The organism is Streptomyces sp. NPDC045956 (genome assembly GCF_056430705.1).
In genome coordinates this window covers 225525-282414 of record NZ_JBWKKZ010000001.1, presented here as the reverse complement: position 1 = coordinate 282414, position 56890 = coordinate 225525, and the positions used below count along the sequence as shown (strand labels likewise).

Genomic DNA, 56890 nt, shown 5'->3' with positions numbered 1-56890 from the left:
GCCGGATCGGCGGGCGGCGCGTCATGGCAGAGCAGCTGAGGCACCTCGCGAGCCTCGCGCAAGGCGGCCGGATCCAAGTGCACGTGTTGCCGTTCACGCTGGGAACCCATCCTCTTCTGAGCAACATGCTCACCCTGATGTGGTTCGAGGACCAGCCGCCCGTGGCGTACGCCGAGGGCTTGCACATGGGCATGCTTCACGACACCCCGTCCGTGGTCCAGGAACTGCAGCATCGCTACGATTTCGCCCTGGGCAACGCCCTGCCACTCGAGGAGACGCTGGCTCTGCTCGAAGCGACAGCAAGGGGCTGTGAAGGCGATGACTGACCGGACCATACGCAACGCCGCGACTGTGAAGGGCTGGCGCAAGTCCTCGCACAGCAATGACCAGGGGGGGAGTTGCCTGGAGGTGGTGGACGGTCACCCTGGTGGGATACCGGTGCGGGATTCGAAGGTTCCCACCGGGCCGGCGCTGCTCTTCTCACCTCCCGGCTGGACGTCGTTCATCACGGCCCTCAAGGAAGCCCTCCCTCTCTCCAAAGCGTGAACACTTCACCCCCGACTGTCCTCAGATCGCTCATCCGAGTGCCTGGATGACATTCACCCCCCAAGTGCTCACGCTTCTTCCCGACCATGAGGCCATGAGCCCCGCTCCCTGGACCCACCGAAACCCTCTCGGCACCGGAAACGTGATCAGCACGGTGCGCACCCTCATGCGCACCGACGGCCTGAACGTGTCCGTGACCGCCATCGCCCGCGCCTCCGGAACCTCGCGCAACTACCTCTACGAGAACTGGAAGACCGCCTCCAGGCTTCACCTGCGCGCGCTTCAGACGGAACTCGCCCGAGCCTTCGACGAGGCGGACCGTACTCACCCGAGCGACGGCACCGTTGACGGAATCGTGCGGCACCTGACACAGGTCGTACGCACCGTCCGGCGTCATCCGACGACGGGCGCCGTCGCCCGAACCTCGCCCACGGCACTGCCCCGGGCGCATGCCGCGACCGACGGCCCCCTCGTGCAGATGATCACCGGACGCGTGAGCGATCTGCTGCACCCCCTCGCCCCGCACGGCGGCGTGTGGAGCGATGCCGCCCTGTTCTCCATGCCCTGGAAGGTCCTGTGGATCGCCCGTCCCGCCGCTCTCTGCCCCGAGGCCGTCGGTGACCAGGAGCGGGAGGACACCTTGGACGGGGCCTTCGCCGAGTTGCTGCGCGATCTGCTCGCCCCTTGGTCCCCGGCTGACTGAGCACGGCCCGGGATTCACAGCTGACCCCAAGTCGGAGCACAGCCTCCGCCCAACGCCGATGGACACGGTGGCGTGGTGACATCTGCCACCGCTCCGCTGCAAGCGGCCCCCGAGCCGCCACCCACGCCCACCCCCGCACCCGGCACGCCACGCTGGTCTCTGCCGGTCCTGCTCGCCGTCCTCACCCTGGCGGCGGGACTGTACTCCTGGAACCTGTCCGGGGGCGGCCTCAACAGCTTCTACAGCGCCGCCGTGCTCAGCGGCACCGAGAGCTGGAAAGCGTGGTTCTTCGGCTCGCTCGACGCGGGGAACTTCCTGACCGTCGACAAGCCGCCCTTCGCGCTGATGGTCATGGGGCTGTCCTGCCGCCTGTTCGGGTACGGGACCTGGCAGATGATGCTGCCGCTGGTCCTGGCCGCGCTGGCGACGATCTGGATCCTGCATGCCTCCGTCAAGAGGGTGTGGGGCCACGGTGCGGCGGCCGTCGCCGCGCTGGTGCTGGCGCTGACCCCGATCACGGTCGCCATCAACCGGGACAACAACCCGGACACGCTGCTGGTGTTCCTGATGGTCGGCGGGGCGGCCCTCGGTCTGCGCGCGGTCCGCGGCGGACGGCTGCTGCCCCTGCTGGGGGCGGCGGCCTGTTTCGGGCTCGCGTTCAACACCAAGATGCTCCAGGGCTACATCGCGCTGCCGGCGCTCTTCGTCGCCTACCTGTACGCGACGGACCTCGGCTGGGCGAAGCGGATCAGGAACCTGCTCCTCGCGGCGGTCGCCCTGGCCGTCTCCAGTTTCTGGTGGGCGGCGGCCGTGTCCCTGGTGCCCGCCTCCGAGCGGCCGTACATCGGCGGCTCGACGGACGGCACGGCCTGGGACCTGATCATGGGCTACAACGGGCTCGGCCGGATCCTCGGCGGTGACGGCAACATGGGAGGCGGAGGAGGCGGAGGCGGCGGCGGCTTCTCGGGCGCCGCGGGCATCGGACGGATGTTCAACGACGTCCTCGGCGGCCAGATCTCCTGGCTGCTCCCCTTCGCCGGCATCGCGCTCGTCGGCGGCCTGGTGCTGTGCGGCCGGGCCCCCCGCACCGACCTCACCCGCGCCGCACTGGTGCTGTGGGGCGGCTGGACGGTCCTGCACTACCTGACCTTCGCCCTGGCCGAGGGCACCATGCACCCCTACTACACGACCGCGCTCGCCCCGGGCATCGCGGCGCTGTGCGGGGGCGGCGGCGTCATGCTGCTGCGCGCCTTCCGGACCGACCGGCGGTGGGCGTGGGTCCTGCCCCTCGCCCTCGGTGTCACCGGTGTCTGGGCCGTCGTACTGCTGCGCCGCGCCTCCGGCTGGAACACCTGGCTGTGGCCGACGATCGCGGTGGTCATGGCGCTGGCGATCGCGGGGCTGCTGGTCTTCCGTTCGGGGCGCCGGGTACGGCTGCTGGCGGTGTCCGTGGCCGCGGCGGTCGTCGCCGGGGTGGCCGGCCCGGCGGCGTACGCCTGGTCGGTACCGGCCGGTTCGGGCGGCGGCATGGGCGGCACCAACCCGACCGCGGGCCCGTCGACGGGCGGCGGCATGGGCGGCCCGGGCGGAGCGGGCGGCCGCGCGGGCGCCTTCCCCGGCGGAGGCGGCGAGGGGCCCGGCGGGCAGCCGCGGGACGACCGGAACGGCTCGGCCGACGGCACCGGCGCGACCGACGCCGCACCCCCGGAGGGAACACCCCCGCAGGGGGGCGCCCCGACCGCCGGCGACGGCACGAGCGAACCGCGCGCGGATGCCGACGGCCCCGGCGAAGGCGGCACGGGCGGCGGCATGGGCGGGGCGAGCGCCGAGCTGGTCGCCTACCTGAAGAAACACCGGGACGGCGCCGAGTGGCTGCTCGCGGTGTCCGGTTCGCAGAGCGCCGCGCAGCTCGTCCTCAGCAGCGGCGAGCCGGTCATCTCGATGTGGGGCTGGTCCGGCAGCGACCGGGCGATGACCCTAGCCCGCCTCAAGGACCTGGTGGGGAAGGGCGAGTTGCACTACGTCCAGGTCGGCGGCCAGGGCATGGGCGGCGGTACGGGCGGCGGCTCCGGGATCAGCACCGAAGTGACCGCGTGGGTGCAGGAGCACGGTACGGCCGTCGAGGCGAGCGAGTACGGCGCGACGTCCTCGACCGGGAACACGTCGGGCCTCTACCGCCTGGACCCGGCGGACCTGAGCTGACGCACACGAGGAACGCATGAAGGGCCCCGGCCGGGACGGCCGGGGCCCTCGTCACGCAATCGCCACGCACCGTCCACCCGGCCTCCAACATGTCCATGCCACGCTCGTCCCACCGTTCCACTCCACCCGCGTAGATCGGACACCCCACATGCTCGCGATACGCACACGGCGCCGGAAGGCGGTCGCCCTCGCCGCGGCCGCCGTCCTCACCGGCCTCGCCGCCCCGTCCCTGGCCGCGGCCCCGGCCACGGCATCCGCGCCGGCCACCGCCTCGGAACCCGACCCGGCGTACTACGAGGAGGCGACCGGAAAGACGGGCGCCGCTCTCAAGTCCGCCCTGCACACCATCATCAGCGACCAGACGAAGCTCTCGTACGCGGCGGTCTGGGACGCCCTGAAGGTCACCGACCAGGACCCGGCCGACAGCGGCAACGTGATCCTGCTCTACTCCGGCATCTCCCGCGCCAAGTCGCTGAACGGCGGCGACACCGGCGACTGGAACCGCGAGCACGTGTGGGCCAAGTCCCACGGCGACTTCGGCACCGCGACCGGCCCCGGCACCGACCTGCACCACCTGCGCCCCGAGGACGTCCGGGTCAACAGCGTGCGGGACAACAAGGACTTCGACAACGGCGGCAGCGGCTTCACCGACTCCGGCGGCAGCCTCACCGACGCCGACTCCTTCGAGCCCCGCGACGCCGTCAAGGGCGACGTGGCCCGCATGGTCTTCTACATGGCGGTCCGCTACGAGGGCGGCGAGGGCTTCGCCGACCTGGAGGTCAACGGCAGCGTCGACAACGGCAGCGCCCCGTACATCGGCAAGCTCGCCGTGCTGAAGCAGTGGAACGACGAGGACCCGCCGGACGCCTTCGAGGAGCGCCGCAACCAGGTCATCCACGACTCCTACCAGCACAACCGCAACCCGTTCATCGACCACCCGGAGTGGGTCGAGGCGATCTGGTGAGGCCCTCCTCCGAGCCGCGCTCAGTCCAGGTGCGTCGGCGCGAACATCCGCAGCACGGCCGGGAGGACGACCACCGACGGCCCCGGTGAGGCCAGCGCCTTCGCGAGGTCCGCCTCCAGGGTCCGCGCGGAGGTGCGGACGCCCGGCACGCCGAACGACTCCGCCAGGGCCACGTAGTCGGGCCGGGTCAGCTCCGTCGCCGTGGGCTGACCGAAGGCGTCGGTCATGTACTCGCGCAGGATGCCGTAGCCGCCGTCGTCGACGATGAGCCAGGTGACGTTCAGGTCGTACTGGCGGGCGGTGGCCAGTTCGGCGATGGAGTACAGGGCGCCTCCGTCGCCGGAGACCGCCAGCACCGGGTGGGTGGGGTCGGCCGCGGCGGCGCCCAGGGCCGCCGGGAAGCCGTAGCCGAGGCCGCCCGCGCCCTGCGCCGAGTGCATGGTGTTGGGCGCCCCGGCGTCGAAGGCGGACCACGCCCAGTAGGCGAGGATGGTCATGTCCCAGAAGGACGGTGCGCCGGACGGGAGGGCCCGCCGGACGGCCGCCAGGACGTCCTGCTCCAGGGTGAGTTCCTGGGCGGCGATGCGCTCGCGGACCTTGTCCAGGACCTCCCGCACACGCTCCGGGGCGGCCGGGTCGGTGCGCTCCTCCACCGTCTCCAGCAGCGCCTGGAGGGCGAGGCGGGCGTCGGCGTGGATGCCGAGGGCCGGGTGGTTGGACTCCAGTTTGCCGAGGTCGGCCTCGATCTGGATCACCCGGCCGCGGGGCTGGAAGGTGTGGTAGTTCGAGGAGAGTTCGCCGAGGCCCGAGCCGACGACCAGGAGCACGTCGGCGTCCTCCAGGAAGTCCGTCGTGTGGCGGTCCTCCAGCCAGGACTGGAGGGAGAGGGGGTGCGTCCACGGGAACGCGCCCTTGCCGCCGAAGGTCGTCACGACGGGGGCCCGGAGCCGCTCGGCCAGTTGCCGCAGCTTCTTCGAGGCGTCCGCGCGGACGACTCCCCCGCCCGCGATGATCGCGGGCCGCTCGGCGCGGGAGAGCAGATGGGCCGCGACCGCCGTCAGCTCGGGCCGCGGGGGCAGTTCCTCGGGGAAGGCGTCGCCGCCGGTCACCACCGGGATCGGCGTCTCGGCCAGGAGGACGTCCTGCGGGATCTCCACCCACACCGGGCCGTGCGGGACGGTCAGCGCGGACGTCCACGCCTCCGCGATCGCCGACGGGATCTGCGACTGGGTACGGACCGTGTGGACGGACTTCACCACGCCCCGGAAGGACGCCGACTGGTCGGGAAGCTCGTGCAGGTAGCCGTGGCGGCCCCCGCCCAGACCCGCCGTGGGGATCTGGCTGCTGATCGCCAGCACGGGCGCGGAGGCCGCCCGCGCCTCCTGGAGCGCGGCCAGCGAGGTGAGCGCGCCGGGCCCGGTGGACAGCAGCAGCGGGGCCGCCTCGCCGGTGATCCGGCCGTAGGCGTCCGCCGCGAAACCGGCGTTGTTCTCCACCCGCAGGCCGATGTAGCGCAGGTCCGAGCGGCGCAACGCGTCGAACATGCCGAGGGCGTGCTGGCCGGGCAGGCCGAAGACGGTGGTCGCGCCGAGCCCGGCCAGGGTCTCCACGACCAGGTCCCCGCCGTTGCGGCCGCCGGGAGGATTCAGCGCGGCCTCCGTCTGGGCGGCGGTCGGACGGAGTACCAGGTCGTGGTCGTGGGTCACTGCGCTGCCTTCTCCTGGGCGATCTGGCGGGACATGATCGTGGTCAGTTCGTACGCGGTGTGCGAGGCCGCGACGGAGGTGATCTCCGCGTGGTCGTAGGCCGGGGCGACCTCGACGACGTCGGCCGACACCAGGTTGCAGGATGCCAGGCCGCGCAGGATCTCCAGCAGTTCGCGGGAGGTCATGCCGCCGGCCTCGGGGGTGCCGGTGCCGGGCGCGTGGGCGGGGTCCAGGCAGTCGATGTCGATGGAGATGTACAGCGGGCGGTCGCCGATGCGCTGGCGCAGCTGGTCGGCGACCTCGTCGGCGCCCCGGCGGTAGACGTCCGCGGAGGTGACGATGCCGAAGCCCATCTTCTCGTCGTCGGTGAGGTCCTGCTTGCCGTACAGCGGGCCGCGGGTACCGACATGGGAGAGGGCGGAGGTGTCGAGGATGCCCTCCTCGACGGCGCGGCGGAACGGGGTGCCGTGGGTGTACTCGGCGCCGAAGTACGTGTCCCAGGTGTCCAGGTGGGCGTCGAAGTGCAGCAGGGCGACCGGACCGTGCTTCCTGGCGACCGAGCGGAGCAGCGGGAGGGCGATGGTGTGGTCGCCGCCGAGAGTCATCAGGCGGGCGCCGGTGCCGAGGAGGTCGTCGGCGGCGGCCTCGACGGTCTCCACGGCCTCGTTGATGTTGAACGGGTTCACGGCTATGTCGCCGCCGTCCGCGACCTGGGCGAGGGCGAAGGGGGAGGCGTCCTGCGCCGGGTTGTACGGACGCAGCAGGCGGGATGCCTCGCGGATGGCGTTGCCGCCGAAGCGGGCGCCGGGCCGGTACGAGACACCCGAGTCGAACGGCACGCCCACCACGGCGACGTCGGCCGTGCCGACTTCGTCCAGGCGGGGCAGCCGGGCGAAGGTCGCGGGTCCGGCGTACCGCGGGACGCGGGAGGAGTCGACGGGGCCGCGGGGCGTCTCGTTGCTGCTCATGTACTGCCTTCCTTCTTACGCTTCGTCGCGTATGTACTGCCGCCGTCCGACTCTACTGGGGAGCCGGGACCGTCGGTTCGGACTGGGGTTCGGGGGCACGGCCGGCGAGGCGTTCGCGCCAGGCGGTGAGGGTCGCCTCGTCGGTGGGCCGGGTGGCCAGGGACACGGCGACGTAGACGGCGAGGGAGGCCAGGAGGCCGTAGTAGACGGGCTCGTTGGCGAGGATGCCGTAGCCCGCCATCAGGCCGACGACGGCGAGGCCGCCGACCGCGACGGCGGCGAGGGCGCCCTGCGCGGTGCCGCGCTTCCACAGCAGTCCGCCGAGGATGGGGACGAGGAGGCCGCCGACGAGGAGGTTGTAGGCGACGGTGAGTGCCTCGACGACGTCGTTGAGGGCGATCGAGATGAGGATCACCGCGACGCCCATCGCGAGGATGAAGACGCGGTTGCCCTTCACCTCGTCGTGCGGCTCCTCCGCCTCGGCCGGTGTCCCTCGCACGACGCCGCGCAGCCGCGACCAGATGTCGTTGTTGGCGACGGTGGCGCAGGCGATGAGGGCGCCGGAGGACGTGGACATCACGGCGGCGAGGGCGGCGGCCAGGACGAGTCCGCGCACGCCCATGGGCAGCTCGTCCTTGACGATGGTGGCGAAGGCGTCGTCGGGGCTGGCGAGCTTCGGGTAGAGGACCTTGGCCGCCGTGCCGATGATCGCGCCGGCGACGGCGTAGACGAGGCAGTAGGTGCCGGCGACGGTGCCGCCCCACTTGGCGGTGCGGTCGCTGCCCGCGGTGAAGACGCGCTGCCAGATGTCCTGCCCGATGAGCATGCCGAAGGTGTAGATCAGCACGTAGGTGAAGATCGTCTCGCCGCCGATGCCCAGCGGGTCGAAGTACTCGGTCGGCAGCTGCGCCTTCATCTCGCCGAAGCCGCCAGCCTTGACGACCGCGATGGGCAGCAGCAGGAGCAGCACGCCGATGGTCTTCACCACGAACTGCACCATGTCGGTGAGCGTGATGGACCACATGCCGCCCAGCGTGGAGTACGCGACGACGATGGAGCCGCCCAGCACGATCGCCAGGGTGCGGTTCACGTCGAAGAGGACGTCGAAGATCGTGGCGTAGGCGATGGTGGAGGTCACGGCCAGCATCAGCGTGTACGCCCACATGACGACACCGGAGATGATGCCCGCCCGGCCGCCGTAGCGCAGGTCGAGCATCTCGGAGACGGTGTAGACCTTCAGCCGGGCGATGCGGGCCGAGAAGAAGACGGACAGCGCGAGGATGCCGAGGCCGATGGTGACGACCATCCACGCGCCGGACAGGCCGTACTGGTAGCCGAGCCCGACCCCGCCGATGGTGGACGCGCCGCCGAGGACGATCGCCGCCATGGTGCCGGAGTACATGGCGGGTCCGAGGCGGCGCCCGGCCACCAGGAACTCGCTCTTGGACTTGGCGCGGCGCATGCCCCACCAGCCCATGGCCAGCATGCCGGCGAGATAGACGACGATCACGATGTAGTCGACGGCCATGAGGGGGCCTCCTTCGCGCACTCTCGGTGGCGTGTCGTGCAGTGGGACGTGTCCGGTGGCTGGTCGCGGGGACATCCGCCCGTACCCGCGGCCGCCGGTCGAGGTTGACACTAGGTGGCTGAAAAGCGACTGCGAAGTGTACGTTTCATCCACTTGCCGCCGCTGGACTGGAGGAAAGGTCCACCATGCCGGAGCCGGCCGTTCCGTCCGGGCCCGCCACGCCCGCCACGCCCCCCACTCCTCCCGTGCCGCTGGCCGCCCTGCTGGCCCGCGAGGACCTGGGGCTGCGCCAGGTCACCGGCGCCCCGGTGGCGGACGTGACGATCCACGGGGCGCACACCTCGGAGATGTCCGACCCGTACCCGTACCTGCTGGGCGGTGAGCTGCTGCTGACGGCGGGCGTGCACATCCCGCCGGGGGCGGACGCGGGAGGCGGGCGCGCCGGGGGGCCCGCCGACGAGGCGGGAGCCGGGCGCGACGCCGGGACCGGGGCCGGGTACTTCGACGCCTACGTGTCCCGGATCGTCGCGGCGGGCGGTGCGGCGCTCGGCTTCGGGGTGGCGCCGGTGCACGACACCGTGCCGGCGGAGCTGGTCGCGGCCTGCGAGAGGTACGGGCTGCCGCTGGTGGAGGTGCCGCCGCGGACGACGTTCTCGGGCGTGGCCCGTGCGGTGTGGCAGCTGATGGGCCGGGCCAGGACGGCCGAGCTGCGCCGGGTCTCCGAGGCCCAGCAGGCCCTGGCCGCGGCGGCCGCCCGTCCGGACCCGGTGCCGTCCGTGCTGCGCAGGCTCGCCGGCCGGCTCGACGGGCGGGCGGTGCTGTACGGGCCGGAGGGGACGGAGATCGCGGCGGCGGGGCGCGAGCCCGCGGGAGAGGTGCGGCGGGCGCTGGCTGACCTGGCCCGCTTCGTCACCGGGCACGCCTCCACCACCGCCACGGACACGGTCGCCGGCACCCGGCTCGCCGTCTACGCCCTCGGCGCCGGGCAGGATTTCGTCCTCGGGGTGGCGGCCGCGCGGCGGGAGCCCGGGGACCACACGATCGCGTCGGTCGCCGCCGTACTGCTCTCCCTCCTGACCGGCGAGCAGCGGAGCGGCACGGGCGCGGCCCGTTCCTCGGCGCTGGTGCGGCTGCTGCTGGGCGCCCGCCCGGAGGAGGTCGCGCCGCTGCTGGGTACGGCGGACGGTGAGGACCGCGCCCACTGGTACGTCGTGCACGCCCGGCCCACGACCGGCACACCCGACCCGATCTCCGCCTCCGCCCTGGGCGCGGCCCTCGGCTCACCCCTGGTCGACCCCGCCGGGGACGTCGTACGGGTACTCGTCCCGGCCCCACCGGCACCCGGTCCCCTCTCCTGGACGCCCGGCCCCGCCCCCCAGCCCGGCTGGACGCTCGGCGTCAGTGCCCCCGTCGCCCCGGGCGAGTGGCCGGCCGCGGACGCCCAGGCGGCGCGTGCGCTGGCCCGGGCGCGGGCAACGCGGGTGCCGCTGGTCCGGCACGCCGACCGGCCCGCGCTCGCCGACCTCGTGCCGGACGGCGAGGCCGAGGCGCACGCCCGGGCGCTGCTCGGGCCGGTCGCGGCCGCCCCGGCGCTCACCGAGACCCTGCGCGCCTGGCTGTCCCTGCACGGCAGCTGGGACCGCACCGCCGTCGCCCTGTCCGTGCACCGCAACACCGTCCGGCAGCGCATCGCGCGCTGCGCGGCCCTGCTGGACGCCGACCTCGACGACCCGGACGTCCGCATGGAGTTGTGGTTCGCGCTGCGCCGGACGTGACCGGCGGGGCGGGGAGGTGACCCGTGTCCCAGCGAGCGCCACGCCCGGGACTCGTGGCGGTCGGCTGCCCCACAATGGAGCCATGCCGATATCCGGGACACCCAGCCGCGCCGAACTCGCCGAACACCTCGTCAGGACGCGTATCGCGGGCGATGTCGCCACGCCCCGCGAGAACAACCTCTCCCACTACCGCAAGCTGGCGAACGGCGACCGCAACTTCTGGCTCGGTCTGGAGCTGGGCGACCGCTGGACGGACGAGCAGGACGTGCTCGCGGTGATGGCGGAGCGGGTCGGTGTCAACGACGACCCGGAGCACCGCTTCGGGCAGGACACCATCGACCCCGAGCTGACGGTGTCCGCGCTGGAGCGCATGGCCGGCCGGCTGCGCAAGGCGGCGGACGGCGGGCAGCGCGTCCTGTTCGCGACCGGCCACCCGGGCGGCCTGCTCGACGTGCACCGCGCGACGGCCGACGCGCTGCGCGCCGCCGGCTGCGAGATCGTCGTGATCCCCGAGGGGCTGACGACGGAGGAGGGGTACGTCCAGCAGTTCGCGGACGTGGCGGTGCTGGAGCACGGCGCCTCGCTGTGGCACACCCACTCGGGTGAGCCGATGAAGGCGATCCTGACCGGCCTGGAGCGTGCGGGCCGCCCGCTGCCCGACCTGGTCGTCGCCGACCACGGCTGGGCGGGGTACGCCGGTCAGCACGGCGTCGACTCCGTGGGCTACGCCGACTGCAACGACCCGGCCCTCTTCCTGGCCGAGTCCGAGGGCCTCCTCCAGGTGGCGGTGCCGCTGGACGACCACGTGGTCAGCCCGCGCCACTACGACCCCATGACGGCCTACCTGCTGGCGGAGGCGGGACTGAGCTGAGGCGGTGGCCCGTACGGTGGCTCGTACGGCCCGCCGTCACGGCCAGGGGTTCAGCCCCTCGGAGCGGCGCTGCGCGAAGCCGGGCGTCGGGTCCAGGTAGACCCGGCGCACCACCGGGAACTCCTCCCGCAGCCGCTGCTCGGCCCGCTCGCACGCCCACTCGACCTGTGCCGCCGTCGACACGTCCCGGAAGTCGACCTTGGCGGCGACCAGCGCCTCCCGCGGGCCCTGGAGGAGGGTGGTCAGCTCCAGTACGGCCTCGATGTGCTCCACCGCCAGCAGTTCCGCCCGGATCCGGTGCCGGACGGTGCGGGGCAGCGGGCGGCCGATGAGGAACTCGGCGTTGGAGCGGCCCAGCACCCAGGCGACGTACAGCAGCAGGGCGCCGATGCAGAGGGAGGCGACGCCGTCCCAGACGCCGGAGCCGGTCAGCTGCCCGCCGAGCAGGCCCCCGGCGGCGAGCAGCAGCCCGGCCAGGGCGGCGGAGTCCTCCATGACGACGGCCTTGACGGCGGTGTCGGGGGTGCGGCGCAGATAGCGGCCGAAGGGCACCTTGTAGCGGCGGGCCTCCCCGCGCGCCTGCCGGAGGCCGGTGCGCAGGGAGTAGCCCTCCAGGAGGAAGGCGACGGCGAGGACCAGGTAGGCGACCAGGGGGTCGCCGGGCTCCTCGCCGTGGGTGAGGGTGTGGACGCCGTCGTAGAGGGCGAAGACGGCGCCGCCGACGAAGGTGGCGACGGCGGCGAGCAGCGCCCAGATGTAGCGCTCGGGGCCGTGGCCGAGGGGGTGGTCCTCGTCGGCGGGGCGCACGCTGCGCTTCAGCGAGGTCAGCAGCAGCACCTCGGTGACGGTGTCGGCGACCGAGTGGGCGGCCTCCGACAGCATCGCGCTGGACCCGCTGACCACGCCGGCGACCGCCTTGGCGATGGCGATGCCCAGATTGGCGAAGGCGGCGACGAGCACCGTGAAGGTGCTCTCGCCGCCGCCGTCCGTCTCACGTCTCCCGTGCGCAGGTTCCGCCATGCCCTCAGTGTTCCCGAGGGACGCGCACCACGCCTTCCTGGATGACCGTGAGGGCGAGCCGCCCGTCCTGCGTGTAGATGCGCGCCTGGCCGAGGCCCCGGCCGCCCGAGGCCGACGGCGACTCCTGGTCGTAGAGCAGCCACTCGTCGGCACGGAAAGGGCGGTGGAACCACATGGCGTGGTCCAGTGAGGCCCCGACGACGTCACCGACGGCCCAGCCGCCCCGGCCGTGCGCGAGCAGCACCGAGTCCAGGAGGGTCATGTCGGAGACGTACGTGGCGAGGACGACGTGCAGCAGGGGGTCGTCGGCGAGCTTGCCGTGGGTGCGGAACCACACCTGGGAGTGCGGCTCGCGGGGGGTGCCGAAGGCGCCGAAGGGCGGGTCGTCGACGTACCGCAGGTCCACCGCGGCCCGGGCCTGGAGGAAACGCTCCACGGTGTCGGCGGGCAGGTGCGGGTAGCTCCGCAGCCGCTCCTCGCCGGTGGGCAGCGTCGCCGGGTCGGGCGCGGCCGGCATCGGAGCCTGGTGGTCCAGGCCCTCCTCGTAGGTCTGGAAGGACGCCGACAGGCCGAAGATCGGCTTGCCGTGCTGGACGGCGACCACGCGGCGGGTGGTGAAGGACCGGCCGTCGCGCAGGCGGTCGACGTTGTAGACGATGGGGGCGCCGGGGTCCCCGGGGCGCAGGAAGTACGCGTGCAGGGAGTGCGGGAGCCGGTCCTGGGGGACCGTGCGCCCGGCGGCGACCAGCGCCTGGGCGGCGACCTGCCCGCCGAAGACCCGGGGGACGACGGCGGAGCGGGAGCGGCCGCGGTAGATGTCCTCCTCGATCCGCTCGAGGTCGAGCAGATCGAGGAGGGACTGGAGTGCTTCGCTCATGTCCTGTGACTCTGGGTGCGGTCCTCGGACGGTCTGGAGGCGGACGGTCTAGAGACCCATGTCCTTCGCGATGATCATCTTCATGACCTCGCTGGTGCCGCCGTAGATGCGGTTGACGCGGTTGTCCGCGTACAGGCGGGCGATCGGGTACTCGTTCATGTAGCCGTAGCCGCCGTGCAGCTGGAGGCAGCGGTCGATGACGCGGTGGGCGACCTCGGTGGTGAACAGCTTGGCACTGGCGGCCTCGGCGGGGGTCAGCTCGCCGGCGTCGAGCGCCTCGGTGGCGCGGTCGGCGACGGCCTGGGCGGCGTCCACCTCGGCCTGGCAGGCGGCCAGCTCGAACTTGGTGTTCTGGAAGGCGGCCACCGGCTTGCCGAAGACGGTGCGGTCCTGCACGTACTGCTTGGTGAACCGGACGGCGGCGGCGGCCTGGGCGTAGGCGCCGAAGGCGATGCCCCAGCGCTCGGAGGCCAGGTTGTGGCCGAGGTAGGAGAAGCCCTTGTTCTCCTCGCCGAGCAGGTCCTCGACCGGCACCTTGACGTCGACGAAGGCCAGCTCGGCGGTGTCGGAGGTCTTCAGACCGAGCTTGTCCAGCTTGCGGCCGACCGAGTAGCCCTCGGACTTGGTGTCCACGGCGAACAGGGAGATGCCGTGGCGGCGGTCCTCGGCCGTGGGGGCGGCGGTGCGGGCGCAGACGATCACCTTGTCGGCGTGCACGCCGCCGGTGATGAAGGTCTTGGCACCGTTGAGGACGTAGTGGCTGCCGTCCTCGGAGAGCTTCGCGGTGGACTTCATGCCGGCGAGGTCGGAACCGGTGCCCGGCTCCGTCATCGCGATGGCCCACATCTCCTCGCCGCTGACGAACTTCGGCAGGAAGCGCTTCTTCTGCTCGTCGGTGGCCAGCATCTTGATGTACGGCAGGGCGAGCAGCACGTGCACGCCGGAGCCGCCGAAGGTGACGCCCGCGCGGGCGGTCTCCTCGTAGTGGACGGCCTCGAACTTGTGACTGTCCATGCCCGCGCCGCCGTACTCCTCGGGCACGTTGATGCCGAAGATGCCCAGCTCGCCGAGCTTGTAGTAGAACTCGCGCGGCGCCTGGCCCGCGGCGAACCACTCGTCGTAGACGGGGACGACCTCGGCCTCGATGAAGGCGCGCAGGGTCTCCCGGAACGCCTCGTGGTCCTCGTTGAACACCGTACGGCGCACCGCGCCACCTCCAGGGTACGTATCTAAGCGCTTGCTCAGACTTCACCGTACCGGCGGGTAGCCAGAGGCGTCCAGAGCGGGAGGTGGGTAACCCTCGTCACTCCCCGGCGCTCGGGCGTCAGCCCTCCCCCACCGCCGCGAACGCCCCCCGCGCCATCCGGTGCAGCAGCGCCGCCATGGCCGCGCGGCCCGGGAGGACGCCGGGGCGGCCGAGGTGCGGGGTGGAGTTCAGGAGGCCGAAGACCGAGTGGACGGCGGAGCGGGCGGCGGGCTCGGCGACGGCCGGGTAGACCTCGCGCACCACCCCGACCCACAGCTCGACGTACTGCCGCTGCAACTGCCGCACCATCTTGCGGTCGGCGTCCCGGAGGCGGTCCAGCTCGCGGTCGTGCAGGGTGATGAGCGGGCGGTCGTCGAGGGCGAAGTCGATGTGACCCTCGATGAGCGAATCGAGGACCGCCTCGGCACCCGCGCCCGACCCGGCCCCCGGCCCGGAGCCGGCCACCCCCTCGGCCTCCGCCAGCCGCCGCTTCGCCCCGGTCAGCAGCGAGTCGCTGATCCCGACCAGCAGCTCGGCGAGCATCGCGTCCTTGCCGGCGAAGTGCCGGTAGAGACCGGGGCCGCTGATCCCCACCGCGGCGCCTATCTCGTCGACGCCGACGCCGTGGAAGCCGCGCTCGGCGAAGAGCCGGGCGGCCTCCTTGAGGATCTGCTCGCGACGGGTGGGGGCGTCGGTTCTGGTGGTCATGGTGCCGATTCTAGACAGGGAGGTTAGCGGTCGTTAACCTGTGGGGACATGCGTTAACGCTCATTAACTGATCGACCATCGGGTGAGGGGACCGCAGGATGCACGAGGCACCGGAGCTGACGACGGCGGCAGATCCCGCCTCAGAGGCCTTTCGGGCCAACGAGGAGGCGCACCGCGTCCTCGTTGACGAGCTGCGCGCCAAGCTGGCCGCGGCCCGGCTGGGCGGCGGGGAGCGGGCGCGGGCCCGGCACACCGCGCGCGGCAAGCTGCTGCCCCGCGACCGCGTGGACACGCTGCTCGATCCGGGCTCGCCGTTCCTGGAGCTGGCGCCGCTCGCCGCCGACGGGCTCTACGACGGACAGGCCCCGGCCGCGGGCGTGATCGCCGGGATCGGCCGGGTGAGCGGCCGGGAGTGCGTGATCGTCGCCAACGACGCCACCGTCAAGGGTGGCACGTACTACCCGATGACGGTGAAGAAGCACCTGCGGGCACAGGAGGTGGCGCTGGAGAACCGGCTGCCGTGCCTGTACCTCGTCGACTCGGGCGGGGCCTTCCTGCCGATGCAGGACGAGGTCTTCCCCGACCGGGAGCACTTCGGCCGGATCTTCTACAACCAGGCCCGGATGTCGGGCGCCGGCATCCCGCAGATCGCCGCCGTCCTCGGTTCCTGCACGGCGGGCGGCGCGTACGTCCCGGCGATGAGCGACGAGGCGGTGATCGTCCGCAATCAGGGGACGATCTTCCTGGGCGGTCCGCCGCTGGTGAAGGCGGCCACCGGCGAGGTGGTCACGGCGGAGGAGCTGGGCGGCGGCGAGGTCCACTCCCGGGTGTCCGGCGTGACGGACCACCTGGCCGAGGACGACCCGCACGCGCTGCGGATCGTGCGGCAGATCGTCTCCACGCTGCCCGCGCGCGGCCCGCTCCCCTGGGGCGTGGAGCCCGCGGTCGAGCCGAAGGTGGACCCGCAGGGGCTCTACGGCGCGGTGCCGGTCGACTCCCGGACGCCCTACGACGTGCGCGAGGTCATCGCGCGGGTGGTGGACGGCTCCCGGTTCGCCGAGTTCAAGTCCGAGTACGGGCAGACCCTGGTCACCGGCTTCGCCCGCATCCACGGCCACCCGGTCGGCATCGTCGCGAACAACGGCATCCTCTTCTCCGAGTCCGCCCAGAAGGGCGCCCACTTCATCGAGCTGTGCGACCAGCGCGGCATCCCGCTGGTCTTCCTCCAGAACATCTCGGGGTTCATGGTCGGCCGGGACTACGAGGCGGGCGGCATCGCCAAGCACGGCGCCAAGATGGTGACGGCGGTGGCGTGCACGCGCGTGCCGAAGCTGACGGTGGTCGTCGGCGGGTCGTACGGCGCGGGGAACTACTCGATGTGCGGCCGGGCGTACTCGCCGCGCTTCCTGTGGATGTGGCCCAACGCCAAGATCTCCGTCATGGGCGGCGAGCAGGCCGCGTCCGTGCTGGCCACGGTCAAGCGGGACCAGCTGGAGGCCCGGGGCGAGGAGTGGTCGGCCGAGGAGGAGGACTCCTTCAAGGCGCCGGTCCGCGCGCAGTACGAGCACCAGGGCAACGCCTACTACGCGACCGCCCGCCTGTGGGACGACGGGGTGATCGAGCCCGCCGACACCCGGCAGGTGCTGGGTCTGGCCCTGACCACGTGTGCCAACGCGCCGCTGGGCGAGCCCCGGTTCGGCGTCTTCCGGATGTGAGGAGGGGACTTCGATGGGAAGCGCGATGGGGAGCTCGATGTTCGACACGGTACTGGTGGCCAACCGCGGCGAGATCGCGGTGCGCGTCGTCCGGACGCTGCGTTCGCTGGGTGTGCGCTCGGTGGCGGTCTTCTCCGACGCCGACGCGGACGCGCGGCACGTGCGGGAGGCCGACGAGGCGGTACGGATCGGTCCGGCGCCGGCCGCGGAGAGCTATCTGTCCGTGGAGCGGCTGCTGGAGGCGGCGGCCCGGACCGGGGCGCAGGCGGTGCATCCGGGGTACGGCTTCCTCGCCGAGAACGCCGCCTTCGCACGGGCCTGCGAGGAGGCGGGGCTGGTCTTCATCGGACCTCCCGCCGACGCCATCGCCCTGATGGGCGACAAGATCCGCGCCAAGGAGACGGTGCAGGCGGCCGGGGTGCCGGTCGTGCCCGGCTCCAGCGGCAGCGGGCTGACGGACGAGCAGCTCGCCGGGGCGGCCCGCGAGATCGGGATGCCGGTGCTGCTGAAGCCGTCGGCCGGCGGGGGCGGCAAGGGCATGCGCCTGGTGCGGGACGCCGCCGCGCTCGCCGACGAGATCGCCGCCGCCCGCCGCGAGGCCCGCGCCTCCTTCGGCGACGACACGCTGCTCGTGGAGCGGTGGATCGACCGGCCCCGGCACATCGAGATCCAGGTGCTGGCCGACGGCCACGGCAACGTGGTGCACCTGGGCGAGCGCGAGTGCTCGCTCCAGCGGCGCCACCAGAAGATCATCGAGGAGGCACCCAGCGTGCTCCTCGACGAGGCGACCCGCGCCGCGATGGGCGAGGCCGCCGTGCAGGCGGCCCGCTCCTGCGGGTACCGGGGCGCGGGCACGGTGGAGTTCATCGTGCCCGGCGGCGACCCCTCGCAGTACTACTTCATGGAGATGAACACCCGTCTCCAGGTGGAGCACCCGGTGACCGAGCTGGTCACGGGCCTGGACCTGGTGGAGTGGCAGCTGCGGGTGGCGGCGGGCGAGCCGCTCGGGTTCACGCAAGCGGACGTGCGGCTGACCGGGCACGCGGTCGAGGCGCGGCTGTGCGCGGAGGACCCCTCGCGCGGCTTCCTCCCCTCCGGCGGCACGGTGCTGCGGCTGCACGAGCCCCAGGGCGACGGTGTGCGCACCGACTCGGGGCTCAGCGAGGGCGGCGAGGTCGGCAGCCTCTACGACCCGATGCTCTCCAAGGTGATCGCCTACGGCCCCGACCGCGCGACCGCCCTGCGCAGGCTCCGGGCAGCCCTGGCCGGGACGGTGACGCTGGGCGTGCAGACCAACGCCGGGTTCCTGCGCCGGCTGCTGGCCCACCCGGCGGTCGTGGCGGGCGAGCTGGACACGGGGCTGGTGGAGCGCGAGGTGGACGGCCTGGTCCCCACCGGCGTACCGGAGGAGGTGTACGAGGCGGCGGCGGCCGTCCGGCTGGACGCGCTGCGTCCGCGCGGCGACGGCTGGATCGACCCGTTCTCCGTGCCGAGCGGCTGGCGCACGGGCGGCGAGCCGAAACCGGTCGCCTTCCCCCTGCGCGTCACCGATCCGGTGGAACACACCCCGCGCGGCACCCACACCGTCACCGAGGACCGCGTGTCGGTGACCCTGGACGGCGTCCGGCACACCTTCCACCGCGCCGCCGACTGGCTGGGCCGCGACGGCGACGCCTGGCACGTGCGCGACCACGACCCGGTCGCCGCCTCCCTCACGGGCGCCGCCCACGCGGGCGCCGACTCGCTGACCGCGCCGATGCCGGGCACGGTGACGGTGGTGAAGGTCGCCGTCGGCGACGAGGTGGCCGCCGGGCAGAGCCTGCTGGTCGTGGAGGCGATGAAGATGGAGCACGTCATCTCCGCCCCGCACGCCGGCACCGTCGCCGAACTGGACGTGGCGCCGGGCACGACGGTCGCCATGGACCAGGTGCTGGCGGTCGTCACCCCGGCCGGCGAGGGCGAGGAGGAGACGGCATGAACACCCCGGAGACGGGCCTGCCCATGGTCGTACCGGCCGAGGGCCTGCCCGCCCGCGTCCGCGTCCACGAGGTGGGCGCGCGCGACGGCCTGCAGAACGAGAAGGCGATCGTCCCGGTGGAGGTCAAGGCGGAGTTCGTCCGCCGGCTGGCCGGCGCCGGCCTGACCACCATCGAGGCGACGAGCTTCGTGCACCCCAAGTGGGTACCGCAGCTGGCCGACGCGGAGGAGCTGTTCGCGGCGGTGGCCGGCCTGCCGGTGGACCTGCCCGTGCTCGTCCCCAACGAACGGGGCCTCGACCGGGCCCTGGCGCTCGGCGCCCGCCGCGTCGCGGTCTTCGCCAGCGCCACCGAGTCCTTCGCCAAAGCGAACCTCAACCGCACGGTGGACGAGGCGCTGGCCATGTTCGCGCCGGTGGTGGCGCGGGCGAAGGAGGCGGACGACGTTCACGTACGGGGCTACCTCTCGATGTGCTTCGGCGACCCGTGGGAGGGGCCGGTCCCCGTCGAGCAGGTGGTGAAGGTGTGCCGGGCCCTGCTGGACATGGGCTGCGACGAACTCAGCCTCGGCGACACCATCGGGGTGGCGACACCGGGCCACGTCGGCGCCCTGCTCACCGCCCTGATCGGCGCCGGTGTCCCGGTGGACGCGCTCGGCGTCCACTTCCACGACACCTACGGCCAGGCCCTGTCCAACACGCTGACCGCGCTGCGGCACGGCGTCACCACGGTCGACGCCTCCGCCGGCGGGCTCGGCGGCTGCCCCTACGCCAAGTCCGCCACCGGCAACCTCGCCACCGAGGACCTCGTGTGGATGCTGCGCGGCCTCGGCATCGACACCGGCATCGACCTCGGCCGTCTCGTCGCCACCAGCGTCTGGATGGCCGCCCACCTGGGCCGACCCAGCCCGTCCCGGACCGTTCGAGCCCTCTCCCACCAGGAGCAGTGACAGCATGGACCACAAGCTCTCCCCCGAACTCGAGGACCTCCGCCGCACGGTGGAGGCGTTCGCCCACGACGTCGTGGCGCCCAAGATCGGCGACTTCTACGAGCGGCACGAGTTCCCGTACGAGATCGTCCGGGAGATGGGCCGCATGGGCCTGTTCGGCCTGCCGTTCCCGGAGGAGTACGGCGGCATGGGCGGCGACTACCTCGCCCTCGGCATCGCCCTGGAGGAGCTGGCCCGCGTCGACTCGTCGGTGGCCATCACCCTGGAGGCGGGCGTCTCGCTGGGCGCGATGCCGTTGCACCTGTTCGGCACCGAGGAGCAGAAGCGCGCGTGGCTGCCCCGGCTGTGCTCCGGCGAGATCCTCGGCGCCTTCGGCCTGACCGAGCCGGACGGCGGCTCGGACGCGGGGGCGACGCGCACGACGGCCCGCCTGGACGAGGCGACCGACGAGTGGGTCATCAACGGCACCAAGTGCTTCATCACCAACTCGGGCACGGACATCACGGGCCTGGTGACCGTCACGGCGGTCACCGGCCGCAAGCCGGACGGCCGTCCGCTGATCTCGGCGATCATCGTCCCGTCCGGCACCCCGGGCTTCACGGTGGCAGCCCCCTACTCGAAGGTCGGCTGGAACGCCTCGGACACCCGTGAGCTGTCCTTCTCCGACGTCCGGGTCCCGGCGGCGAACCTGCTGGGCGAACAGGGCCGGGGCTACGCCCAGTTCCTGCGCATCCTGGACGAGGGGCGGATCGCCATCGCCGCGCTGGGCACCGGCCTCGCGCAGGGCTGTGTGGACGAGTCGGTCGCCTATGCGAAGGAACGGCACGCCTTCGGCAAGCCGATCGGCGCCAACCAGGCCATCCAGTTCAAGATCGCCGACATGGAGATGAAGGCCCACACCTCCCGGCTCGCCTGGCGCGACGCGGCCTCCCGGCTGGTGACGGGCGAGCCCTTCAAGAAGGAGGCGGCACTGGCGAAGCTGTACTCGTCGACGGTCGCGGTGGACAACGCCCGGGACGCGACGCAGATCCACGGCGGGTACGGCTTCATGAACGAGTACCCGGTGGCCCGGATGTGGCGGGACGCGAAGATCCTGGAGATCGGCGAGGGCACCAGCGAGGTCCAGCGGATGCTGATCGCCCGGGAGTTGGGCCTGGTGAGCTAGGCGCCGGACGGCCGGGGCGGGGTGGGTCACCGCCCCGCCACTGGACAAGATCTGAGGTTAGGCTAACCTACCTTGAACTTGTCCCGCGGAGGCTCCGCACCGTTCGAAAGCAGCCACACCATGCCCAACGCCAGAGCTACCCACCTGACCCGCCGCGGAATCCTCGCCGCGGGCGGCGCACTCGGCCTCGGCGCCGCGCTCACGGCCTGCGGTGACGACGACGCGAAGAGCGGTGGCTCGGACGACAAGGCGGCCGCGAAGTCCGGCCCCTGGTCCTTCAAGGACGACCGCGGCACGACCGTGAAGCTCGACGAGGTCCCCACGAGCATCGTCGCCTTCACCGGCGTCGCCGCCGCCCTCCACGACTACGGCGTCCAGGTCAAGGGCGTCTTCGGTCCCACCACGACCAAGGACGGCAAGCCCGACGTCCAGGCCGGCGACCTCGACGTCGACAAGGTCACCGTCCTCGGCAACGAGTGGGGCAAGCTCAACGTCGAGAAGTACGCCACCCTCGCCCCCGAGCTGCTCGTCACCACGACCTTCGACACGGCGGGCACCCTGTGGTCCGTCCCCGAGGACTCGAAGGACAAGGTCGCCAAGCTCGCCCCGAGCGTCGCGATCTCCGTCTTCGACCGCCAGCTCACCCAGCCGCTCCAGCGCATGTGGGAGCTGGCCGAGTCGCTCGGCGCCGACATGAAGGCCAAGAAGGTCACCGACGCCAAGGCCGCCTTCGAGAAGGCCGCGGCCCGGCTGCGCGCCGCCGCCAAGGCCAAGCCGGAGATCCGGGTGCTGGCCGGCTCCGCGAGCGCCGAGCTGTTCTACGTCTCCGGCACCAACCTCTCCGTCGACCTGGAGTACTTCAAGGCCCTCGGCGTGAACTTCGTCGAGCCCTCGGAGGACGCCAAGAAGGCGACCGGCGGCTGGTTCGAGTCCCTGAGCTGGGAGAACGTCGACAAGTACCCGGCCGACGTCATCATCATGGACGACCGCGCCTCCACCATCCAGCCCGCGGACATCACCGAGGGCACCTGGAAGCAGCTCCCCGCGGTCAAGGCCGGCCAGGTCATCGCCCGCTCCCCCGAGCCGATCCTGTCCTACGACAAGTGCACGCCGCTGCTCGACAACCTGGCCGAGGCGATCGAGAACGCCAAGAAGGTCGGCTGACCCTCCCCTTCTCCCCGGAGCCCTCCATGACGACGGCCGTAGCCGCCCCGTTCCGTTTCTTTGCCCTCCAGGTCGTACGGACGAGGCGGCTCGGTCCGTCTCTGGCCCGGGTCACCTTCGCGGGCCCCGACCTGAGCGCCTTCCACTCCGACGGGCAGGACCAGTCCCTGTCACTGTTCCTGCCGCATCCGGGCCAGACCGAGCCGGCGGTGCCGGTCGAGCTGGGCGACGGCTGGTGGCAGGGCTGGCGCGAACTGCCCGACGACGTGCGGGCGGTGATGCGCTCCTACACGCTGCGGGCGCTGCGCCGGGACGCCGACGGCGACACCGTCGAGATCGACATCGACTTCGTGCTCCACGGGGTCGACCCCCGGTCGCCGGTCCAGCCCGGCCCCGCCGCCCGCTGGGCCGCGGGGGCCGCCCCCGGCGACCGGGTCCTGCTGCTCGGCCCGGCGGTCGCCGACAACCGGGCGATCCGCTTCCGCCCGCCCGAGGACACCGACCTGGTGGTGGTCTGGGGCGACGAGACCGCCGTGCCGGCCGCCTGCGCGATCGTCGAGTCGCTGCCGGCCGGCACCCGCGCCCGGGTCTGGCTGGAGGTCCCGCACGCCGAGGACGTCCAGGTTCTGGAGACGGCGGCGGACGCCGAGGTCACCTGGCTGGTACGGGACTCCACCGACGGCCCCGAAGCCACCCTCGCCACCCTCCGCGCGGCCCAGCTCCCGCCCGCCGCCCACCCCTACGTGTGGATCGCCGGCGAGTCCGGACGCGTCAAGCAACTGCGCCGGCACTTCGTGGGCGAGCGCGGCGTCGACCGCCGCCGCGTCACCTTCGTCGGCTACTGGCGCCAGGGCCTGACGGAGGAACAACTCCGCGAGCAGGGCTGACGCGCGGGCCGCGCACGCCCGGCCGGACCGGCCGGCGCGGCCCCAACTCCCCGTACGTCACCCATGGTTGTGACGCGAGTGACGTCAGTCACGTCCTGGCATGCACGCGACCGAAGAGAGTTAGGTTAGGCTAACCTAAGTGAACCGAGGGCTCCTGCCCCTCTCCCGCCCCTCTCGGACCTGTCCCCACCGGAGGACCCCCACATGCGATCGCACCTGCTCAACGACGCCACCGCGGAGCAGTACCGCCGCTCCGTGACCGAAGGAGTCGAGCGGGTGGCCGCCAGAATCGCCACCACCGACCGCCCGTTCACCGGCATCGCGGTCGACGCCCTCTCCCCCCGCATCGACGCGATCGACCTCGACCGGCCGCTGCACGACACGGCCGCGGTCCTCGACGAGCTGGAGGACGTCTACCTCCGCGACGCCGTCTACTTCCACCACCCCCGCTACCTCGCCCACCTCAACTGCCCGGTCGTCATCCCGGCCGTGCTCGGCGAGGCGGTCCTGTCCGCCGTCAACTCCTCCCTGGACACCTGGGACCAGTCGGCCGGCGGCACGCTCATCGAGCGCAAACTGATCGACTGGACCACCGCCCGCATCGGCCTCGGCCCGGCCGCCGACGGCGTGTTCACCTCCGGCGGCACGCAGTCCAACCTCCAGGCGCTGCTCCTGGCCCGCGAGGAGGCGAAGACCGAGAACCTCGCCGACCTGCGCGTCTTCGCCTCCGAGGTCAGCCACTTCAGCGTGAAGAAGTCGGCGAAACTGCTCGGCCTCGGCCCCGATGCCGTCGTCTCGATCCCCGTCGACCACGACAAGCGCATGCAGACCGTCGCCCTCGCCCGCGAACTGGAGCGCTGCGCGCAGGACGGCCTCGTCCCCATGGCCGTCGTCGCCACCAGCGGCACCACCGACTTCGGCTCCATCGACCCGCTGCCGGAGATCGCCGAACTGTGCGAGCAGTACGGCGTGTGGATGCACGTGGACGCGGCCTACGGCTGCGGGCTGCTCGCCTCCCTGAAGTACCGGGACCGGCTGACCGGCATCGAGCGGGCCGACTCGGTCACCGTGGACTACCACAAGTCCTTCTTCCAGCCGGTGAGTTCCTCCGCCGTGCTGGTCAGGGACGCGGCCACGCTGCGCCACGCCACCTACCACGCGGAGTACCTCAACCCGCGCCGCATGGTGCAGGAACGTATCCCCAACCAGGTGGACAAGTCCCTGCAGACCACCCGCCGCTTCGACGCGCTCAAGCTGTGGATGACGCTGCGCGTGATGGGCGCCGACGGCATCGGGCAGCTCTTCGACGAGGTGTGCGACCTGGCCGCCGAGGGCTGGCAGCTGCTCGCCGCCGACCCCCGCTTCGACGTCGTCGTCGAGCCGAGCCTGTCCACCCTGGTCTTCCGCTACATCCCGGCGGCCGTCACCGACCCCGCCGAGATCGACCGCGCCAACCTGTACGCCCGCAAGGCCCTGTTCGCCTCCGGCGACGCCGTGGTCGCGGGCACCAAGGTGGCCGGACGCCACTACCTGAAGTTCACCCTGCTCAACCCCGAGACGACCACGGCCGACATCGCCGCCGTCCTCGACCTGATCGCCGGCCACGCCGAGCAGTACCTGGGAGAGTCCCTTGACCGCGCTTCCTGAGTCCACCACGACGTACGACTTCGTGGGGATCGGCCTCGGCCCCTTCAACCTCGGGCTTGCCTGCCTGACCGAGCCCATCGCCGAACTGAACGGCGTCTTCCTGGAGTCCAAGCCGGACTTCGAGTGGCACGCCGGCATGTTCCTGGAGGGCGCCCACCTCCAGACCCCGTTCATGTCGGACCTGGTCACGCTCGCCGACCCGACCTCCCCGTACTCCTTCCTCAGCTACCTGAAGGAGAAGGGCCGGCTCTACTCGTTCTACATCCGGGAGAACTTCTACCCGCTGCGCGTCGAGTACGACGACTACTGCCGCTGGGCCGCGAACAAGCTGAGCTGCGTCCGCTTCTCCACGACGGTCACCGAGGTGACCTACGACGAGCGGGACGAGCTGTACGTCGTCGCGACCACCGGCGGCGACACCTACCGCGCCCGCCGCCTCGTGCTCGGCACCGGCACCCCGCCGCACATCCCGGACGCCTGCCGCGGCCTGGCGGGGGACTTCCTCCACAACTCGCGCTACATGCAGCACAAGGCCGAGCTGCAGAAGAAGGACTCGATCACGCTGGTCGGCAGCGGCCAGTCCGCCGCCGAGATCTACTACGACCTGCTCAGCGAGATCGACGTCCACGGGTACCGGCTCAACTGGGTGACGCGCTCCCCGCGCTTCTTCCCGCTGGAGTACACCAAGCTCACCCTGGAGATGACCTCCCCGGAGTACGTGGACTACTACCACGCGCTGCCGGAGGACACCCGCTACCGGCTCACGGCCGAGCAGAAGGGCCTCTTCAAGGGCATCGACGGCGACCTGATCAACGAGATCTTCGACCTGCTCTACCAGAAGAAGCTCGGCGGCCCGGTCCCCACCCGGCTGCTCACCAACTCGGCCCTGACCGACGCCCGGTACGCGGACGGCACGTACACGCTCGGCTTCCGCCAGGAGGAGCAGGGCAAGGACTTCGAGATCGAGACCCAGGGCCTGGTCCTGGCCACCGGCTACAAGTACGCCGAGCCGGAGTTCCTCAAGCCCGTCCGGGACCGGCTGCGCCACGACGCGCGGGGCAACCTCGACGTCGCCCGCAACTACGCCGTCGACGTCACCGGGCAGGGCGTGTTCCTTCAGAACGCGGGTGTCCACACGCACAGCATCACCAGCCCCGATCTGGGCATGGGTGCCTACCGCAACAGCTACATCATCCGAGAGCTGCTCGGCACCGAGTACTACCCGGTCGAGAAGTCGATCGCGTTCCAGGAGTTCAGCGCATGACCACCCCCACGAAGGCCGCCGGCATCGGCGCCCTGACCCTCCGCCCCCTCGACCCGCTGAAGGACGCCGCCCTCCTCCACAGCTGGGTCACCCACCCCAAGTCCGCGTTCTGGATGATGCAGGAGGCGAAACTGGTCGACGTCGAGCGCGCGTACATGGAGATAGCCGCCGACGAGCACCACCACGCCTTCATCGGCCTGCACGACGGCGTCCCCGCCTTCCTGATGGAGAAGTACGACCCGGCCCACCGCGAGCTGACCGGCCTGTACGAGCCCGAGCCGGGCGACGTCGGCATGCACTTCCTGGTCGCCCCCACCGACCGGCCCGTGCACGGCTTCACCCGGGCCGTCATCACCGCCGTCATGGCCGAGCTGTTCGCCGACCCGGCGACCGCCCGGGTCGTCGTGGAGCCGGACGTCGACAACCAGGCCGTCCACGCCCTGAACGCAGCCGTCGGATTCGTGCCCGAGCGCGAGATCCAGAAGCCGGAGAAGAAGGCGTTGCTGAGCTTCTGCACCCGCGAGCAGTTCGAGAAGGCGGTGTCCGCATGAGCCTCGCCGACGCCGTGGCCCACCTCTCCCCCGAGCGCTGGGAGCAGGCCAACCGCCTCCTGATCCGCAAGGCCCTGGCCGAGTTCACGCACGAGCGGCTGCTCACGCCGGAGCACACCGCGGGCGACGCGTACGTCGTCCGCGGCGACGACGGCGGGACCGAGTACCGCTTCACCGCGACCGTCCGCGCCCTGGACCACTGGCAGGTCGACGCCGACTCGGTCACCCGGCACCGGGACGGCGCGGAGCTGCCCCTGGCCGCGCTCGACTTCTTCGTCGAGCTGAAGGAGACGCTGGGGCTGAGCGACGAGATCCTGCCGGTCTACCTGGAGGAGATCTCCTCCACCCTCTCCGGGACCTGCTACAAGCTCACCAAGCCGAAGCTCACCTCCGCCGAGCTGGTGGACAGCGGCTTCCAGGCCATCGAGACCGGCATGACCGAGGGCCACCCCTGCTTCGTCGCCAACAACGGACGGCTCGGCTTCGGCGTCCACGAGTACCTGTCGTACGCCCCCGAGACCGCGAGCCCGGTCCGCCTGGTGTGGCTGGCCGCGCACCGCTCGCGGGCGGCGTTCACGGCGGGCGTGGGCATCGCGTACGAGTCCTTCGTCCGCGACGAGCTGGGCGCGGGGACCGTCGACCGCTTCCACGGCGTGCTGCGCGAGCGGGGCCTGGACCCGGCCGACTACCTGTTCATCCCCGTCCACCCCTGGCAGTGGTGGAACAAGCTCACCGTCACCTTCGCCGCCGAGGTCGCCCGCGGGCACCTGGTCTGCCTCGGCGAGGGCGACGACGAGTACCTGGCCCAGCAGTCCATCCGGACCTTCTTCAACTCCTCGCACCCCGAGAAGCACTACGTGAAGACGGCCCTGTCCGTCCTCAACATGGGCTTCATGCGCGGCCTGTCGGCGGCGTACATGGAGGCGACCCCGGCCATCAACGACTGGCTGGCCCAGCTCATCGACGGCGACCCGGTGCTCAAGTCGACGGGCCTGAGCATCATCCGGGAGCGGGCGGCCGTCGGCTACCGGCACCTGGAGTACGAGCGGGCCACCGACCGCTACTCGCCGTACCGCAAGATGCTGGCGGCGCTGTGGCGGGAGAGCCCGGTGCCGTCCCTCCAGGAGGGCGAATCGCTCGCCACCATGGCCTCGCTCGTCCACGTCGACCACCGGGGCGCCTCCTTCGCGGGCGCGCTGATCGAGCGGTCGGGGCTCGCACCCACCGAGTGGCTGCGGCACTACCTGCGGGCCTACTTCGTCCCGCTGCTGCACAGCTTCTACGCCTACGACCTGGTCTACATGCCGCACGGCGAGAACGTCATCCTCGTCCTGGAGGACGGCGTCGTGCGGCGCGCCATCTACAAGGACATCGCCGAGGAGATCGCGGTGATGGACCCGGACGCGGTGCTGCCGCCGGAGGTCTCCCGGATCGCGGTCGAGGTCCCCGAGGACAAGAAGCTGCTGTCGATCTTCACGGACGTCTTCGACTGCTTCTTCCGCTTCCTCGCGGCGAACCTGGCCGACGAGGGGATCGTCGAGGAGGACGCCTTCTGGCGGACGGTGGCCGAGGTCACCCGCGAGTACCAGGAGTCGGTGCCGGAGCTGGCCGACAAGTTCGAGCGGTACGACATGTTCGCGCCCGAGTTCGCGCTGTCCTGCCTCAACCGGCTCCAGCTGCGCAACAACAAGCAGATGGTGGACCTCGCCGACCCGTCCGGCGCGCTCCAGCTGATCGGCACCCTGAAGAACCCCCTCGCGGGCCGGTAGCGAAGGCCCCCACGGACGAGCGGGCACCCCGGAGACGGTCCTCCGGGGTGCCCGCTTCCGCGTCTGCCGTCAGCCGGCCCAGGGGACCTGCGGCGACCGGTAGTAGTCGATGCCCATCGCCTCCCAGCGCGGGGCCTGCGCGGCGAGCCGCACCTTGTAGGTGTCCCAGTCGTGCGTCGAGGCCGGCGACCAGCCCAGCTCGGCGGCGCCCGGCAGCCGCGGGAAGGCCATGAAGTCGAGCTGGTCCGGGTTCTCCAGGGTCTCCGTCCACATCGGCGCCTCGACCCCGCGCACCGCGGAGGCCGGGGCGCCCGGCAGATAGGCGCCCGGGTCCCAGTCGTAGGAGCGCCGCACCTCCACGTAGCCCGCCCAGGACAGGCCCAGCGGGGTGTCCTTGGTGTACTTCATGTCCAGGTACGTCCGGTCGGCCGGGGACAGGATCAGCCCGGTGCCGTTCCGCGCGGCCTCGGCGACCCGCGCCTTCTCCGCGTCGCTGGTCCGGTCCAGGCCCCAGTACTGGACCAGCGCGCCCTCGGCCGGGTTCGCCCCGGCCAGCTGGTGCCAGCCGATGACCGTCTTGCCGTGCCGGGCGACGATCGGCTGGACCCGGTCCATGAACTTCACGTAGTCGTCGTGCGGGGTGGAGTGCGCCTCGTCGCCGCCGATGTGGAGGTAACGGCCCGGGGTGAGGGCGGCCAGTTCCCCGACGACGTCGTCGACGAAGTCGTAGGTGACCTCCTTGTCGACGCAGAGCGAGCTGAAGCCGACCTCGATGCCGGTGTACAGCGGGGGTGCCACGCCGTCGCAGTTCAGCTCGGCGTAGGAGGCGAGGGCCGCGTTGGTGTGGCCGGGCATGTCGATCTCGGGGACGACCTCCAGGTGGCGGGAGGCGGCGTACCGCACGATCTCCCGGTAGTCGGCCTTGGTGTAGAAGCCGCCGGGTCCGCCGCCCACCTCGGTGGAGCCGCCGTACGTCGCCAGGCGCGGCCAGGAGTCGACGGCGATGCGCCAGCCCTGGTCGTCGCTGAGGTGCAGGTGGAGCTTGTTGTACTTGTAGAGGGCGACGCGGTCGATGTAGCGCTTGACCTCGTCGACGCCGAAGAAGTGCCGGGAGACGTCCAGCATGGCGGCCCGCCACTCGTAGCGCGGGACGTCCTCGATGGTGCCGCCCGCGACCAGCCAGGGGCCGGGCTGCACGGAGTCCTTCTCGACGGCGGCGGGCAGGAGCTGGCGCAGGGTCTGGACGCCGTGGAAGAGGCCGGCCGTCTCCCGGGCGGTGATGGTGACACCGGCGCGGCCGCTGTCGAGGCGGTACCCCTCGGCGCCGTACGGTCCCGCCGCCAGACGGAGCCGGATGCCGCCCCCGCCGTGGGAGGTGACGGGCAGTCGGTAGCCGGTGGAGGGCCGCAGGACGTCCGCGAGGTAGTCGCCGACCCGGCGCGCCCCGCCCGAGTCGTCCACACGGATGCGGGTGCCACCGGTGATGCGGTACGGGGCGCCGCCCGGGTCCACCGAGGCGGGGGCCGGGATCACCTGGTGCAGGGGGGTCGCCGCCGTCGCCCGGGTCGGCGCGGCGCCGGTGGTGACGGCGCAGGCCGTCGCCACCAGCAGCAACGAGCCCAGCAGACGGGTCAGTCGGGGGGTCGTGCCGTGGTGCCGCCGATGAGGTCTCACGTGCGCTCCCTTGTGAGGCGTACAGAGATGTGTCCCAGAGGGTAGGGACCACGGTCCCGCACCACCACCCCGCGCAGCGTCGATGGAACAATCTCCACATGGCGGAAATCATCCAGAAGGACGGCACGTGGGTCTTCGACGGCGACACCCTGCGGCTGACTCCCGGACGGGACAAGAACGTCAGCCTGCTCCGCCGGGAGCTGGGTGAACTGAGCGTCCCGCTGACGGCGTTGGCGGGCATATCGTTCGAGCAGGGCAAGAAGTCCGGGCGGCTGCGGCTGCGGCTGCGGGACGGCGCCGACCCGCTGCTGCACGCCACCGGCGGCCGGCTGACCGAGCCGCACGACCCGTACCAGCTGACCGTGGACGCCGACCGGTACGGCGTCGCCGAGTACTTCACGGACGAGGTGCGCAACGCCCTGCTCCTGGACCAGGTTCCGTCCGGCCCGGTCGACGCCTACCTGCTGCCGGGACCCTCCGTACCGCTGTCGGTGTCGGCCGGGGACGGCGTCGCGAGCTTCGACGGGGAGCGCGTCCGCCTGGAGTGGAAGTGGCAGGCGGAGGACGCCAAGTCGGCCGCCGGTCCGCGCACCCTGCCCCTCACCGACATCGTCGCGGTGGAGTGGCAGCCGACGGTCGGCCTGGAGAACGGCCACCTCCGCTTCACCGTGCGGGCCGCGCCGAGCAAGGTGCCGCCCAAGTACGACCCCAACGCCGTGGAGCTGTGGGGTTTCAAGCGGGACCCGCTGATGGCCCTGGTCGCCGCGGCCGTACAGGCCCGCCTCCCGCATCCGTCGGCCCCCGCCGCCCTGGAGGACGCCCGGCCGGCCGAGGAGGCGCCGGCCCCGGCCCCCGCCGCCGAGGACGACCACGACGCGCTGCTGCGCCGGCTGCGGGAGCTGGGCGAACTGCACCGCTCCGGGGTGCTCACGGACGAGGAGTTCGCCCTCGCCAAACAGGCGGTGCTGAAGCGCATGTAGGGGTACTCCCCACCCGCCCCACAGCACGCCTGCCCGAAATCGGGCAGGATTCTTGCGAAAGCCTCACCGGTACCCCAGGATCTACCGGGTGCACGACGAACTCGTTGATCATCTGACGCGGTCCACGCCCCTCAGCCGGGGCGAGGCGCTGCGCGTGGTCCAGGACGTGCTCGCCTACTTCGACGAGACGACCGAGGAGTACGTCCGTCGCCGCCACCGCGAGCTCCAGGCCCAGGGCCTGGTGAACGCGACGATCTTCGAACGGATCGAGGCGGACCTGAAATACCGGGCGGTCGCACCGCCGGAGCTGTCGCTCCGCCAGCTGCGCCGCATCGTCTACGGCTGAGAAGCCGAAGAGGAACACGAGGTTTACGTATACATGTGCGGAATCGTCGGATACATCGGCAAGCGTGACGTCGCGCCCCTGCTCCTCGAGGGCCTCCAGCGGCTGGAGTACCGCGGCTACGACTCGGCGGGCATCGTCGTCACCTCCCCGAAGGCGACCGGCCTGAAGATGGTCAAGGCCAAGGGCCGGGTCCGCGACCTGGAGGCCAAGGTCCCGGCGCGCTTCAAGGGCACCACCGGCATCGCCCACACCCGCTGGGCCACCCACGGCGCCCCGTCCGACGCCAACGCCCACCCGCACATGTCGGCCGACCAGAAGGTCGCCGTCGTCCACAACGGCATCATCGACAACGCCGCCGACCTGCGCCGCAAGCTGGAGGCGGACGGCGTCGAGTTCCTCTCCGAGACCGACACCGAGGTCCTCGTCCACCTCATCGCGCGCTCCGAGGCCGAGAAGCTGGAGGACAAGGTCCGCGAGACCCTGCGGGTCATCGAGGGCACCTACGGCATCGCCGTGATGCACGCCGACTTCCCCGAGCGCATCGTCGTCGCCCGCAACGGCTCGCCGGTCGTCCTCGGCATCGGCGAGAAGGAGATGTTCGTCGCCTCGGACATCGCCGCGCTGGTCGCCCACACCCGCCAGATAGTCACCCTCGACGACGGCGAGATGGCCACCCTCAAGGCGGACGACTTCCGCACCTACACCACCGAGGGCACCCGCACCACCGCCGAGCCGACCACCGTGGAGTGGGAGGCCGCCTCCTACGACATGGGCGGCCACGACACCTACATGCACAAGGAGATCCACGAGCAGGCGGAGGCCGTGGACCGCGTGCTGCGCGGCCGGATCGACGACCGCTTCTCCACCGTGCACCTCGGCGGCCTCAACCTGGACGCCCGCGACGCGCGGGCCGTGCGCCGGGTGAAGATCCTCGGCTGCGGCACCTCGTACCACGCGGGCCAGATCGGCGCCCAGATGATCGAGGAGCTGGCCCGTATCCCCGCGGACGCCGAGCCCGCCTCCGAGTTCCGCTACCGCAACGCGGTCGTCGACCCCGACACCCTGTACATCGCCGTCTCCCAGTCCGGTGAGACGTACGACGTGCTGGCCGCCGTCCAGGAGCTGAAGCGCAAGGGCGCCCGCGTCCTCGGCATCGTCAACGTGGTCGGCTCGGCGATCGCCCGCGAGGCCGACGGCGGCATGTACGTGCACGCCGGGCCCGAGGTCTGCGTCGTCTCCACTAAGTGCTTCACCAACACCTGCGTCGCCTTCGCGCTGCTCGCCCTGCACCTCGGCCGCACCCGCGACCTCTCGGTGCGCGACGGCAAGCGGATCATCGAGGGCCTGCGCAAGCTGCCCGCGCAGATCGCCGAGATGCTGGAGCAGGAGGAGGACGTCAAGAAGCTGGCCGCGCAGTACGCCGACGCCCGCTCGATGCTCTTCATCGGCCGCGTCCGGGGCTACCCGGTCGCCCGTGAGGCCTCCCTGAAGCTCAAGGAGGTCTCCTACATCCACGCCGAGGCCTACCCGGCCTCCGAGCTGAAGCACGGCCCGCTCGCCCTGATCGAGCCGGCCCTGCCGACGGTCGCGATCGTGCCGGACGACGACCTGCTGGAGAAGAACCGCGCGGCGATGGAGGAGATCAAGGCCCGCAGCGGCCAGATCCTCGCGGTCGCCCACCAGGAGCAGGAGAAGGCCGACCACACCATCGTCGTCCCGAAGAACGAGGACGAGCTGGACCCCATCCTGATGGGCATCCCGCTGCAACTCCTCGCCTACCACACGGCCCTGGCCCTCGGCCGGGACATCGACAAGCCGCGCAACCTCGCCAAGTCGGTGACGGTGGAGTAGCGGAAGCGGTCCGGCGGCACCCGCCGCCGCAGAGCCGCGACGGCCCCGGACGACACACAGGCATCCGGGGCCGTCGGCTCCCAGGATCAGGGGATGACCACCACGGGCCGCTGCGCCCGCTTGGCGAGGCGTCCGGCGACGGAGCCGAAGAGCCGCCCCACCAGGCCGTGGCTGGACCCGACGACGATGGCGTCCGCCTCGTACTCCCGGCCCACCTCTTCGAGCTCGTGGCAGATGTCGCCGCCGCGCTCGACCAGGATCCAGGGCACCTCGGAGAGGTAGTCCGCGCACGCCAGCTCCAGCCCCAGCACCTCGGTGCGGTGGTCCGGCACGTCGACGAAGACGGGCGGCTCGCAGCCGGCCCACACCGTGGTGGGCAGCCGGTTGGCGACGTGCACGATGACCAGGCCCGAGCCGAGCCGGCAGGCCATGCCGATGGCGTAGGCAAGGGCTCGCTCACTGGACGTGGAGCCGTCGAAGCCCACGACGACACCGTGCTTGAAGGCTGGGTCGCAGGACTGGCGTGGCTCTTCCGCCGCCAGGGGCTCGGCCGCCGTAGGCTCGGCGACGGGCCGCTTGCGGTCCGCGGGTTCGAAGAATGAGTGACCGGCCATGGCTGTCTCGGCGTTTTTATCCTCTATGGGGGACGACAGTGAGCGGCGGAGCTGTGTCCGGGAATGGTCTTCCCATGCCCATACCCCCAAGGGTACGGGGCCACGCCTCCTTCGCCCGGATCCCGCGGATGGTCCGCCGCGGGGTTCACCGGAGCATGCACGAGGGGCGCCCGTAACGCAATGGTTGCTGCGCTGTACAGGCGGTTTGCACGGGATTCAACAGTCCGTGACCGGTCGTGACCGACAGGCCCCCCGCGCGTTGATCCCGTGCCGCCAGCTTCAGGGAGCACGCATGTCCGGACCGCACCGCATCGCCCGGCCGCCCTCCGGAGCGACCGGGCCCGCACCCGCGACGCCGCCCCGGGACGGCGTCACCGACCTCGTCCGCTGGGCGGCCTTCAGCTGCTTCCTCGTCCCGCTGGTGCTCCTGTGGTACGGCGCCTCCTTGGCCGGCACCGCCGGCACGGCCCTGGGCCTGGCCGCCGTCACCGGCGTCTGCCGGCTGCTGCTGCGCCGGTCCGAACGGGTCGCGGCCCGGCAGTCGGACCCGGCCCGCGCACCTCGGGCCGGGCACCGGCACCGCGCCGCCCCGGCCGCGCGACGGGGCGGACGGCACGCCGGGGAAAACACACCGGTCGGCTGACCGGTTTCCGCGCACGCGTCCGCTCCTTTTCAGCCAACTTCCAGGGGTGGCTCATCCCTGCCCCCCACCACCCCTCACACCCCGTTCCACCTGCACGGAAAGGGTCTCAGGGGGCCTGCGCACCCTACGGGGATTGGCCACTGACACAAGGCGCACTTCCCTGTGGCGCCCCGGAGTGCAACGCTTCGTGATCGACTGCTTCACGCCAAGTTGCCATGTCGACAATGTCCCAAGTGCCGAACCGGCCACCTCGGCACGACCGGACACAGTAGATTCGATCTTGACTGTCTACGGCGGGGGACTCGTGCAGGACCGAGGGGAAACGTGCTGGAGCGACAGGCCCGACCAGTTAGGGGCGCCGCGACCACCGAGGGGGGCTTAGCAGTTATGAGCCACGACTCCACTGCCGCGCCGGAAGCCGCGGCCCGGAAGCTCTCCGGGCGACGCCGCAAGGAGATCGTCGCAGTGCTGCTGTTCAGCGGCGGTCCCATCTTCGAGAGTTCCATACCGCTGTCGGTGTTCGGGATCGACCGCCAGGACGCCGGCGTACCGCGCTACCGCCTCCTGGTGTGCGCCGGTGAGGAAGGCCCCCTGCGGACCACAGGGGGACTGGAACTCACCGCGCCCCAGGGGCTGGAGGCGATCGCCCGCGCCGGGACGGTCGTCGTGCCCGCCTGGCGGTCGATCACCTCGCCGCCACCGGAGGAGGCCCTCGACGCCCTGCGCAGGGCGCACGAGGAGGGTGCCCGCATCGTCGGCCTGTGCACCGGCGCGTTCGTGCTGGCGGCGGCCGGGCTGCTCGACGGCCGGCCCGCCACCACCCACTGGATGTACGCGCCGACGCTGGCCAAGCGCTATCCGTCGGTCCATGTCGATCCGCGCGAGTTGTTCGTGGACGACGGGGACGTGCTGACGTCGGCGGGCACGGCCGCGGGCATCGACCTGTGCCTGCACATCGTGCGCACCGACCACGGCAACGAGGCGGCCGGCGCGCTGGCCCGGCGCCTGGTGGTACCGCCGCGCCGCGCGGGCGGGCAGGAACGCTACCTCGACCGGTCTTTACCGGAGGAGATCGGCGCCGACCCGCTCGCCGAGGTCGTCGCCTGGGCGCTGGAGCACCTCCACGAGCAGTTCGACGTGGAGACGCTGGCGGCCCGCGCGTACATGAGCCGGCGCACCTTCGACCGGCGGTTCCGTTCGCTGACCGGCAGCGCGCCGCTCCAGTGGCTGATCACCCAGCGGGTGCTCCAGGCGCAGCGCCTGCTGGAGACGTCGGACTACTCGGTGGACGAGGTCGCGGGCCGCTGCGGTTTCCGCTCGCCGGTCGCCCTGCGCGGCCACTTCCGCCGGCAGCTCGGCTCGTCGCCGGCCGCCTACCGGGCCGCCTACCGGGCGCGCCGCCCTCAGGGCGAGCGTCCGGTGGACCCGGAGTCCGGCGCCGAGGGGGTCTCCCGGGCCCCCGTGCCGCCGGACAACGGGGCCCTGCCGTCGGAGGGCGCGGTGCCGTACCAGACCCGCCGCACGCCACCACCGATGCCGGCGGCGGCCGGCCTGCCGGGGCCGCGCAGCGCACCGTGACCTGACACCGCGGACGCCGGACGACCCCACCCGGGCCGTCCGGCGTCCGCGGCTTGCGGGGGCCGAGGCCCGGCGGGCGGCTACGACCCAGCGGGAAGCCGTCCTCGGCGCCCGCGATGTCGAAGCCGGCCCCGGCCTCGCGGCCGGCAAGCTGGGCCGCCTCCCTGGTCACCCTCGTCGTCAACGACTACGACGAGGCGATCCGCTTCTGCACCGAGGCCCCCGGGTTCGCCACCACCGGCGGCGACGCCACCAAGAGGCAGGAGGCGGCGGCCTTCCTCGCCCCCGTCGGGGACGGGGCCCGGTCGGGAACCCCTGGCCGTCGGGCACCGCCGGCCGTCGGCGACTACGGCCCGTTCGAGAACCCCGGCCGTCGAGGACGCGGCCCGGTCGGAACCCCCGACCGTGGGCACCCCGGGCAGACGAGGACTACGGCCCGGTCGGGAACCCCCGACCGTGGGCACCCCCGCCGCCAAGGACTCCGCCCGATCGGAATCCCCCGACCGTGGGCACCCCGGGCAGACGAGGACTACGGCCCGGTCGGGAACCCCCAACCGTGGGCACCCCCGCCGCCAAGGACTCCGCCCGATCGGAAACCCCCGACCGTGGGCACCCCCGGCCGTCGAGGACTACGGCCCGGTCGCCGCAACCCGGACCACTGGCGCCCCCGGCCGTCAAGGATTCCGTCCGGTCGGGTAACCCCGGCCGTCGGGGGCGCGGCCCGCACCCGGCCGTTCGGCGTTCCCTGCCGTCCCGCATTCCGGGCCCCTCCGGCATTCCCGGGCCTCGGGCTCCCCGGCCCACCGGGCACCCCGCCCGTCCGGCCCCCTGGCCCGTCGGGCCGCCCGGCCCCTCCGGCACCCCCGGGCCGCCGGGCACCCCGACCCATCCTTGTTTCCGGCTCTCGGGCTCCCTGGCCCACGGGCGCCCCCGCCCGTCCGGCACGTCCCCCTGAGGCACTCCGCCCGACCGGCCCTCCCCCGACCCGCTCCTGCGCGCGCCCCGGCATCGAGTGCCACGGCGGGCGGCGCCGGCCGGTCGCGGCGGGGCACCGGACGCGGGGCCCGGGGCGAGAGCCTCGGGTCAGGTCGACACCGACGCCGGGGGAACGGACGGCGGGCGCCCGCCGTAGGGTGTCCGCATGAACGATCGCATGGTGTGGATCGACTGCGAGATGACCGGCCTCTCGCTGTCCGACGACGCGCTCATCGAGGTTGCCGCCCTCGTCACCGACTCCGAGCTGAACATCCTCGGCGAGGGCGTCGACATCGTCATCCGTCCGCCGGAGCGGGCGCTGGAGACGATGCCGGAGGTGGTGCGTCAGATGCACACCGCGTCCGGCCTGCTCGCCGAGCTCGACGGCGGCACGACCCTCGCCGACGCCGAGGCGCAGGTCCTCGCGTACGTGCGCGAACACGTGAAGGAACCGGGCAAGGCCCCGCTGTGCGGCAACTCCGTCGGCACCGACCGCGGCTTCCTGCTGCGGGACATGTCCACACTGGAGAACTACCTCCACTACCGCATCGTCGACGTCTCCTCGATCAAGGAGCTGGCCCGCCGCTGGTACCCGCGGGCGTACTTCAACAGCCCCGAGAAGAACGGCAACCACCGCGCGCTCGCCGACATCCGCGAGTCCATCGCCGAGCTGCGCTACTACCGCGAGGCCGTCTTCGTCCCGCAGCCGGGCCCCGACTCCGACACCGCGAAGGCAATCGCCGCCAAGCACGTGGTGCGCGCCCCGTAAGGGCACCGGCCCGGCGCGCGGCGGCGCCGGGAAAAGGCTGGCGCGAGCACCCCTTCGGACCCTGTACACTTTTTCTCAGCCGGTCGGGGAAGCCCACCACACGGGATTCCAGCGCCGGCCTCGGTGGGTGTAGCTCAGTTGGTAGAGCACCTGGTTGTGGTCCAGGTGGCCGCGGGTTCAAGTCCCGTCACTCACCCTGAAAGATCAGCCGGTGCCCCTCGCAAGGGGGGCACCGGCTGATCGCGTTCTCCCGGGCCGCCGGGGCCGCACGGCGCCGCGCGGCCCCCTCCCCCGCCCTCACGACGACCTGCGCTCCACCAGCTCCGTCGCCAGCACCACCTGATGGCGGTCCAGGCCCCGTGAAGCCGCCGGCCGGCGGTCCGCGATCTCGGTCAGCAGCAGATCGATCATCGCGCGGCCCATCTCCTCGATGGGCTGCCGCACACTGGTCAGCGGCGGCTCCATGTGGCGGGCGATGGCCGAGTCGTCGTAGCCGACCAGCGCCACGTCGTCCGGGATGCGCCGGCCCGCCTCGCGCAGGACCTGACCGGCGCCGGCCGCGGTGACGTCCGAGGCGGCGAAGACCGCGTCCACGTCGGGGCGGCGGCGCAGCAGCTCCGCCATGGCCCGGCGCCCGCCCTCCTCGGTGAAGTCCCCCGCCTCGATCAGCCCCTCGTCCGGCTCGTGGCCCGCGTCGCGCAGGGCTTCTCGGTAGCCGTCGACGCGCCGCTGGGCGCCGTAGACGTCGAGGCGGCCGGTGATGTGCGCTATGCGGCGACGCCCACGTGCGAGCAGGTGCTCGACGGCCGAGCGGGCGCCGCCGAAGTTGTCCGAGTCCACCGACGCCAGCGACTCCGCGGCCGAGCGCGGGCCGCTGATCACCGCGGGGATCTCCAGCTGGGACAGCAGGTCGGGCAGCGGGTCGTCGGCGTGCACCGAGACCAGCAGCACCCCGTCCACGCGGTGCGCCGCCAGGTACTGGGCGAGGCGCTGCCGCTCCCGGTCGCTGCCCGCGAAGATCAGCAGCAGCTGCATCTCGGTGTCGGACAGCTCGGAGCCGACACCCTTCAGCATGTCCGAGAAGTACGGTTCCGCGAAGAAGCGCGTCTCCGGCTCGGGCACCACCAGCGCGATCGCGTCCGTGCGGTTGGCGGCCAGCGCACGGGCCGCCGTGTTCGGGACGTAGCCCAGTTCCGCGACCGCCGCCTCGACGGCCGCCCGGGTCGCGTCGCTGACCCGGGGGGAGCCGTTGATCACCCGGGAGACCGTGCCGCGGCCGACGCCCGCCCGTGCCGCCACCTCTTCGAGGGTGGGCCGGCCACCGCTCCGCCCACGCGCTCCGTGGCTTGCCATCGGCTCCGCCTCCCGTCGAGACCCCGCACTCTGCGGCTGGCCTGGAATTTAACAGGCCGTTCGGGTCTAATGACCGGCTCCGGGCCCGCCACCCGTCACCGGGAGGCGTCCCATCGCCGCTCGCAACGTCCAGTTAACAGGCCGATAACTGAACGCACTTCGTCGCGTCCGTTCCCTTGACACCCCCGCCCGGACCGACGACTCTTCAACACATCACTTGTGGGAGCGCTCCCACACTACCTGGCACATACACATCCCGCACGTTCCCCGCCCGAGCCGCAGCGTCGAACGAACCACATGAAGCAGCGGGTCCAACCCAGGAGTTGGCCGGGGGGTCGGCACGTCAGGGCAACAGGAGGACGCAATGCGAGCAGCACGCACACGAACCGCCCGCAGAGCGGTGGTCATCGCGGCCGTCGCGTCGCTGGGCGCCGGGCTGCTGGCCGGCTGTGCCGACGACGGCAAGGACGAGGACAAGTCTTCCTCGGGCGACAGCAGCGGCAAGACCACCATCACCCTCGGCCTGTTCGGCACCATGGGCTTCAAGGAGGCCGGGCTCTACGAGGAGTACGAGAAGCTCAACCCGGACATCAACATCGAGGAGACGGTCACCGAGCGGAACGAGAACTACTACCCCGCTCTGGTCAACCACCTCACCACCGACAGCGGCCTCCAGGACGTCCAGGCCATCGAGGTCGGCAACATAGCCGAGGTCGTCAACACCCAGGCCGACAAGTTCGTCGACCTGTCCAAGGCCGAGGGCGTGCAGCCCGGCAACTGGCTGGACTGGAAGTGGAAGCAGGGCGTCACCAAGGACGGCCAGGCGGTCGGCCTCGGCACCGACATCGGCCCGATGGCCATCTGCTACCGCAAGGACCTCTTCGAGAAGGCGGGTCTGCCGACCGACCGGGACGAGGTCAGCGCGCTGTGGGCGGGCGACTGGAAGAAGTTCATCGCGGCCGGCGAGAAGTACAAGAAGGGCGCCGGCAAGGACACCTACTTCATGGACTCGCCCGGCGGTCTGATCAACGCCATCCTCAGCGGTGAGGAGGAGAAGTTCTACGACGCCTCGGGCAAGGTCATCTACAAGGACAACCCCGCCGTCAAGGAGGCCTTCGACCTGACCGCGGAGGCTGCCGAGAAGGATTTGGTCCAGGCGCAGACCCAGTTCCAGCCGTCCTGGGAACAGACCATCTCCAACAACCTCTTCGCCACCGTTGCCTGCCCGCCGTGGATGATCGGCACCATCAAGGGCAAGTCGCAGCCCGACGCGGCCGGCAAGTGGGACGTCGCCGTGGCGCCGAAGTCCGGCAACTGGGGCGGCTCCTTCCTGGGCGTGCCCAAGAGCGGCAAGAACGTCGAGGCGGCGCAGAAGTTCGTCGCCTGGCTGACCGCGCCGGAGCAGCAGGCCAAGCTCTTCGCCGTGCAGGGCAGCTTCCCGAGCGCCCCGGCCGCGTACAAGCTGCCCGAGGTCACGGGCGCGAAGAACGAGATGACCGGTGACTCGCCGATCGGCGACATCTTCGCCAAGGCCGCCGAGGCCATCCCGGCCCAGGTGATCGGCCCGAAGGACCAGATCATCCAGCAGGGTCTGACGGACAACGGCGTCATCCTCGTCACCCAGGGCAAGTCGCCCAAGGAGGCCTGGGAGAACGCCACCAAGACCATCGACAACAACCTGGAGAAGTGACCGGAATGACCACCCGGCACGACACCGCCGCGCCCCCCGTCAAGGGGGGCGCGGCCCCGGGCCGGCCGCCCGGTGACGCGGCCTCCCCCGAGGAGGCGAGGAAACGGGCCCGGCTCTCCCGCCGCTGGCAGCGGGACCTGCGCTGGAGCCCGTACGCCTTCGTCTCCCCGTTCTTCCTGCTCTTCGCGGCCTTCGGCCTGTTCCCGCTGCTCTACACCGGCTGGGCCTCGCTGCACACGGTGGAGCTGACCGCGCCCACCGACATGAAGTGGGTGGGCCTGGACAACTTCACGAGGATCTTCGACGACGAGTTCTTCTGGAACGCCGCGCAGAACACGCTGACCATCGGCGTCATCTCCACGGTGCCGCAGCTGCTGATGGCGATGGGCCTGGCGCACATCCTCAACTACAAGCTGCGCGGTTCCACCTTCTACCGCGTCGTCATGCTCGCGCCGTACGCGACGTCCATCGCCGCCGCGTCGCTGGTCTTCGTGCTGCTCTTCGGCCGCGACTACGGCATGATCAACTGGGCGCTCGACCTGGTCGGCCTCGACAAGATCGACTGGCAGAGCGACAAGTGGCCGTCCCAGATCGCCGTCTCGTCGATCGTCATCTGGCGCTGGACCGGCTACAACGCGCTGATCTACCTGGCCGCGATGCAGGCGATCCCGCAGGACCTGTACGAGTCGGCGGCGCTGGACGGTGCCAGCCGGTGGCGGCAGTTCATCCACGTCACGCTGCCCCAGCTGCGTCCGACGATCCTCTTCACGGTCGTCGTGTCGACCATCGGCGCCTCGCAGCTGTTCGGCGAGCCGCTGCTGTTCGACGCCAACAAGGGCGCCTCGGGCGGCTCCCAGCACCAGTTCCAGACGCTCGGCCTGTACCTGTACGAGCAGGGCTGGATCAACCAGCACCTGGGCCGCGCCTCCGCGATCGCCTGGACGATGTTCCTGATCCTCATCGTGATCGGGATCGTCAACTACGTCATCTCGCGCCGGTTGCGCGCCAGTAGTTAAGGAGAACCGGCCGTGACGACGACCCTGACGAAACCCCCGGCCGAGCCGGTGCCCGAGCCGCCCAGGCGGGGCCGGCGCCGCTCCAAGTCGGCCCGCGCCGGCGGCCAGATGCACGCCGGTCCGATCGCGTACATCATCCTCGCCCTGTTCACCCTGGGCTCGCTGTTCCCGCTGGTGTGGACGGCGATCGCCGCCTCCCGCGACAACCAGCGGCTGGCCCAGACGCCGCCGCCGTTCTGGTTCGGCGGCAACCTCTTCGACAAGATCGAGATCGCCTGGACCGACGCCAACATGGGCGAGGCGATCTTCAACACCACGATCGTCGCGGGGATCTCGGCGGTCACCGTCGTCTTCCTGTCGACGATCGCCGGCTTCGCCTTCGCCAAGCTGAAGTTCCGCGGCCGCAACGCGCTGATGCTGACCGTGGTCGGCACGATGATGATCCCGCCGCAGCTCAGCATCATCCCGCTGTACATGATGGTGGCCGAGCTGGACTGGACCGACCAGCTCCAGGCGGTGATCTTCCCGTCGCTGGTCAGCGCGTTCGGCGTGTTCTTCATGCGGCAGTACCTGCTCCAGGCTCTGCCGGACGAGATCATCGAGGCCGCGCGCGTGGACGGGGCCAGCAGCTGGCGCGTGATCTGGCACGTGGTGTTCCCGGCGGCGCGGCCCGCGATGGCCGTGCTGGGCATGCTGATGTTCGTGCAGGTGTGGAACGACTTCCTGTGGCCGTTCCTGGTGCTGACGCAGAACGGCAACCCGACCGTGCAGGTGGCGGTGGCGGGCCTCGGCCGCGGCTTCACCCCGGACCAGGCCCTGATCATGGGTGGCGCGCTGCTGGGCACGCTGCCCCTGCTGCTGGTCTTCGCGATCTTCGGCAAGCAGATCGTGGGCGGCATCATGCAGGGCGCCGTCAAGGGCTGACACCCCACCCCGGGGGCCGGGTCACCGTCGTCCCGGCCCCGTCCTCCCCCCTCGTCCTTTCCCGTCGGTCTTCCACGACCCGTCACGACCTGCTATGGGAGCGCTTCCATGCTTGAGTCCGCAACGCCGGTGACCCCGGTGACCTTCCCGCCCGCCTTCCTCTGGGGAGCCGCCACCTCGGCGTACCAGATCGAGGGCGCGGTGCGGGAGGACGGCCGTACCCCCTCGATCTGGGACACCTTCAGCCATACGCCAGGGAAGACCGCCGGCGGGGACCACGGTGACATCGCTGTCGACCACTACCACCGCTACCGCGACGACGTGGCGCTGATGGCGGAGCTGGGGCTGGGCGCGTACCGCTTCTCCATCTCCTGGCCGCGGGTGCAGCCGACCGGCCGCGGGCCCGCCGTCCAGCGGGGCCTGGACTTCTACCGCCGCCTGGTGGACGAGCTGCTGGCCGCCGGGATCAAGCCGGCCGTCACCCTCTACCACTGGGACCTGCCGCAGGAGCTGGAGGACGCGGGCGGCTGGCCCGCGCGGGACACGGCGTACCGGTTCGCCGAGTACGCGCAGATCGTCGGCGAGGCGCTCGGCGACCGGGTGGAGCAGTGGATCACGCTCAACGAGCCCTGGTGCGCGGCCTTTCTGGGCTACGCCTCCGGCGTGCACGCGCCCGGCCGGACCGACCCGCTGGCCTCGCTGCGCGCCGCGCACCACCTGAACCTGGCCCACGGCCTGGGCACGGTGGCCCTGCGCTCGGTGATGCCGGCCCGCAACTCGGTGGCGATCAGCCTCAACACCTCCGTCGTCCGGCCGCTGTCGCGGCAGCCCGCGGACCTGGCGGCGGCGCAGAAGATCGACGACCTCTCCGGCGGGATCTTCCACGGCCCGATCCTGCACGGCGCCTATCCGCAGACACTGCTGGAGGCGACGGCGCCGGTCACCGACTGGTCCTTCGTCGAGGACGGCGACCTGGGCCTGATCCGCCAGCCGATCGACGCGATCTGCCTCAACTACTACACGCCCACCGTGGTGTCGGCCGCCGACGCCGACTCGCGTGCCCCGCGGGCCGACGGCCACGGCGCCAGCGACCACTCGCCGTGGCCCGCCGCCGAGGACGTCGCCTTCCACCAGCCGCCGGGCGAGCGCACGGAGATGGGCTGGAGCGTCGACCCGACCGGCCTGCACGAGCTGATCATGCGCTACAGCCGTGAGGCCCCGGGCCTGCCGCTGTACATCAGCGAGAACGGTGCCGCCTACGACGACAAGCCCGGCGCGGACGGCACGGTGCACGACCCCGAGCGGGTCGCCTACCTCGACGGCCACCTGAGGGCGGTGCGCCGGGCCATCGCCGACGGCGCCGACGTGCGCGGCTACTACCTGTGGTCGCTGCTGGACAACTTCGAGTGGGCCTACGGCTACGAGAAGCGGTTCGGCGCGGTGTACGTCGACTACGCCTCCCAGCAGCGCACCCCGAAGTCGAGCGCCCTCTGGTACGGGCGGGCGGCCCGCACGGGGACGCTGCCGCCGGTGGACGCGGCCGAGTAGACCACCGCACCCGAGGGGGGGAGCGGTGGCGGGGCGCGGCATCCGGGGGGTGCCGCGCCCTGCTTTGCGTGCCCCGCGCTCATCCGGGGGCGCGGCGACGGCCTTCGCGTGGACGCGCGTCTCCTGGTCGGCGGAGTCGCCGGAGCCGAGGCCCCCGGGCTCGGCGAGCCTCAGGAGCCGGGTGGCGTCGTGGACCTGAGGGAGGAGATCAGCCGGGGGTTGCGGCGGCGTCGGACGGTGCCCCGGTGCCCGCGCCGGGCCGGCGACGCCCGCCCGTCCAGCTGTATCCAGATGCGTACTTCGGTGCCGCCGAGCACCGAGGAGCCGATCCGCACGTCGCCGCCCGTGGACTCCGCCAGCCTGCGCACGATGTCCAGGCCGAGTCCGGTCGACCCGTCGTGTCCCGAGCCCCGGCCGCGGGCCATCGCCGCCTCGGGGTCGGGTATGCCGGGCCCCGCGTCCGAGACCAGCACGATCACCGCGTCCTCCCCGTTGTGCAGGTCGACGGCGAAGGCCGTGCCCTCGGCGGTGTGCCGGAAGACGTTGCCGAGCAGGGCGTCGAGGGAGGCGGCCAGGTCGGCGCGGGCCACGGGGATGCGCACCGGCCGGTCGGTCCCGGCCACGCGCCACTTGCGGCCCTCGTCCTCGGCGAGCGCGGACCAGAACCCCATCCGCTCCCGGACCACCTCGGCCGCGTCGCACCCGGCGCCGGGACCGGCCGCGGCGGTCTGCGGCTTGGCGTCCCGGGCGGTGCGGATGATCGTGTCGACCTCGCGCTCCAGTTGCTCGACGGCGGCCCGGGTCTGCTCGGCGGCCGGTCCCTCGCCGAGCGAGGCCGCGTTGAGCCGCAGCACGGTCAGCGGGGTGCGCAGGCGGTGGGAGAGGTCGGCGGCCAGTTCCCGTTCGTTGGCCAGGAGTTGGACGACCTGGTCGGCCATGGAGTTGAAGGCGACCGCCGCGCGCCGCAGTTCGTTCGGCCCCTCCTCCGGCACCCGGGCGCCCAGCTTGCCCTCCCCCAGTTCGTGGGCGCCCTCCACCAGGCGCCGCGCGGGCTGCACCATGCGCACGCCCAGCCGGTCGGCGACCGCCACCGAGCCGACGATCAGGGCGACGCCGACCCCGGCGAGCACCGCCCAGGCCGTCGCGACGCCGTTGGTGACCGCGGACTCGGGGACGTACACCTCGACCACGGCGATCTCACCGGTGCTGAGCGCGACCGGCTGGAGCAGCGCGAAGCCGCCGGACACCTCGGTGGTGGAGGCGCGGCCCATCTCCCGGACGGCGGCGATGTCCTCGTCCCCCACGTGCCGGCGGCCGATCTCGGTGCCGGACGGTGCTGCGCCGTCCGTGCCGTCGGCCCGCGCACCGGACGCCGGCAGGTGCACGGCCATCCCGGTGTCGGAGCCGGCGGAGGCGACGACGCGTTCCAACTGGTCGCGGTCGGTGGTGATGGACAGCGCCGGGGCGACGGCGGCGGCCTCCCGCTCGGCGCCCGCGAAGGCCCGGTCCCGGGCCATCTCGCGGATGACGAGGCCGAGCGGGACCGCGAAGGCGACCACGACCATCGCGGTGACCGCCAAGGACACCTTGACCAGGGCCCATCTCATCGGAGCGGCTCCACCGCGGACGGGTCCGTCGGCGGCTCCGCGGGCGGCTCCGCGGGCGGTTCCGCGGGCGGTTCCCCGGGCGGTTCCAGCTTCACGCCGACGCCGCGCAGGGTGTGCAGGTAGCGGGGCCGGGCCGCGGTCTCGCCGAGCTTGCGCCGCAGCCAGGACAGGTGGACGTCGATGGTCTGGTCGTCGCCGTAGGACTGCTGCCAGACCTCGGCGAGCAGCTCCCTGCGGGGGACGACCACGCCCGGACGTCCGGCCAGGAAGGCGAGCAGGTCGAACTCGCGGCGGGTCAGGTCGAGCCGGGCGCCGTCCAGTTCGGCCTGGCGGCGCAGCGGGTCGACGGTGAGTCCGCCGACCCGGATGACGGTCGACGGCGCCGCCTCGGCCGGGCCGGACCTGGCCCGGCGCAGGACGGCCGCCATCCGGGCCGACAGGTGCTCCACGGAGAACGGCTTGGTGAGGTAGTCGTCCGCGCCCGCGTTCAACAGCCGTACGACCTCGGCCTCGTCGTCGCGGGCGGTGGCGACGATCACGGGGACGTTGGTGATGCCGCGCAGCATCTTCAGCGCCTCGGAGCCGTCCAGATCGGGCAGTCCGAGGTCCAGGATCACCACGTCGAAGCGGAAATGGGCGACCTCGCGCAGCGCCTCCAGTGCCGTACCCACGCTGCGCACGGTGTGCGCGGCGTCGGTCAGGTGCCGGATGAGCGCCGAGCGCACGAACTGGTCGTCCTCGACCACGAGCACACTTGCCATGGGCGGCACCGTACGCCATGCGGACGAGCCCAGTGCGGGCCTGTGGACAACTCCGTTCCGCACCCCGGCCCTTGCCGTTCCGCCCCGCGCAGGGGCGACACGCGTGTGACGCGTGAGGCAGTATGGCCGCGATGCGCAGAGGACTCGTACACGTACTGGCCTGGCTGCTCGCCACGGGCGCGGCGGTCACCCTGTCGTGGTGGGGCGTCCACACGGTGATGGCGGGCACGGCCTACGACGCCCCCCGCGCGCTGCCCGTCACGGCGGCCGACGCGTCCGTGCGGGACGCGGGTGAACCGGAACCTGCCGGGGAATCGGAGCCGTCGGTGTCCTCCACCCGGCGGCCGTCGCCGTCGGGCAGCGCCTCGCCCACCCCGAGCGGGACACCCCGCGAGCCGGACCCCGCACCGTCGCGGAAGCCGACGCCCTCCGCCCCCGCCGCGTCCGAGCGCTCCCCCGCGGCGTCCGGCCGCGTCCGGAGTTACGACACGGACGGCGGCCGCGCGGTCTTCGACCTCGGCGGGTCGTCCGCGTCCCTGGTGTCGGCGACGCCGGGTGCCGGCTGGTCGATGCAGGTGTGGAAGACGGAGTCGTGGATCCGGGTGGAGTTCACCTCGGGCGCCGACCGGGTGTCGGTGTTCTGCACCTGGCACGACGGGCCGCCGCGGGTGGAGATCGGGAGCTACTGACCCACTGATCGGCAGCTGCTGACTCACCGGAAGACGGAGGCCGGCGGGGCGGGCGAGGCCACCGCCGCCGCGTCCGTCACGGGTGCGGCGCCGCCGGTGAAGTCGGTCAGCGCGCGGCCGTGCTCCACGCGCGCCGGGTGGGGGTCGGAGGCGGCCCGGCGGGTGAGTTCGCCGACCGGCAGCGGCTGGTCGGAGGCGACGAGGACCGCGTTGCCGAACCGTCTGCCGCGCAGCACGGCCGGGTCGGCGACGAGCGCGAGCTGCGGGAACCGGGCGGCGGCGGTGGCGATCTGGCCACGCAGGTGGGCGAGGGGCGGGCCGTCGGCGATGTTGGCGGCGTAGACCCCTTCGGGCGCGAGGACGCGCCGGACCTCGTCGAGGAACTCGGTGGACGTCAGGTGGGCCGGCGTCCGGGCTCCGCTGAACACGTCCGCGAGGACCAGCCGCGCCCAGCCGTCGGGCACCTTCGCCAGCCCGGCACGGGCGTCGGCGGAGCGCACCCGGATGCGCGCGCCCGGGTCCGGGGGCAGTTCCCGCCGGACCAGCTGGACGAGGCCCGCGTCCCGCTCGACGACCTGCTGGGTGGAGCGGGGGCGGGTGGCGGCCACGTAGCGGGCGAGGGTGAAGGCGCCCCCTCCGAGGTGCACGGCCTGGACGGGCTTGCCGGGCGGGGCGGCCAGGTCGATGACGTGGCCGAGGCGGCGCTGGTACTCGAAGGAGAGGTACGCCGGGTCGTCGAGGTCGACGTGCGACTGGGGGGCGCCGTCGATCAGCAGGGTCCAGGCCCTGGGCCGCTCCCGGTCGGGGACCAGCTCGGCGAGCCCGCCGTCGACGTGCTCGGCGACGGTTTCGGCGGCAGCGCGCCCGCGGCGGGCGTTCCTGGACTTTCCCATCGGTCCATTATCGGACCGTCCGCCGACCGCGGGGCGAGGGGTGGCTCAGCGGGCCGGCTCAGCGGCAGCTGTCGGCGGCCTCGATCATCCGGGCCGCCTCGCCCAGCGCGGCCCGCAGCACGGCCGGGTCGGTCGCGAGGTCGGCCTCGCCGGGCGGCACCAGCCAGCCCGAGCCCTCGACGGGGGGCTCGGGGTCCGGGACGAGGCGCAGTCCCCGGCCGTCCGTCTCCGTGCAGGTGCTGCCCGGCACGTCCCAGGCGGCGGCCGTGCCGGAGGGCACGAGGAACCCCAGGGTGTCGCAGCCGTCGTCGTGGATCACCGGCCCCACTCCCTCGCCGGTGCCCCGCCTGAGGATGTCGACCGCCTCCAGACCCTGCCGGGTCGGCACGGTCACGACGTCGCAGGCGTCGCAGGGGGGATCGCTGCTTGGTCTGGTATCCATCCCGGCCTCCACCACGGAACTCCTCCTCGGACGAGCGGGTCGGGAGTCGGGGGTCTCCCGGTCCGCAGGGTCCAACGCGTCGGACCGTCAACGGCTACGGCGGAAGTCCGCCGCAAAGGATGGCAGTTCATGGCAGATCGGGGATGGGATATCCGTTTTGTAGGCAAACACCGCGTAGTCACTCCGTCACAGCAGGTACGTTCTTGCTCGCCGGGCGCGGAGGTGAGATGCGGAGCAATCCGCACAAGTCGTCTTCGCTCCGGCATGGTTCGACGGTTCGCACGAGAGGACCCGGCCATGGCGTCGTCGACGGTGACCTCCGCCCAGCCCGACCGGCCCCCGCGGCCCAACCTTGCCTTCCGGCGGTTGCGCGGGAAGCGCTCGCCCGCCGAGTTCGCGGCGGCGGTGCGCCGGGCCGCGCGCGAGATCGGCGAGCGGGTCAGTTGTGACGCGCGCTACGTCGGCCGGGTCGAGGCGGGTGAGATCCGGTGCCCCAACTACGCGTACGAGCGGGTGTTCCTCCACATGTTCCCCGGCCGCACGCTCACCGACCTGGGATTCGCGCCCCGCTCGTCGGTCCGCGGGCGCCGGGCGCGCACCGCCGAGGACGCGCTCCCGGCGCACCTCGGCGGGTCGCCGTACGCCTCGTGTGAGACGCGAGGGGTGGCCGAGCCGTATGAGCTGCAAGGGCATGGGCCGCATGCACCGTCCGAGCCGTGTGACACGCAGGACCCGTACAACACGCACGACAACAACGAGGAGAGCGACGTGCTGCGTCGCGCATTCATGACGACCGGTGCCACGGTGGCCGCCGCCTCGCTGGGCCCCCTGGGGCTCGCCCTCGACGCCGCGGCGTCGGGACGCCCCGTGCGCCGGGCGGGGGCGGGCGAGGCGGGCGCGCTGGAGGAGGCCGTCCGGCGCATCCGGCTGCTCGACGACCGGCACGGCGCGGACGGCCTCTACCGGCGTGCGACGGCCCCGCTGCGCACCGCCTACGCGCTCCTGGACGCCGGCGCGACCCGGCAGGCGACGGCCGACCGGCTCTACTCGGGCGCCGGGGAACTGGCGATCTCGGTGGGCTGGCTGGCCCACGACTCCGGGCGCTTCGACGACGCGCGCTCCCATTACGCCGAGGCCCTCGCCACCGCCCGGGTGACGGACGACCCGGGGCTGGAGGCGCACGCCTTCTGCAACATGGCGTTCCTCGCCCGTGACGCCGGGCGTCCCCGCGAGGCGGTGCGGGCGGCGCAGGCCGCGCAGCGGGCCGCCCGTCCGCTGGGCTCGGCGCGGCTGATGTCCCTGCTCGCGCTGCGCGAGGCGGGCGGCTGGGCCGGGCTCGCCGACCGGGTCGGCTGCGAGCAGGCGCTGGCCCGCGCGCAGGCCTTCTTCGGGCGGGGCGCCTCGGACGCCGACCCCGAGTGGATGAGCTTCTACGGCGAGGCCGAGCTGGAGGGGCTGGAGGCCCAGTGCTGGTCCACCCTGGGCGACTGGCCGCGGGCGGCCCGGCACGCGCGCCGGGCGGCCGATTCGCAGGACCCGCACTTCACCCGCAACCTCGCGCTGTACACGGCGGAACTCGCGGACGACCTCGCCCGCGGCGGCCGCCCCGACGAGGCGGCCGGGGCGGGCCTGCGGGTCCTGGACCTGCTGGGCGAGGTCCAGTCGTCCCGCATCCACACGATGCTGGCGGGCACGGCCCGGGTGCTGCTGCCGCACCGGCGGGCGTCGGGGGTGTCGGCCTTCCTGGAACGCCACGCGTCACTGCCGCGCACGGCATGACCTTCGTCACCGTGCGGTGCCTCCGGCGGTGAGCCGGGGCCCTTGGCGGCGGGGGCGCCGCGGGAGGACGCGCTTGTACGCCGACGGACCGACGGACCGGCGGGGCGGCGGGGCGGCGAGGCGGCGGGCTGGCTGACGGGCCGACGGGGCGGCGGGCTGGCCGGCGAGGCGGCGGGCGGGCCGGCGAGGCGGCGGGCGGGCCGGCGAGGCGGCGGGCGGGCCGGCGAGGCGGCGGGCGGGCCGGCGAGGCGGCGGGCTGGCGGGGTGGCGAGGCGGCGGGCCGACGGGGCGACGGGGCGGCGGGCTGGCCGGCGGATGTCTCGCGGGGGCCGCGGTGTCGACGGCGAGGGTGGCCGCCGGTCCGCGCCCTCCGACCGCCGCCCGGCGCGCGCCAAGGCGGCGCAGGGGCACCGCACCGCGGTGTTGCGGTCAGCCCGCCAGGTGCCCCAGGTCGTTCCAGCTCTCCAGGGCCGGTTCCCCGTAGGCCCAGCCCAGCACCGACAGCGAGGTCGGGTTCAGGCGTATCCGGGCCGCGAAGTCCAGCGGCAGCCCCAGCCACCGTGCCCCGATCGACCGCAGGATGTGCCCGTGGGCGAAGACCAGCACGTCGCGGTCCGCCTCGCGCGCCCAGGCGACGACCTCGTCGGCGCGCGCGGTGACGTCCGCCAGGCTCTCCCCGTCCGGGACCCCGTCCCGCCAGATCAGCCAGCCGGGCCGCACGGCCTGGATCTCGGCCGGCGTCATGCCCTCGTACGCCCCGTAGTCCCACTCCATCAGCGTGTCCCAGGGCCGGGCGCGGTCACCGAAGCCGGCGAGTTCGCAGGTCTCGCGCGCGCGTGCGAGGGGGCTGGTGCGCACCTCGACGCCGGGCAGGCCGTCGAGCGGGGCCCGGTGCAGCCGCTCGCCGAGCAGCTTGGCACCGCGCCGGCCCTCCTCCAGCAACGGCACATCGGTCCTCCCGGTGTGCTTGCCGGACAGCGACCACTCGGTCTGTCCGTGCCGGGCCAGCAGGATGCGCGGTGCCATGAAGGGGCCCTTCCGGGAGGAATGTCATAGGGGACCCCTCCATCATCGCGCACCCCCCGCGCGGGCAACCCGGGGGGCGATCGCGGCGTCTTCCAGGGCCGAGGGCGCCCCGTGAGGCGGGCCCGGCAAGGCCGTAGAGTGGCACGTCCGTGTCGGTCCAGGCGCGCGCGAGAACGAAGGGGGAGGGCGATCGGATTGCCGCACACCAGGACACCGGGCACCGATGCGCCCCCGAGGCCCCGACCGCGCTGGTGGACCGAGCTGCCGCTCATCCTCCTCGTCTACGCCTGCTACTCCGCGGGCCGTCTGATGGTGCGGGGCGACGAGGCGGACGCGGTCGAGCACGGGCTGGCGATCCTGCGCGTGGAGAAGGCGCTGTTCCTGAACGCGGAGCACCCGCTCAACCGGCTCTTCACCCGCGAACCCTGGATAGGGATACCGGCCGACTTCTGGTACGCGTCGCTGCACTACCTGGTCACCCCGTTGATCCTGATATGGATCTTCCGCTCGCGCACGGTCCGCTACCGGGCCGCCCGCACCTGGCTGATGACCTCCACCTTCATCGGCCTCATCGGCTTCACCCTGCTCCCGACCTGCCCGCCCCGGCTGCTGGCGGCGGGCCACGGCTTCGTCGACACGATGGCGCAGTACAGCACGTACGGCTGGTGGGGCGGCGAGGCGAGCGCGCCGCGCGGTCTGGGCGGGATGACCAACCAGTACGCGGCCATGCCGAGCCTGCACGTGGGCTGGTCGCTGTGGTGCGGGGTGATGCTGTGGCGCTACGGCGGCACCCGCGCGACGAAGGTGGCCGGCGTCGTCTACCCGCTGGTGACCACCATCGTGGTGATGGGCACCGCGAACCACTACTTCCTCGACGCGGTCGCCGGCGCGGCCGTGATGGGCGCCGGCCTGCTGCTGACGCCGTACGTGCTGCGGACGGCGGAGCGCGTCCGGGGCAGCCTGCCGGCCCGCTTCACCACCCGTTCCGCACCGGCCGCACCCGCCCCGGACGGCGCAGGTTCCCCGATTGTCAGTGGTGGATGCCAGACTTCCGCGGGTGAGCGATTTCCACGTCAGCGCGAGCCACGGGTCGGACCGGGAGCCGAGCCGGACCCCTCCCCCTCGGACGCGGGGGACGAGACTCCGGCACCGGCTCGCTGAGCTGCGCGGCCCCGACGTGCCGGCCAAGGCGCTGGACGCGCGGGCCCTGGCCGCCCTCGCGGCCAACCCGGGCTGCCGGCGGCGCGCGATCCTCGACGGCGCCGGGGTGGACAAGGCCTCGCTCGCCGACGCGCTGGGTTCGCCGGCGGTCTTCGGGCAGTCGCAGTTCGCGTTCATGCGGGGCAACGCCTTCGAGGCCCGGGTCAAGGCGGACGGCGGCGCCGAGCTGCTGCGGCTGGTGCACGAGCGGCTGGACCGGGGCGCCGAGCCGCCCGCCGGCGCCCATGTGCCCGACCTGTCGGCGACCGGACCCGAGGGCCGCGCGGCCCGTACCGCGCTGGCGCTGCGGGAGGCCACCGGCACCCCCGGCGCCTGGACGCTGCTCGACCACCCGATGCTCGCCCTGGACGTGGCCGGCTCCCCCGCGTTCCTGGAGCCGGACGCGGTGGTCGTGCATCCGGACGGCAGCTGGAGCGTCGTCGAGATCAAGTCCTTCCCGATGCTGGACGGCTCCGCCGACCCGGCGAAGGTCGGCGCCGCCGCGCGGCAGGCCGCGGTGTACGTGCTGGCGCTGGAGCGGGTCGCCGCCCGGCTGGAGCCGGCCCCCCGGGTGCGCCACCGCGTCCTCCTCGTCTGCCCGAAGGACTTCTCCAACCTGCCCGCCTCCTCCGCCGTCGACGTGCGCAAGCAGCGCGCGGTGACCGAGCGCCAGCTGGCGCGGCTGACCCGCATCGAGGACATCGCCGACGCGCTCCCCGAGGGCGTCTGCTTCTCCCCCGAGCTGCCGGCCGAGGAGCTGGCGACCGCCGTCGAGGCGGTGCCGGCGACGTACGCGCCCGAGTGCCTGTCCGCCTGCGAGCTGGCCTTCCACTGCCGTGCCCGGTCCCGCGAGGCCGGTGCGGTGACCGCGCTGGGCCGGTCGGTACGGGCCGAGCTGGGCGGCCTGGCGACGGTCGAGGACGTGCTGGCCGCGGCCCGCGGGGAGGCCGGTGATCCGGACGACCCGGCGGTGGCGGCCCTGCGCAGGGCGGCGCGGCTGCGCGCGGAGGCCCTCGCGGCGGCCGGTGCGGGGACGAGCGGGGTGCCCGGATGTCGCTGATCACCACGCTGGCCCGGCTGGAGGCCGTGCGCGCGGGCCGCGCCGAGCCCGCCGCCACCGTCCGGCACCGGCAGCTGTCCGAGCGTCCGCTGGTCTTCGTCCCGCTCACCACCGCCGGTGAGGCCGGTGCCCCGCTCGGCGCCCTGGTCGGCACGGACCGGGACGCGCCGCGGCTGCTGGTCGTGCCGCAGCCCCGCGACCGCGACCTGCGGTTCGCCTTCCTGGCCGAGCTGGCCGACATCGTGCTGCCGCACGTGGAGGCGTACGCCGGCAGCGTCGAGCCCGCCGAGCGCACCGAGACCGACCCGGAGACGGGCAAGCGGATCAAGGTCGAGGTCGACCTGTGCACCGACGCGGCGCAGCTGATCGTGCCCAGCCGCGCGGGCGTCGACTTCGTACGGCTGCTGGGCCGGTCGATGCGGTTCCGGCGTACGGCGGAGGAGGACCCGGACACCCCGCACCCGGCGCCGCCGAGGGTGCCGCTGCTCGGCCGGTGGCTGACCCACTACGGCGAGCGGGCCCGGGTCCCCGGCTCCTCCCTCCTGCTCGCCGTGACCGACCTGCTGGGCCGGCACTGGGCGACCGGGCAGTCCACGCTGGAGGACCAGCACCTGGGCGCGCTGCTGGCCTGGATCGAGCCGGGCGCCGAGGGGCCGACCGGTGCGGAGGCCGCGCGGCGGGCCGAGCTGGCCCGCGACGCCGACGGCCAGTTGCTGTGCCCGCCGGCGGGCCCGGCGACCGACCCGGCCTTCGACAACAAGCTCCTCGCCCCCGCCATCGAGCGCTACGACCGGGCCCGCACCGCGTTCGCCGCCGCCGAGGACGGCCTGGAGGCCGACGACCGCCTCGGCGCGCTCACGGCGGCCGAGCGCGAGATCCGCGCCCTGGTGGAGAGCCGCACGCGACCCACCTGGGACGCGGTGTGGCGGGGACTGGACCTGCTGCGGGCGCTGCCCGTGGGCGGGCACGTCGAGGAGCGCTGGACCCGGGACCGCTGGTCGTTCACCTCCCACCGCGACCGCATCCTGGCCGGTGAGCCCCCGCAGCCGCGCCACGACGACGCGGTGACCGCGGCCAACAAGCTCGCCACCCGCGAGCGGGAGCAGGCCCGGCTCGAAGCCCAGGAGGCGTTGGACGATCCGCTGGTGATGGCCGGGCGGCGGCTGGCCGGGGAGGCGTTCGCCGGTGAGGTCGTCGAGGTCGTGATGGCGTACAGCGAGAGCAAGCGGCCCAGTCCGCGTCCGCTGGTGACGGTCCGCACGGACGACCGGCCGCAGCCGGCCGAGCGGGCCCGGGTGTTCCGGTCGCTGGACGGCCGGCCGCAGGCGGCGGAGTACGTCGGGCAGGAGGACGAGGGTCTCCTCGTGCTGCGCCTCGTGGACAAGATGGGCCGCGGCAGGGAACCCGAGGCCGGTTCGGTGCCCGAGAAGGGGGACCTGGTCTGCTTCACCCTGTTCGAGCACGAGCAGCGGGGCGGGGCGAAGCTGCCCGACCCGGACCGGACCCCTTGGACGCACGGCGGACCGCCCGGTGAGACGGCCGCCGTCCCGGAGGCGGCCGACGCCCAGACCGAGGAGGACGTGCTGTGACCGCCGAGGCCCCCGCCGCGCCCGCCGCCCCGGCCTCCGGCCCGGCCTTCGACCCGGGCGCGGAGGCCGCCCGCGCCACCGCCGCGATCCTCCACGACACGCTGCACGGCACCGAGCGCGGTGTCGTCGTCGACTCCCCGCCCGGTGCCGGCAAGTCCACGCTCGTCGTGCGGGCGGCGCTGGAGCTGGCCGAGGCCGGCCGTCCGCTGATGGTCGTGGCGCAGACCAATGCCCAGGTCGACGACCTGGTCCTGCGCCTCGCCGAGAAGAACCCCGACCTGCCGGTGGGGCGCCTGCACAGCAGTGACGCCGACCCGTACGACAAGGCGCTCGACGAGCTGGCGAGCGTGCGCAAGTCGGCGAAGGCCGCCGATCTCGCCGGGCAGGCGGTCGTCCTGTCGACCGCCGCGAAGTGGGCGCACGTCACGGTGGACGAGCCGTGGCGGCACGCGATCGTCGACGAGGCGTACCAGATGCGCTCGGACGCGCTGCTGGCCGTGGCGGGGCTGTTCGAGCGGGCGCTGTTCGTGGGCGACCCGGGTCAGCTGGACCCGTTCTCGACGGTGGGCGGCGAGCAGTGGGCGGGGCTGGCGTACGACCCGTCGGCCTCCGCCGTGACGACGCTCCTCGCCCACAACCCGTCGCTGCCGCAGCACCGGTTGCCGGTGTCGTGGCGGCTGCCGGCGTCGGCGGCCCCGCTGGTGTCCGACGCCTTCTACCCGTACACGCCGTTCCGCAGCGGCACGGGGCACGGCGACCGGAGTCTGGCTTTCGCGGTGGCGTCGGACGGGTCGGGTCCGGACCGGGTGATCGACGAGGCGGCGCGGTCCGGCTGGGGTCTGCTGGAGCTGCCCGCACGGCACACGCCCCGTACCGATCCGGAGGCGGTGCGGGCGGTGGCGGCGGTGGTCCGGCGGCTCCTCGACCGGGAGGGGGCGGCGACGTCCGAGCGCTCGCCCGACCCGGTGCCGCTGGGCGCGGGCCGCATCGCCGTCGGCACCGCGCACCGGGACCAGGCGGCGGCGGTGCGGGCCGCGCTGGCCGACCTCGGGGTGACCGAGGTGACCGTCGACACGGCCAACCGTCTGCAGGGCCGTGAGTACGACGTGACGGTCGTCCTGCACCCGCTCTCCGGCCGCCCCGACGCCACCGCCTTCCACCTGGAGACGGGCCGCCTGTGCGTCCTGGCCTCCCGGCACCGGCACGCGTGCATCGTGGTCTGCCGGGAGGGGGTGGGTGACCTGCTGGACGACTATCCGTCCACCGAGCCGGTGCAGCTCGGCACCCTGGTGAAGTTCCCGGACGGCTGGGAGGCGAACCACGCGGTGCTGGCCGTTCTGGCGAAGCACCGGGTGGCGTGGCGGGGCTGACGCACCGGGTCGGGGCAGGGCTGACGCACAGGGCCACCGCGCACCCGGCACGGCAACGCCCCCGACCGGCCGGACGGAGTCCGGCACGCCGCCGGAGGCGGCCCGAAGACACAGCCCGGACGGCTGGGAGGCGAACCACGCGGTGCCGGCCGTCCTGGCGAAGCACCGGGTGGCGTGGCGGCCCTGACGCGCCGGGACGGGGCAGGGCTGACGCACGGGGCCACCGCGCACCCGGCACGGCAACGCCCCCGACCGGCCGGACGGAGTCCGGCACGCCGCCGGAGGCGGCCCGAAGACACAGCCCGGACGGCT

General features: G+C 72.8%; 48 protein-coding genes and 1 tRNA gene (1 of these 49 running past the window's edge). 34 read left to right on the top strand and 15 right to left on the bottom strand.

The window, feature by feature from the left end; all coding sequences use genetic code 11:
• The 5 genes from AC07FV_RS01245 to AC07FV_RS01225 all read left to right on the top strand — a co-directional run.
• A protein-coding gene (locus AC07FV_RS01245; RefSeq protein ID WP_479083791.1) for a helix-turn-helix domain-containing protein crosses the window boundary here: on the top strand, positions 1 to 326 show its 3' portion. It extends 469 nt beyond the left edge of the window; only the last 326 of its 795 coding nucleotides appear in the window; its start codon lies off the left edge, out of view; the stop codon is at positions 324 to 326.
• Positions 319 to 546, top strand: coding sequence for a DUF397 domain-containing protein (locus AC07FV_RS01240; protein WP_479083790.1), 228 nt, complete (start codon positions 319 to 321; stop codon positions 544 to 546). The genes AC07FV_RS01245 and AC07FV_RS01240 overlap by 8 nt, the downstream gene beginning before the upstream one ends.
• 94 nt (positions 547 to 640) lie before the next feature.
• Positions 641 to 1249 (top strand): TetR/AcrR family transcriptional regulator, encoded by a 609-nt coding sequence (locus AC07FV_RS01235; protein ID WP_479083788.1) that lies wholly within the window; start codon positions 641 to 643, stop codon positions 1247 to 1249.
• Positions 1250 to 1324: 75 nt separating this feature from the next.
• Positions 1325 to 3451 carry an ArnT family glycosyltransferase gene (locus AC07FV_RS01230; protein ID WP_479083787.1) on the top strand — a complete coding sequence of 709 codons (2127 nt, stop codon included), beginning with the start codon at positions 1325 to 1327 and terminating at the stop codon, positions 3449 to 3451.
• A gap of 148 nt (positions 3452 to 3599) precedes the next feature.
• A complete protein-coding gene (locus AC07FV_RS01225) occupies positions 3600 to 4415 on the top strand; it encodes an endonuclease I family protein (protein WP_479083785.1) in 816 nt (271 codons plus the stop codon).
• A gap of 20 nt (positions 4416 to 4435) precedes the next feature.
• Here AC07FV_RS01225 and AC07FV_RS01220 read toward each other — a convergent pair whose 3' ends face one another.
• From AC07FV_RS01220 to AC07FV_RS01210, 3 genes are read right to left on the bottom strand one after another with little or no spacing between them, the layout of a single operon-like run.
• The gene (locus AC07FV_RS01220; protein ID WP_479083784.1) at positions 4436 to 6121 is read right to left on the bottom strand and encodes a thiamine pyrophosphate-binding protein; all 1686 of its coding nucleotides are present in this window, start codon (positions 6119 to 6121) and stop codon (positions 4436 to 4438) included.
• Positions 6118 to 7089, bottom strand: a complete 972-nt coding sequence (speB, locus tag AC07FV_RS01215; protein ID WP_384688789.1) for an agmatinase — start codon at positions 7087 to 7089, stop codon at positions 6118 to 6120. The genes AC07FV_RS01220 and speB overlap by 4 nt, the downstream gene beginning before the upstream one ends.
• Before the next feature lie 52 nt (positions 7090 to 7141).
• Complete coding sequence (locus AC07FV_RS01210; protein ID WP_479083782.1) at positions 7142 to 8617, bottom strand: sodium:solute symporter family protein; 1476 nt, start codon at positions 8615 to 8617, stop codon at positions 7142 to 7144.
• Positions 8618 to 8802: 185 nt separating this feature from the next.
• Between AC07FV_RS01210 and AC07FV_RS01205 the strand changes: the two genes are divergently transcribed.
• Together AC07FV_RS01205 and AC07FV_RS01200 are read left to right on the top strand one after the other, a co-directional pair.
• Positions 8803 to 10392 carry a helix-turn-helix domain-containing protein gene (locus AC07FV_RS01205; RefSeq protein ID WP_479083781.1) on the top strand — a complete coding sequence of 530 codons (1590 nt, stop codon included), beginning with the start codon at positions 8803 to 8805 and terminating at the stop codon, positions 10390 to 10392.
• A gap of 82 nt (positions 10393 to 10474) precedes the next feature.
• Positions 10475 to 11263: a phosphatase gene (locus AC07FV_RS01200; RefSeq protein ID WP_479083780.1), complete on the top strand. Its 789-nt coding sequence runs from the start codon at positions 10475 to 10477 to the stop codon at positions 11261 to 11263.
• Between the two features lie 36 nt (positions 11264 to 11299).
• Here AC07FV_RS01200 and AC07FV_RS01195 read toward each other — a convergent pair whose 3' ends face one another.
• From AC07FV_RS01195 to AC07FV_RS01180, 4 genes are all read right to left on the bottom strand, one after another.
• On the bottom strand, positions 11300 to 12283 hold the full coding sequence (locus AC07FV_RS01195) for a cation diffusion facilitator family transporter (RefSeq protein WP_479083779.1): 984 nt from the start codon (positions 12281 to 12283) through the stop codon (positions 11300 to 11302).
• 4 nt (positions 12284 to 12287) lie between these two features.
• Positions 12288 to 13160, bottom strand: coding sequence for an acyl-CoA thioesterase (locus AC07FV_RS01190; protein ID WP_479083778.1), 873 nt, complete (start codon positions 13158 to 13160; stop codon positions 12288 to 12290).
• 48 nt (positions 13161 to 13208) lie between these two features.
• A complete protein-coding gene (locus AC07FV_RS01185; protein ID WP_479083777.1) occupies positions 13209 to 14366 on the bottom strand; it encodes an acyl-CoA dehydrogenase family protein in 1158 nt (385 codons plus the stop codon).
• A 118-nt stretch (positions 14367 to 14484) separates the two neighbouring features.
• The gene (locus tag AC07FV_RS01180; protein WP_479083776.1) at positions 14485 to 15114 is read right to left on the bottom strand and encodes an SACE_7040 family transcriptional regulator; all 630 of its coding nucleotides are present in this window, start codon (positions 15112 to 15114) and stop codon (positions 14485 to 14487) included.
• Between the two features lie 98 nt (positions 15115 to 15212).
• On the opposite strand from AC07FV_RS01180, the gene AC07FV_RS01175 reads away from it, so the two are divergent.
• From AC07FV_RS01175 to AC07FV_RS01130, 10 genes are all read left to right on the top strand, one after another.
• Positions 15213 to 16829 (top strand): carboxyl transferase domain-containing protein, encoded by a 1617-nt coding sequence (locus tag AC07FV_RS01175; RefSeq protein WP_479083774.1) that lies wholly within the window; start codon positions 15213 to 15215, stop codon positions 16827 to 16829.
• A 37-nt stretch (positions 16830 to 16866) separates the two neighbouring features.
• Positions 16867 to 18807, top strand: coding sequence for an acetyl/propionyl/methylcrotonyl-CoA carboxylase subunit alpha (locus AC07FV_RS01170; RefSeq protein ID WP_479083773.1), 1941 nt, complete (start codon positions 16867 to 16869; stop codon positions 18805 to 18807).
• Complete coding sequence (locus AC07FV_RS01165; protein WP_479083771.1) at positions 18804 to 19754, top strand: hydroxymethylglutaryl-CoA lyase; 951 nt, start codon at positions 18804 to 18806, stop codon at positions 19752 to 19754. Before AC07FV_RS01170 ends, AC07FV_RS01165 begins: the two co-directional genes overlap by 4 nt.
• Positions 19755 to 19758: 4 nt before the next feature.
• Positions 19759 to 20919, top strand: coding sequence for an acyl-CoA dehydrogenase family protein (locus tag AC07FV_RS01160; RefSeq protein WP_479083769.1), 1161 nt, complete (start codon positions 19759 to 19761; stop codon positions 20917 to 20919).
• Positions 20920 to 21039: 120 nt separating this feature from the next.
• A complete protein-coding gene (locus AC07FV_RS01155) occupies positions 21040 to 22083 on the top strand; it encodes an ABC transporter substrate-binding protein (protein WP_479083768.1) in 1044 nt (347 codons plus the stop codon).
• A gap of 26 nt (positions 22084 to 22109) precedes the next feature.
• Positions 22110 to 22970 carry a siderophore-interacting protein gene (locus AC07FV_RS01150; protein WP_479083767.1) on the top strand — a complete coding sequence of 287 codons (861 nt, stop codon included), beginning with the start codon at positions 22110 to 22112 and terminating at the stop codon, positions 22968 to 22970.
• Between the two features lie 204 nt (positions 22971 to 23174).
• On the top strand, positions 23175 to 24617 hold the full coding sequence (gene desA / locus AC07FV_RS01145; RefSeq protein WP_479083766.1) for a lysine decarboxylase DesA: 1443 nt from the start codon (positions 23175 to 23177) through the stop codon (positions 24615 to 24617).
• Positions 24601 to 25881: a lysine N(6)-hydroxylase/L-ornithine N(5)-oxygenase family protein gene (locus tag AC07FV_RS01140; protein WP_479083765.1), complete on the top strand. Its 1281-nt coding sequence runs from the start codon at positions 24601 to 24603 to the stop codon at positions 25879 to 25881. The genes desA and AC07FV_RS01140 overlap by 17 nt, the downstream gene beginning before the upstream one ends.
• Entirely contained in the window at positions 25878 to 26432 is a 555-nt protein-coding gene (locus tag AC07FV_RS01135; RefSeq protein ID WP_479083764.1) for a GNAT family N-acetyltransferase, read from the top strand. Before AC07FV_RS01140 ends, AC07FV_RS01135 begins: the two co-directional genes overlap by 4 nt.
• Complete coding sequence (locus AC07FV_RS01130; RefSeq protein WP_479083763.1) at positions 26429 to 28201, top strand: IucA/IucC family protein; 1773 nt, start codon at positions 26429 to 26431, stop codon at positions 28199 to 28201. Before AC07FV_RS01135 ends, AC07FV_RS01130 begins: the two co-directional genes overlap by 4 nt.
• A gap of 69 nt (positions 28202 to 28270) precedes the next feature.
• Here the strand turns inward: AC07FV_RS01130 and AC07FV_RS01125 are convergent, their stop codons facing one another.
• Positions 28271 to 29875 carry a beta-N-acetylhexosaminidase gene (locus AC07FV_RS01125; protein WP_479083761.1) on the bottom strand — a complete coding sequence of 535 codons (1605 nt, stop codon included), beginning with the start codon at positions 29873 to 29875 and terminating at the stop codon, positions 28271 to 28273.
• A gap of 98 nt (positions 29876 to 29973) precedes the next feature.
• On the opposite strand from AC07FV_RS01125, the gene AC07FV_RS01120 reads away from it, so the two are divergent.
• The 3 genes from AC07FV_RS01120 to glmS all read left to right on the top strand — a co-directional run bounded on the left by AC07FV_RS01120 (position 29974) and on the right by glmS (position 33052).
• Positions 29974 to 30855, top strand: coding sequence for a DUF4429 domain-containing protein (locus tag AC07FV_RS01120; RefSeq protein WP_479083760.1), 882 nt, complete (start codon positions 29974 to 29976; stop codon positions 30853 to 30855).
• Between the two features lie 88 nt (positions 30856 to 30943).
• Positions 30944 to 31201, top strand: coding sequence for a hypothetical protein (locus AC07FV_RS01115; RefSeq protein WP_004987724.1), 258 nt, complete (start codon positions 30944 to 30946; stop codon positions 31199 to 31201).
• Between the two features lie 33 nt (positions 31202 to 31234).
• Positions 31235 to 33052, top strand: coding sequence for a glutamine--fructose-6-phosphate transaminase (isomerizing) (gene glmS, locus AC07FV_RS01110; RefSeq protein WP_361010857.1), 1818 nt, complete (start codon positions 31235 to 31237; stop codon positions 33050 to 33052).
• Positions 33053 to 33138: 86 nt separating this feature from the next.
• Here glmS and AC07FV_RS01105 read toward each other — a convergent pair whose 3' ends face one another.
• A complete protein-coding gene (locus tag AC07FV_RS01105) occupies positions 33139 to 33666 on the bottom strand; it encodes a universal stress protein (RefSeq protein ID WP_053131343.1) in 528 nt (175 codons plus the stop codon).
• A 292-nt stretch (positions 33667 to 33958) separates the two neighbouring features.
• On the opposite strand from AC07FV_RS01105, the gene AC07FV_RS01100 reads away from it, so the two are divergent.
• The 4 genes from AC07FV_RS01100 (at position 33959) to AC07FV_RS01085 (ending at position 37827) form a co-directional block, all read left to right on the top strand.
• Entirely contained in the window at positions 33959 to 34309 is a 351-nt protein-coding gene (locus AC07FV_RS01100; protein ID WP_479083759.1) for a hypothetical protein, read from the top strand.
• Positions 34310 to 34696: 387 nt separating this feature from the next.
• On the top strand, positions 34697 to 35887 hold the full coding sequence (locus tag AC07FV_RS01095) for a helix-turn-helix domain-containing protein (protein ID WP_479083758.1): 1191 nt from the start codon (positions 34697 to 34699) through the stop codon (positions 35885 to 35887).
• Between the two features lie 1141 nt (positions 35888 to 37028).
• Positions 37029 to 37631, top strand: a complete 603-nt coding sequence (orn, locus tag AC07FV_RS01090; protein ID WP_479083757.1) for an oligoribonuclease — start codon at positions 37029 to 37031, stop codon at positions 37629 to 37631.
• 123 nt (positions 37632 to 37754) lie between these two features.
• Positions 37755 to 37827: transfer RNA gene (locus AC07FV_RS01085), tRNA-His, on the top strand.
• A 101-nt stretch (positions 37828 to 37928) separates the two neighbouring features.
• Here the strand turns inward: AC07FV_RS01085 and AC07FV_RS01080 are convergent.
• Positions 37929 to 38984 (bottom strand): LacI family DNA-binding transcriptional regulator, encoded by a 1056-nt coding sequence (locus AC07FV_RS01080; protein ID WP_383640502.1) that lies wholly within the window; start codon positions 38982 to 38984, stop codon positions 37929 to 37931.
• A gap of 364 nt (positions 38985 to 39348) precedes the next feature.
• On the opposite strand from AC07FV_RS01080, the gene AC07FV_RS01075 reads away from it, so the two are divergent.
• The 4 genes from AC07FV_RS01075 (at position 39349) to AC07FV_RS01060 (ending at position 44162) form a co-directional block, all read left to right on the top strand.
• Complete coding sequence (locus AC07FV_RS01075; RefSeq protein WP_479083756.1) at positions 39349 to 40674, top strand: ABC transporter substrate-binding protein; 1326 nt, start codon at positions 39349 to 39351, stop codon at positions 40672 to 40674.
• 5 nt (positions 40675 to 40679) lie between these two features.
• Entirely contained in the window at positions 40680 to 41690 is a 1011-nt protein-coding gene (locus AC07FV_RS01070) for a carbohydrate ABC transporter permease (protein WP_383640495.1), read from the top strand.
• Between the two features lie 12 nt (positions 41691 to 41702).
• Complete coding sequence (locus tag AC07FV_RS01065; RefSeq protein ID WP_479083754.1) at positions 41703 to 42614, top strand: carbohydrate ABC transporter permease; 912 nt, start codon at positions 41703 to 41705, stop codon at positions 42612 to 42614.
• Positions 42615 to 42722: 108 nt separating this feature from the next.
• Entirely contained in the window at positions 42723 to 44162 is a 1440-nt protein-coding gene (locus AC07FV_RS01060; protein WP_384688853.1) for a GH1 family beta-glucosidase, read from the top strand.
• A gap of 170 nt (positions 44163 to 44332) precedes the next feature.
• On the opposite strand, the gene AC07FV_RS01055 is transcribed toward AC07FV_RS01060, so the two are convergent.
• Together AC07FV_RS01055 and AC07FV_RS01050 are read right to left on the bottom strand one after the other, a co-directional pair.
• Positions 44333 to 45769, bottom strand: a complete 1437-nt coding sequence (locus tag AC07FV_RS01055) for a sensor histidine kinase (protein ID WP_479083753.1) — start codon at positions 45767 to 45769, stop codon at positions 44333 to 44335.
• Positions 45766 to 46530 (bottom strand): response regulator transcription factor, encoded by a 765-nt coding sequence (locus tag AC07FV_RS01050; RefSeq protein WP_479083751.1) that lies wholly within the window; start codon positions 46528 to 46530, stop codon positions 45766 to 45768. Before AC07FV_RS01050 ends, AC07FV_RS01055 begins: the two co-directional genes overlap by 4 nt.
• A 131-nt stretch (positions 46531 to 46661) precedes the next feature.
• Here AC07FV_RS01050 and AC07FV_RS01045 point away from each other — a divergent pair, with 131 nt between their 5' ends.
• On the top strand, positions 46662 to 47219 hold the full coding sequence (locus AC07FV_RS01045; protein WP_479083750.1) for a hypothetical protein: 558 nt from the start codon (positions 46662 to 46664) through the stop codon (positions 47217 to 47219).
• Between the two features lie 23 nt (positions 47220 to 47242).
• Here AC07FV_RS01045 and AC07FV_RS01040 read toward each other — a convergent pair whose 3' ends face one another.
• On the bottom strand, positions 47243 to 48112 hold the full coding sequence (locus tag AC07FV_RS01040) for a spermidine synthase (RefSeq protein WP_479083748.1): 870 nt from the start codon (positions 48110 to 48112) through the stop codon (positions 47243 to 47245).
• Positions 48113 to 48170: 58 nt separating this feature from the next.
• On the bottom strand, positions 48171 to 48554 hold the full coding sequence (locus AC07FV_RS01035; protein ID WP_479083747.1) for a hypothetical protein: 384 nt from the start codon (positions 48552 to 48554) through the stop codon (positions 48171 to 48173).
• A gap of 297 nt (positions 48555 to 48851) precedes the next feature.
• On the opposite strand from AC07FV_RS01035, the gene AC07FV_RS01030 reads away from it, so the two are divergent.
• Positions 48852 to 50333 (top strand): hypothetical protein, encoded by a 1482-nt coding sequence (locus tag AC07FV_RS01030; RefSeq protein WP_479083745.1) that lies wholly within the window; start codon positions 48852 to 48854, stop codon positions 50331 to 50333.
• Positions 50334 to 50762: 429 nt separating this feature from the next.
• Here the strand turns inward: AC07FV_RS01030 and AC07FV_RS01025 are convergent, their stop codons facing one another.
• Entirely contained in the window at positions 50763 to 51359 is a 597-nt protein-coding gene (locus AC07FV_RS01025) for a histidine phosphatase family protein (RefSeq protein WP_479083744.1), read from the bottom strand.
• A 195-nt stretch (positions 51360 to 51554) separates the two neighbouring features.
• Between AC07FV_RS01025 and AC07FV_RS01020 the strand changes: the two genes are divergently transcribed.
• The 4 genes from AC07FV_RS01020 to AC07FV_RS01005 are packed head-to-tail and all read left to right on the top strand — an operon-like array spanning position 51555 to position 56578.
• A complete protein-coding gene (locus tag AC07FV_RS01020) occupies positions 51555 to 52520 on the top strand; it encodes a phosphatase PAP2 family protein (RefSeq protein ID WP_479083742.1) in 966 nt (321 codons plus the stop codon).
• Positions 52417 to 53619, top strand: a complete 1203-nt coding sequence (locus AC07FV_RS01015) for a hypothetical protein (protein ID WP_479083741.1) — start codon at positions 52417 to 52419, stop codon at positions 53617 to 53619. Before AC07FV_RS01020 ends, AC07FV_RS01015 begins: the two co-directional genes overlap by 104 nt.
• The gene (locus tag AC07FV_RS01010) at positions 53610 to 55208 is read left to right on the top strand and encodes a hypothetical protein (protein WP_479083740.1); all 1599 of its coding nucleotides are present in this window, start codon (positions 53610 to 53612) and stop codon (positions 55206 to 55208) included. Before AC07FV_RS01015 ends, AC07FV_RS01010 begins: the two co-directional genes overlap by 10 nt.
• A complete protein-coding gene (locus tag AC07FV_RS01005) occupies positions 55205 to 56578 on the top strand; it encodes an AAA domain-containing protein (protein ID WP_479083739.1) in 1374 nt (457 codons plus the stop codon). The genes AC07FV_RS01010 and AC07FV_RS01005 overlap by 4 nt, the downstream gene beginning before the upstream one ends.
• Positions 56579 to 56890 lie beyond the last annotated feature (312 nt).

What these genes read in the sequence shown, in the direction of transcription:
- AC07FV_RS01170 (WP_479083773.1), top strand. Translation starts at nt 16,867, where the DNA reads ATGTTCGACACGGTACTGGTGGCCAACCGCGGCGAGATCGCGGTGCGC.
- orn (WP_479083757.1), top strand. Translation starts at nt 37,029, where the DNA reads ATGAACGATCGCATGGTGTGGATCGACTGCGAGATGACCGGCCTCTCG.
- AC07FV_RS01225 (WP_479083785.1), top strand. Translation starts at nt 3,600, where the DNA reads ATGCTCGCGATACGCACACGGCGCCGGAAGGCGGTCGCCCTCGCCGCG.
- AC07FV_RS01180 (WP_479083776.1), bottom strand. Translation starts at nt 15,114, where the DNA reads ATGACCACCAGAACCGACGCCCCCACCCGTCGCGAGCAGATCCTCAAG.
- AC07FV_RS01040 (WP_479083748.1), bottom strand. Translation starts at nt 48,112, where the DNA reads ATGGGAAAGTCCAGGAACGCCCGCCGCGGGCGCGCTGCCGCCGAAACC.
- AC07FV_RS01050 (WP_479083751.1), bottom strand. Translation starts at nt 46,530, where the DNA reads ATGGCAAGTGTGCTCGTGGTCGAGGACGACCAGTTCGTGCGCTCGGCG.
- AC07FV_RS01070 (WP_383640495.1), top strand. Translation starts at nt 40,680, where the DNA reads ATGACCACCCGGCACGACACCGCCGCGCCCCCCGTCAAGGGGGGCGCG.
- AC07FV_RS01150 (WP_479083767.1), top strand. Translation starts at nt 22,110, where the DNA reads ATGACGACGGCCGTAGCCGCCCCGTTCCGTTTCTTTGCCCTCCAGGTC.
- AC07FV_RS01210 (WP_479083782.1), bottom strand. Translation starts at nt 8,617, where the DNA reads ATGGCCGTCGACTACATCGTGATCGTCGTCTATCTCGCCGGCATGCTG.
- AC07FV_RS01010 (WP_479083740.1), top strand. Translation starts at nt 53,610, where the DNA reads ATGTCGCTGATCACCACGCTGGCCCGGCTGGAGGCCGTGCGCGCGGGC.
- AC07FV_RS01060 (WP_384688853.1), top strand. Translation starts at nt 42,723, where the DNA reads ATGCTTGAGTCCGCAACGCCGGTGACCCCGGTGACCTTCCCGCCCGCC.
- AC07FV_RS01195 (WP_479083779.1), bottom strand. Translation starts at nt 12,283, where the DNA reads ATGGCGGAACCTGCGCACGGGAGACGTGAGACGGACGGCGGCGGCGAG.
- AC07FV_RS01130 (WP_479083763.1), top strand. Translation starts at nt 26,429, where the DNA reads ATGAGCCTCGCCGACGCCGTGGCCCACCTCTCCCCCGAGCGCTGGGAG.
- AC07FV_RS01175 (WP_479083774.1), top strand. Translation starts at nt 15,213, where the DNA reads ATGCACGAGGCACCGGAGCTGACGACGGCGGCAGATCCCGCCTCAGAG.
- AC07FV_RS01030 (WP_479083745.1), top strand. Translation starts at nt 48,852, where the DNA reads ATGGCGTCGTCGACGGTGACCTCCGCCCAGCCCGACCGGCCCCCGCGG.
- AC07FV_RS01190 (WP_479083778.1), bottom strand. Translation starts at nt 13,160, where the DNA reads ATGAGCGAAGCACTCCAGTCCCTCCTCGATCTGCTCGACCTCGAGCGG.
- speB (WP_384688789.1), bottom strand. Translation starts at nt 7,089, where the DNA reads ATGAGCAGCAACGAGACGCCCCGCGGCCCCGTCGACTCCTCCCGCGTC.
- AC07FV_RS01240 (WP_479083790.1), top strand. Translation starts at nt 319, where the DNA reads ATGACTGACCGGACCATACGCAACGCCGCGACTGTGAAGGGCTGGCGC.
- AC07FV_RS01080 (WP_383640502.1), bottom strand. Translation starts at nt 38,984, where the DNA reads ATGGCAAGCCACGGAGCGCGTGGGCGGAGCGGTGGCCGGCCCACCCTC.
- AC07FV_RS01055 (WP_479083753.1), bottom strand. Translation starts at nt 45,769, where the DNA reads ATGAGATGGGCCCTGGTCAAGGTGTCCTTGGCGGTCACCGCGATGGTC.
- AC07FV_RS01025 (WP_479083744.1), bottom strand. Translation starts at nt 51,359, where the DNA reads ATGGCACCGCGCATCCTGCTGGCCCGGCACGGACAGACCGAGTGGTCG.
- AC07FV_RS01235 (WP_479083788.1), top strand. Translation starts at nt 641, where the DNA reads ATGAGCCCCGCTCCCTGGACCCACCGAAACCCTCTCGGCACCGGAAAC.
- AC07FV_RS01105 (WP_053131343.1), bottom strand. Translation starts at nt 33,666, where the DNA reads ATGGCCGGTCACTCATTCTTCGAACCCGCGGACCGCAAGCGGCCCGTC.
- AC07FV_RS01160 (WP_479083769.1), top strand. Translation starts at nt 19,759, where the DNA reads ATGGACCACAAGCTCTCCCCCGAACTCGAGGACCTCCGCCGCACGGTG.
- AC07FV_RS01200 (WP_479083780.1), top strand. Translation starts at nt 10,475, where the DNA reads ATGCCGATATCCGGGACACCCAGCCGCGCCGAACTCGCCGAACACCTC.
- AC07FV_RS01100 (WP_479083759.1), top strand. Translation starts at nt 33,959, where the DNA reads ATGTCCGGACCGCACCGCATCGCCCGGCCGCCCTCCGGAGCGACCGGG.
- AC07FV_RS01155 (WP_479083768.1), top strand. Translation starts at nt 21,040, where the DNA reads ATGCCCAACGCCAGAGCTACCCACCTGACCCGCCGCGGAATCCTCGCC.
- desA (WP_479083766.1), top strand. Translation starts at nt 23,175, where the DNA reads ATGCGATCGCACCTGCTCAACGACGCCACCGCGGAGCAGTACCGCCGC.
- AC07FV_RS01095 (WP_479083758.1), top strand. Translation starts at nt 34,697, where the DNA reads ATGAGCCACGACTCCACTGCCGCGCCGGAAGCCGCGGCCCGGAAGCTC.
- AC07FV_RS01165 (WP_479083771.1), top strand. Translation starts at nt 18,804, where the DNA reads ATGAACACCCCGGAGACGGGCCTGCCCATGGTCGTACCGGCCGAGGGC.
- AC07FV_RS01035 (WP_479083747.1), bottom strand. Translation starts at nt 48,554, where the DNA reads ATGGATACCAGACCAAGCAGCGATCCCCCCTGCGACGCCTGCGACGTC.
- glmS (WP_361010857.1), top strand. Translation starts at nt 31,235, where the DNA reads ATGTGCGGAATCGTCGGATACATCGGCAAGCGTGACGTCGCGCCCCTG.
- AC07FV_RS01045 (WP_479083750.1), top strand. Translation starts at nt 46,662, where the DNA reads ATGCGCAGAGGACTCGTACACGTACTGGCCTGGCTGCTCGCCACGGGC.
- AC07FV_RS01075 (WP_479083756.1), top strand. Translation starts at nt 39,349, where the DNA reads ATGCGAGCAGCACGCACACGAACCGCCCGCAGAGCGGTGGTCATCGCG.
- AC07FV_RS01205 (WP_479083781.1), top strand. Translation starts at nt 8,803, where the DNA reads ATGCCGGAGCCGGCCGTTCCGTCCGGGCCCGCCACGCCCGCCACGCCC.
- AC07FV_RS01120 (WP_479083760.1), top strand. Translation starts at nt 29,974, where the DNA reads ATGGCGGAAATCATCCAGAAGGACGGCACGTGGGTCTTCGACGGCGAC.
- AC07FV_RS01135 (WP_479083764.1), top strand. Translation starts at nt 25,878, where the DNA reads ATGACCACCCCCACGAAGGCCGCCGGCATCGGCGCCCTGACCCTCCGC.